The 56,391-nt window shown below is 75.3% G+C and carries 49 protein-coding genes (1 of these 49 only partly in view); 20 read left to right on the top strand and 29 right to left on the bottom strand.

Annotated features, from left to right (window positions below; genetic code table 11):
• The 5 genes in view from ACFVS0_RS18455 to ACFVS0_RS18435 are tightly spaced (each overlapping or abutting the next) and all read right to left on the bottom strand, a layout consistent with a single transcriptional unit that may run on beyond the window.
• On the bottom strand, positions 1-812 hold the 5' portion of the coding sequence (locus ACFVS0_RS18455; RefSeq protein WP_430562859.1) for a hypothetical protein. 418 nt of this gene lie to the left of the window's left edge; only the first 812 of its 1,230 coding nucleotides appear in the window; it begins with the start codon at positions 810-812; the stop codon falls past the left edge of the window.
• On the bottom strand, positions 809-1,426 hold the full coding sequence (locus ACFVS0_RS18450; RefSeq protein WP_430552092.1) for an ATP/GTP-binding protein: 618 nt from the start codon (positions 1,424-1,426) through the stop codon (positions 809-811). Before ACFVS0_RS18450 ends, ACFVS0_RS18455 begins: the two co-directional genes overlap by 4 nt.
• Positions 1,407-1,757, bottom strand: coding sequence for a DUF742 domain-containing protein (locus ACFVS0_RS18445; RefSeq protein ID WP_430552091.1), 351 nt, complete (start codon positions 1,755-1,757; stop codon positions 1,407-1,409). Before ACFVS0_RS18445 ends, ACFVS0_RS18450 begins: the two co-directional genes overlap by 20 nt.
• Positions 1,754-2,224, bottom strand: coding sequence for a roadblock/LC7 domain-containing protein (locus tag ACFVS0_RS18440; protein WP_430552090.1), 471 nt, complete (start codon positions 2,222-2,224; stop codon positions 1,754-1,756). The genes ACFVS0_RS18445 and ACFVS0_RS18440 overlap by 4 nt, the downstream gene beginning before the upstream one ends.
• Positions 2,221-3,615, bottom strand: coding sequence for an ATP-binding protein (locus tag ACFVS0_RS18435; protein ID WP_430588772.1), 1,395 nt, complete (start codon positions 3,613-3,615; stop codon positions 2,221-2,223). The genes ACFVS0_RS18440 and ACFVS0_RS18435 overlap by 4 nt, the downstream gene beginning before the upstream one ends.
• Positions 3,616-3,805: 190 nt before the next feature.
• Between ACFVS0_RS18435 and ACFVS0_RS18430 the strand changes: the two genes are divergently transcribed.
• Positions 3,806-6,052: a prolyl oligopeptidase family protein gene (locus ACFVS0_RS18430; protein ID WP_430588771.1), complete on the top strand. Its 2,247-nt coding sequence runs from the start codon at positions 3,806-3,808 to the stop codon at positions 6,050-6,052.
• 39 nt (positions 6,053-6,091) lie between these two features.
• On the opposite strand, the gene ACFVS0_RS18425 is transcribed toward ACFVS0_RS18430, so the two are convergent.
• The 9 genes from ACFVS0_RS18425 to ACFVS0_RS18385 all read right to left on the bottom strand — a co-directional run bounded on the left by ACFVS0_RS18425 (position 6,092) and on the right by ACFVS0_RS18385 (position 16,784).
• Entirely contained in the window at positions 6,092-7,147 is a 1,056-nt protein-coding gene (locus tag ACFVS0_RS18425; protein WP_430588781.1) for a Gfo/Idh/MocA family protein, read from the bottom strand.
• A gap of 32 nt (positions 7,148-7,179) precedes the next feature.
• Positions 7,180-7,992, bottom strand: a complete 813-nt coding sequence (locus ACFVS0_RS18420; protein WP_430586051.1) for a ThuA domain-containing protein — start codon at positions 7,990-7,992, stop codon at positions 7,180-7,182.
• 73 nt (positions 7,993-8,065) lie between these two features.
• Positions 8,066-8,878: a carbohydrate ABC transporter permease gene (locus ACFVS0_RS18415; protein WP_430588770.1), complete on the bottom strand. Its 813-nt coding sequence runs from the start codon at positions 8,876-8,878 to the stop codon at positions 8,066-8,068.
• Positions 8,879-8,883: 5 nt separating this feature from the next.
• Entirely contained in the window at positions 8,884-9,843 is a 960-nt protein-coding gene (locus tag ACFVS0_RS18410; RefSeq protein WP_430552085.1) for a carbohydrate ABC transporter permease, read from the bottom strand.
• A complete protein-coding gene (locus ACFVS0_RS18405) occupies positions 9,840-11,090 on the bottom strand; it encodes an extracellular solute-binding protein (RefSeq protein ID WP_430588769.1) in 1,251 nt (416 codons plus the stop codon). Before ACFVS0_RS18405 ends, ACFVS0_RS18410 begins: the two co-directional genes overlap by 4 nt.
• A 96-nt stretch (positions 11,091-11,186) precedes the next feature.
• Positions 11,187-12,188: a LacI family DNA-binding transcriptional regulator gene (locus ACFVS0_RS18400; protein WP_430552107.1), complete on the bottom strand. Its 1,002-nt coding sequence runs from the start codon at positions 12,186-12,188 to the stop codon at positions 11,187-11,189.
• 152 nt (positions 12,189-12,340) lie between these two features.
• Positions 12,341-14,818, bottom strand: a complete 2,478-nt coding sequence (locus ACFVS0_RS18395; RefSeq protein WP_430562851.1) for a glycoside hydrolase family 65 protein — start codon at positions 14,816-14,818, stop codon at positions 12,341-12,343.
• Positions 14,815-15,561, bottom strand: a complete 747-nt coding sequence (locus ACFVS0_RS18390; protein WP_430552082.1) for an HAD family hydrolase — start codon at positions 15,559-15,561, stop codon at positions 14,815-14,817. Before ACFVS0_RS18390 ends, ACFVS0_RS18395 begins: the two co-directional genes overlap by 4 nt.
• Before the next feature lie 173 nt (positions 15,562-15,734).
• Positions 15,735-16,784 carry a hypothetical protein gene (locus ACFVS0_RS18385; RefSeq protein ID WP_430588768.1) on the bottom strand — a complete coding sequence of 350 codons (1,050 nt, stop codon included), beginning with the start codon at positions 16,782-16,784 and terminating at the stop codon, positions 15,735-15,737.
• 155 nt (positions 16,785-16,939) lie between these two features.
• On the opposite strand from ACFVS0_RS18385, the gene ACFVS0_RS18380 reads away from it, so the two are divergent.
• Together ACFVS0_RS18380 and ACFVS0_RS18375 are read left to right on the top strand one after the other, a co-directional pair.
• Positions 16,940-17,434, top strand: coding sequence for an ester cyclase (locus tag ACFVS0_RS18380; protein WP_430552080.1), 495 nt, complete (start codon positions 16,940-16,942; stop codon positions 17,432-17,434).
• A 51-nt stretch (positions 17,435-17,485) separates the two neighbouring features.
• Positions 17,486-18,298: a TrmH family RNA methyltransferase gene (locus ACFVS0_RS18375; RefSeq protein WP_430552079.1), complete on the top strand. Its 813-nt coding sequence runs from the start codon at positions 17,486-17,488 to the stop codon at positions 18,296-18,298.
• A 37-nt stretch (positions 18,299-18,335) separates the two neighbouring features.
• On the opposite strand, the gene ACFVS0_RS18370 is transcribed toward ACFVS0_RS18375, so the two are convergent.
• The gene (locus ACFVS0_RS18370; protein WP_430588767.1) at positions 18,336-18,902 is read right to left on the bottom strand and encodes a TetR/AcrR family transcriptional regulator; all 567 of its coding nucleotides are present in this window, start codon (positions 18,900-18,902) and stop codon (positions 18,336-18,338) included.
• 123 nt (positions 18,903-19,025) lie between these two features.
• Between ACFVS0_RS18370 and ACFVS0_RS18365 the strand changes: the two genes are divergently transcribed.
• Both ACFVS0_RS18365 and ACFVS0_RS18360 read left to right on the top strand, forming a co-directional pair.
• Positions 19,026-19,595, top strand: coding sequence for a hypothetical protein (locus ACFVS0_RS18365; protein WP_430588766.1), 570 nt, complete (start codon positions 19,026-19,028; stop codon positions 19,593-19,595).
• Complete coding sequence (locus ACFVS0_RS18360) at positions 19,592-21,055, top strand: dihydrolipoyl dehydrogenase family protein (protein ID WP_430588765.1); 1,464 nt, start codon at positions 19,592-19,594, stop codon at positions 21,053-21,055. Before ACFVS0_RS18365 ends, ACFVS0_RS18360 begins: the two co-directional genes overlap by 4 nt.
• Here the strand turns inward: ACFVS0_RS18360 and mnmA are convergent.
• From mnmA to glp (ACFVS0_RS18330), 6 genes are all read right to left on the bottom strand, one after another.
• Positions 21,052-22,194, bottom strand: a complete 1,143-nt coding sequence (gene mnmA / locus ACFVS0_RS18355; protein WP_430588764.1) for a tRNA 2-thiouridine(34) synthase MnmA — start codon at positions 22,192-22,194, stop codon at positions 21,052-21,054. The genes ACFVS0_RS18360 and mnmA overlap by 4 nt on opposite strands.
• Complete coding sequence (locus tag ACFVS0_RS18350; RefSeq protein ID WP_430588763.1) at positions 22,191-23,429, bottom strand: cysteine desulfurase family protein; 1,239 nt, start codon at positions 23,427-23,429, stop codon at positions 22,191-22,193. Before ACFVS0_RS18350 ends, mnmA begins: the two co-directional genes overlap by 4 nt.
• Before the next feature lie 265 nt (positions 23,430-23,694).
• Complete coding sequence (locus ACFVS0_RS18345) at positions 23,695-25,962, bottom strand: PhoX family protein (RefSeq protein ID WP_430588762.1); 2,268 nt, start codon at positions 25,960-25,962, stop codon at positions 23,695-23,697.
• A gap of 154 nt (positions 25,963-26,116) precedes the next feature.
• Positions 26,117-27,148, bottom strand: a complete 1,032-nt coding sequence (locus tag ACFVS0_RS18340) for a molybdenum cofactor biosynthesis protein MoaE (protein WP_430588761.1) — start codon at positions 27,146-27,148, stop codon at positions 26,117-26,119.
• Positions 27,145-27,615, bottom strand: coding sequence for a cyclic pyranopterin monophosphate synthase MoaC (gene moaC, locus ACFVS0_RS18335; protein ID WP_430562867.1), 471 nt, complete (start codon positions 27,613-27,615; stop codon positions 27,145-27,147). The genes ACFVS0_RS18340 and moaC overlap by 4 nt, the downstream gene beginning before the upstream one ends.
• A gap of 71 nt (positions 27,616-27,686) precedes the next feature.
• Complete coding sequence (gene glp, locus ACFVS0_RS18330; RefSeq protein WP_430588760.1) at positions 27,687-28,976, bottom strand: gephyrin-like molybdotransferase Glp; 1,290 nt, start codon at positions 28,974-28,976, stop codon at positions 27,687-27,689.
• A 91-nt stretch (positions 28,977-29,067) separates the two neighbouring features.
• Here glp (ACFVS0_RS18330) and ACFVS0_RS18325 point away from each other — a divergent pair, with 91 nt between their 5' ends.
• The 4 genes from ACFVS0_RS18325 to ACFVS0_RS18310 are packed head-to-tail and all read left to right on the top strand — an operon-like array spanning position 29,068 to position 32,186.
• A complete protein-coding gene (locus ACFVS0_RS18325; protein WP_380241837.1) occupies positions 29,068-29,463 on the top strand; it encodes a TOBE domain-containing protein in 396 nt (131 codons plus the stop codon).
• A gap of 23 nt (positions 29,464-29,486) precedes the next feature.
• Positions 29,487-30,269: a molybdate ABC transporter substrate-binding protein gene (modA, locus tag ACFVS0_RS18320; protein ID WP_430588759.1), complete on the top strand. Its 783-nt coding sequence runs from the start codon at positions 29,487-29,489 to the stop codon at positions 30,267-30,269.
• A gap of 37 nt (positions 30,270-30,306) precedes the next feature.
• Positions 30,307-31,137 (top strand): ABC transporter permease, encoded by an 831-nt coding sequence (locus ACFVS0_RS18315; RefSeq protein WP_430588758.1) that lies wholly within the window; start codon positions 30,307-30,309, stop codon positions 31,135-31,137.
• Complete coding sequence (locus ACFVS0_RS18310) at positions 31,134-32,186, top strand: sulfate/molybdate ABC transporter ATP-binding protein (protein ID WP_430588757.1); 1,053 nt, start codon at positions 31,134-31,136, stop codon at positions 32,184-32,186. Before ACFVS0_RS18315 ends, ACFVS0_RS18310 begins: the two co-directional genes overlap by 4 nt.
• A gap of 3 nt (positions 32,187-32,189) precedes the next feature.
• On the opposite strand, the gene ACFVS0_RS18305 is transcribed toward ACFVS0_RS18310, so the two are convergent.
• From ACFVS0_RS18305 to ACFVS0_RS18285, 5 genes are all read right to left on the bottom strand, one after another.
• Positions 32,190-33,296 carry a uroporphyrinogen-III synthase gene (locus ACFVS0_RS18305; RefSeq protein WP_430588780.1) on the bottom strand — a complete coding sequence of 369 codons (1,107 nt, stop codon included), beginning with the start codon at positions 33,294-33,296 and terminating at the stop codon, positions 32,190-32,192.
• Positions 33,297-33,333: 37 nt separating this feature from the next.
• The gene (gene cobA / locus ACFVS0_RS18300) at positions 33,334-34,137 is read right to left on the bottom strand and encodes a uroporphyrinogen-III C-methyltransferase (RefSeq protein ID WP_430588756.1); all 804 of its coding nucleotides are present in this window, start codon (positions 34,135-34,137) and stop codon (positions 33,334-33,336) included.
• Positions 34,134-34,556 (bottom strand): nitrite reductase small subunit NirD, encoded by a 423-nt coding sequence (gene nirD, locus ACFVS0_RS18295; protein ID WP_430552069.1) that lies wholly within the window; start codon positions 34,554-34,556, stop codon positions 34,134-34,136. Before nirD ends, cobA begins: the two co-directional genes overlap by 4 nt.
• Positions 34,553-37,249 carry a nitrite reductase large subunit NirB gene (gene nirB, locus ACFVS0_RS18290; RefSeq protein ID WP_430588755.1) on the bottom strand — a complete coding sequence of 899 codons (2,697 nt, stop codon included), beginning with the start codon at positions 37,247-37,249 and terminating at the stop codon, positions 34,553-34,555. The genes nirD and nirB overlap by 4 nt, the downstream gene beginning before the upstream one ends.
• Positions 37,250-37,353: 104 nt before the next feature.
• Entirely contained in the window at positions 37,354-37,851 is a 498-nt protein-coding gene (locus ACFVS0_RS18285; RefSeq protein WP_430588754.1) for an AAA family ATPase, read from the bottom strand.
• On the opposite strand from ACFVS0_RS18285, the gene ACFVS0_RS18280 reads away from it, so the two are divergent.
• Positions 37,850-38,569 (top strand): class I SAM-dependent methyltransferase, encoded by a 720-nt coding sequence (locus tag ACFVS0_RS18280; protein WP_430588753.1) that lies wholly within the window; start codon positions 37,850-37,852, stop codon positions 38,567-38,569. The genes ACFVS0_RS18285 and ACFVS0_RS18280 overlap by 2 nt on opposite strands.
• Here ACFVS0_RS18280 and ACFVS0_RS18275 read toward each other — a convergent pair.
• The 3 genes from ACFVS0_RS18275 to ACFVS0_RS18265 are packed head-to-tail and all read right to left on the bottom strand — an operon-like array spanning position 38,536 to position 43,825.
• On the bottom strand, positions 38,536-40,209 hold the full coding sequence (locus ACFVS0_RS18275; protein ID WP_430588752.1) for an FAD-dependent oxidoreductase: 1,674 nt from the start codon (positions 40,207-40,209) through the stop codon (positions 38,536-38,538). The two genes, ACFVS0_RS18280 and ACFVS0_RS18275, sit on opposite strands and share 34 nt — an antisense overlap.
• Positions 40,206-42,470, bottom strand: a complete 2,265-nt coding sequence (locus tag ACFVS0_RS18270; protein ID WP_430588751.1) for a molybdopterin oxidoreductase family protein — start codon at positions 42,468-42,470, stop codon at positions 40,206-40,208. Before ACFVS0_RS18270 ends, ACFVS0_RS18275 begins: the two co-directional genes overlap by 4 nt.
• Positions 42,467-43,825 (bottom strand): MFS transporter, encoded by a 1,359-nt coding sequence (locus tag ACFVS0_RS18265; RefSeq protein ID WP_430588750.1) that lies wholly within the window; start codon positions 43,823-43,825, stop codon positions 42,467-42,469. The genes ACFVS0_RS18270 and ACFVS0_RS18265 overlap by 4 nt, the downstream gene beginning before the upstream one ends.
• Before the next feature lie 253 nt (positions 43,826-44,078).
• On the opposite strand from ACFVS0_RS18265, the gene ACFVS0_RS18260 reads away from it, so the two are divergent.
• From ACFVS0_RS18260 to ACFVS0_RS18215, 10 genes are all read left to right on the top strand, one after another.
• The gene (locus ACFVS0_RS18260) at positions 44,079-47,918 is read left to right on the top strand and encodes a nitrate reductase subunit alpha (protein ID WP_430588749.1); all 3,840 of its coding nucleotides are present in this window, start codon (positions 44,079-44,081) and stop codon (positions 47,916-47,918) included.
• A complete protein-coding gene (gene narH / locus ACFVS0_RS18255; RefSeq protein ID WP_430586072.1) occupies positions 47,915-49,603 on the top strand; it encodes a nitrate reductase subunit beta in 1,689 nt (562 codons plus the stop codon). The genes ACFVS0_RS18260 and narH overlap by 4 nt, the downstream gene beginning before the upstream one ends.
• Positions 49,600-50,346: a nitrate reductase molybdenum cofactor assembly chaperone gene (gene narJ / locus ACFVS0_RS18250; RefSeq protein ID WP_430588748.1), complete on the top strand. Its 747-nt coding sequence runs from the start codon at positions 49,600-49,602 to the stop codon at positions 50,344-50,346. Before narH ends, narJ begins: the two co-directional genes overlap by 4 nt.
• The gene (gene narI, locus ACFVS0_RS18245) at positions 50,337-51,095 is read left to right on the top strand and encodes a respiratory nitrate reductase subunit gamma (protein WP_430552059.1); all 759 of its coding nucleotides are present in this window, start codon (positions 50,337-50,339) and stop codon (positions 51,093-51,095) included. The genes narJ and narI overlap by 10 nt, the downstream gene beginning before the upstream one ends.
• Positions 51,096-51,145: 50 nt before the next feature.
• Positions 51,146-52,375, top strand: a complete 1,230-nt coding sequence (locus ACFVS0_RS18240) for a nitrate/nitrite transporter (RefSeq protein ID WP_430588747.1) — start codon at positions 51,146-51,148, stop codon at positions 52,373-52,375.
• Between the two features lie 97 nt (positions 52,376-52,472).
• Complete coding sequence (gene glp, locus ACFVS0_RS18235; RefSeq protein WP_430588746.1) at positions 52,473-53,780, top strand: gephyrin-like molybdotransferase Glp; 1,308 nt, start codon at positions 52,473-52,475, stop codon at positions 53,778-53,780.
• A 1-nt stretch (position 53,781) separates the two neighbouring features.
• Positions 53,782-54,525: a molybdenum cofactor guanylyltransferase gene (locus ACFVS0_RS18230; RefSeq protein ID WP_430588745.1), complete on the top strand. Its 744-nt coding sequence runs from the start codon at positions 53,782-53,784 to the stop codon at positions 54,523-54,525.
• Positions 54,522-54,854, top strand: a complete 333-nt coding sequence (locus ACFVS0_RS18225; RefSeq protein WP_430552055.1) for a DUF6457 domain-containing protein — start codon at positions 54,522-54,524, stop codon at positions 54,852-54,854. Before ACFVS0_RS18230 ends, ACFVS0_RS18225 begins: the two co-directional genes overlap by 4 nt.
• Before the next feature lie 4 nt (positions 54,855-54,858).
• Positions 54,859-55,968 (top strand): GTP 3',8-cyclase MoaA, encoded by a 1,110-nt coding sequence (gene moaA / locus ACFVS0_RS18220; RefSeq protein ID WP_430552054.1) that lies wholly within the window; start codon positions 54,859-54,861, stop codon positions 55,966-55,968.
• A 5-nt stretch (positions 55,969-55,973) separates the two neighbouring features.
• On the top strand, positions 55,974-56,391 hold a 418-nt coding region (locus ACFVS0_RS18215; protein ID WP_430588744.1), incomplete at its 3' end, for a MoaD/ThiS family protein.

The raw sequence follows: 56,391 nt of genomic DNA, 5'->3' as shown, positions 1-56,391 counted from the left end.
GCGAACCCCGGGTCGGCGAGCAGCCGCTGCACCGCGGTCGCGATCCACGCGATCTCGGCGTCGTGCGCCGTGGCGAACACGAGCGCGACGGCGGCCATCACCTCGAGGTCGTTCTCGTGGGCGGGGTGGGCGAGCAGCGCGGACGTCAGGTCGTCGCTCGGCTCCGCGCGACGCCCGGCGACGAAGCCCGCGAGCAGGTCCTCCGCCTCGAGGGACGCCGGGTACGCGTCGTCGGTGCCGGAGCGCTGGGCGACGGTGAGCTCGTGCATCCGGCGGGCGTCCGCGAGCGTCATGCCGAGCAGGTCGGCCAGCACCCGCACCGGCACGTCGACGGCGTACTCCGCCACCAGGTCCGCCGTGCCGCGGGCGGCCAGGCGATCGAGCACCGAGGTGCAGGCGACGTCCGCCGTCCGCCGCACGCGCTTGTCCTCCACGGCGTCGAGCGCGTCGGCCAGGGGTGTGCGCAGGCGCCGGTGCTCCGCACCGTCCCGGTCGTGGGCGCCGTCGCGCGAGGCGAGCAGCGCGCGGGTCGCCGAGCGCCGCCCGACGAGTCCCTCCGCCTCGTACCGCCAGTGCCGCGCGTCGCGGGAGAACATCGCCTCGTTGCGCAGGACGGCGGCGACCTCCGCGTGGCCGAGCGCGAGCCACGCGGGCACGCCCGGCTCGAGGTCGACGGGCGCGAGGGCCCCCCAGCGCGAGCGCAGCGCCTCGTACCGCGCCGCCGGGTCGGGCGCGCCGACCAGGTCGGCGAGGAGCGGCCGGTCGGCCACGTCCTCGAGGCGCACCACGCGCACCGCGCCGGTGAGGCTCATGCCGCGGCGCCCGCGCGGGCGAGGCGCACCGCGTGCGCGACGAGCGCCTGGAGCGCCTCGACGGCCTGCCGCCGTTCGCGCAGGTCGCCGGCGACGACGGGGGTGTCCGGCGGCAGGTCGAGCGCGGCGCGCACCGCGTCGGTGCCGTGCCGCGGCGCGTCCGGGAACTCGTTGACGACGACCGTGACCGGCAGCGCCGTGTGCTCCTCGAGCTGGTCCAGCACCTCGAAGCTCTCCTCCAGGCGGCGCGTGTCCACGACGACGAGCGCGCCGACCGCGCCGTCCGCCAGCCCCGCCCACAGGTCCCAGAAGCGCTTCTGCCCGGGCGTGCCGAACAGGTAGAGGGCCGTGGTGCCGCCCACCGTGACGCGCCCGAAGTCCATCGCGACCGTCGTCGTGCTCTTCTCCCCCAGCCGCGGGTCGACGCCGACGCTGGCCGCCGTGATCGTCTCCTCCGTGCTCAGCACGGGGATCTCGCTCACCGCGCCGATGAGCGTCGTCTTGCCGACGCCGTACGCGCCCACGACGAGCACCTTCACCGACCGCTCGACCGTGGGCGCCAGGTGCAGGGAGGCCGGGTCGACGGGCGGTGCCTCAGAACCGCCGGAGACCATCGAGGACCTCCTCCAGCAGGCCGACGCCCGGCAGGTCGTGATGCGCCGACGACCGGACCGCCAGGTAGCCGGCGTCGAGCAGGTCGGAGGCGAGGACGGCGACCAGGCTGGTGGGCAGGTGCAGGTACGCGGCGAGCTCGGCCAGGGCGAGCGTGCCGCGGCACGTCTCGAGCAGGGCGCGCTCGTGCCGCCCCGCGCCGACGGGCAGCTCGCGGCCGTCGTCCACCGCGCACAGCAGCGTCTCGGGCCGCAGCGTGTTGCGGCTGGGGTGCGCGCGCCCGCCCGTGAGGACGTACGAGCGCACCGGGTGGTCGCGGTAGCCGCCCGTCATCGCGTCCCCTCCGCAGCGGGAACGGCGGGCACGCCGGCGGGCGTGGCGGCGGGGCGCAGGACGTCCGTGCCGAGCGTCCGCTCGCCGATCATCAGCACCTGGGCCTGCATCTGCTGGGCCACGAGCCCCGGGTCGACCGCCGCGTCGGTGACGACCGCCAGCCGCGAGCCGTCGCCCGCGCCGCGCACGAAGAGGAAGCCGCCGTCGAACTCGACGAGCACCTGCCGCAGCGCGTCGCCGGCGCCGAACTCCCGGCCCATGCTCATGCCGAGCGCCACGAGGCCGGCGCACGCCGCCGCGACCTTGTCGGCCGTGTCCGGCGGCGTGACGTCCGTGCGGACCTTCACCAGACCGTCCGAGCTGAGCACGACGACGTGCCGCACGCCGCGCACCCCCGCGACGAGGTCGAGCATCCAGCTGTCCGGGTGCGCGGGCGCGGGGGTCGCGTCGGTGGTCGGGGTCGTCATGTGTCCTCCGAGGTCACGTCCGGCACGGCGGACGGCTGCTGGCTGGGATGGTCGGTGGTCGGGGTCCCGGCGGCGTCGTCGGGTGCGCCGGCGAAGGCGTCCCGGTCGGCGGAGAAGAACGCGCCGATCCACGCGCCGGCCTCCTCCGCCGTCTGTGCCGGGACCGCCGCGGTCGGGGCCGTCGGCGGCGCGCCGGGCACCGCGCGCTGGGTCCCCGTGGCGGGGCCGCGGCGCGAGCGCCGCTGCGGCAGGGTCGGGGCGCCGTCCGGCCCCGTCGTCCCGCCGCCGTGGGCCTCGGGCGCCGCCGGCCCGGGCCGCACCTCCGGGGCTGGCTGCTGCGGCCAGGGCTCGTCGACGCTCGGGGCGAGGGTGTCGGGCGCCGCGGCGGCCGCGGTGACGAGCTCGGCCGGCACCATGACCACGGCGCGCAGGCCGCCGTACACGGACTCCGTGAGGTCCACGCGCAGGTCGAGGGCACGGGCGTACGAGCCCACGACCGCAAGGCCGGTCTGCGGCACCTCGCCGAGGTCGGCGATGCCGACGGGCCGCGCGCCGGACGCGACGGCGCGCACCCGCTCCAGCTCGCGGGCGGCCATCCCGACGCCGCAGTCGTCGACCTCGACGACCGCGCCCCGCTGCACCTGCCGGATCGCGACGAGCACCTGGGTGCTGGGGGGCGAGCACTGGGTGGCGTTGGCGAGCAGCTCGGCGAGGACGTGCACGACCGGCTCGACCGCGCGGCCGACCACGGCCAGCCCCGGGTCGCCGGACACCTCGACGCGCTGGAACGCCGTGATCCGGCCGGCGGCCGCGCGCACGACGTCCGGCAGGGCGAGCGGGTCGTCCCACGTCTGCCCGGGCCGCCGGCCGCACAGCGCGACGAGGTTCTGCGCCTGGCGCGCGTGCTGCGCGGCGGCGTGGTCGATCCGCATGGAGGTCTGCAGGACGTCCGGGTCGGCCGCGTGCCGCTGCACCATCCGCGCCGCCTCCTCCTGGATGCGGTGCGCCGACGCCTGCACCTTGCGCCCCAGGGCGACGACGGCGGTCTCCACGGCGGAGCGCTGGTCGTCGCGGGCCTCGCGGGTGCGCGCGAGCTCGGCCGTCGCGTCGTCCAGCGCACCGGCGGCGGCGGCGAGCTCCGCCGCGCGCGCGTCGCGCTCCGTCCGCAGCACGGCGCGGTCGCGGTCCCCGCGCGCGACGGCGCGGGACAGCGCCACCACCGCGACGACGACGAGCAGCGCGGCGGCTCCGGACAGCGCCGCCGCGCCCTCGGGCGGGAGCCGGTCGCCGAGCACCGGCACCGCCGCGAGGCACAGGACGGCCGCGGCCGCGCAGAGCTGGGCCGGGACGCGCGCCGTCGCGCGCGAGCCGGCAGAGGTCGTCGTGCTCACCGCACCCCCGTGGGTGGAAGGGTCGGGTCCCGGCGGCGGTGACCGTGCCGCGCGAAAGCGGCTTTTTCCGCGAAACCCTTGGATCGTCCATAGCGGGATCAATGCCCTGACCAGGAGTTTCTACCACGGGCACCCCCCGGGTGAAAGGCACCGCCACCCCTCGGCGCGCCCGGCGGCTAGGGTGCCGGACATGACCGCCGAGCGACTCGAGCCCGCACCACCGTCAGCCCTGGACGCCGCACCGCCGACCCCGCTCGACCCGACCCGCCCGGACCCGTTCGCATGGCTCGAGGAGGTCGAGGGCGCCGAGGCGCTGGCGTGGGTGCGCGGCCGCAACGACCACGCGCACGCGACCGTCGGAGGCGCCCCCGGCTTCGCCGCGACGGAGGCGGCGGTCCGCGAGGTGCTCGACTCCGACGAGCGCATCCCCGACGTCTCCCGGATCGGCGACCACCTGTACAACTTCTGGCGCGACGCGGAGCACGAGCGCGGGCTGTGGCGCCGCACCACCCTCGACTCGTACCGGACCGACTCCCCCGCCTGGGAGACGGTGCTCGACCTCGACGCCCTCGCCGCGGCGGAGGGCGAGAGCTGGGTGTGGCACGGCGCGTCGCTGCTGCGCCCGACGCCCGCGCAGCTCGCGGCGGGCGAGCCCTGGCGCCGCGCGCTGGTCGACCTCTCCCCCGGCGGCTCCGACGCGGACGTCACGCGCGAGTTCGACCTCGTCGACAAGCGGTTCGTCCCCGCCGCCGAGGGTGGGTTCGAGCGCGACACGGCGCGCGACGACGGTCGCACCGGCGCCAAGGGCGGCCTGGCGTGGGCCGACGAGGACACGGTGTACGTCTTCACCGACTTCGGCCCGGGCACGACGACGCCGTCCGGCTACCCGCGGACCGTGCGGCTGTGGCGGCGCGGGACGGCGCTCGAGGACGCGCCGCTCGTGTACGAGGGCGCCGACGACGACATGTACATCTCCGCGCGCCGCTCGCGCACGCCCGGCTTCGAGCGCGACCTCGTGAGCCGCTCGATCGCCTTCTACCGGTCGGAGACGTTCCTCGTCGAGGCGGTCGGGACGCCCGAGCAGCGCCTGGTGAGGATCGAGGTGCCCGAGTCCGCCGAGGTCGGCTTCCACCGCGAGTGGCTGCTGGTGGAGCTGCGCGACGACTGGACGCCCGCGGGCACCACCTACGCCGCCGGGTCGTTGCTGGCCGCGCCCGCGGACGCGTTCCTCGCCGGCTCGCGCGACCTCACGGTCCTGTTCGCGCCCACGCCGTCGACGTCGCTGGTCGGTGCCTCGTGGACGCGCCACCACCTGGTCGTCAACGTGCTCGACGACGTGAAGAACGCCGTGCACGTGCTCACCCCGCCCGCCGACACGTCCCTCGACGCGGCGGCCGGCGTGCCCTGGACCCGCTCGGAGCTCCCGCTCGGCGGCGGGCTGCTCACCGTCGGGGTGCGCGCCGTCGACCCCCTGGACGGCGACGACGTCTGGGTCACGACCACCGGGTACCTCACGCCGTCCACGCTCGCGCTGGCGACCGTCGCCGGTCCCGGCGCGGAGCCGGGCGAGCCGGAGCCGCTGAAGGCCGCGCCGGCCTACTTCGACGCGGACGGCATGGTCGCGGTGCAGCACTTCGCCACCTCCGACGACGGCACCCGCGTGCCGTACTTCGTCGTGGGCCGCCAGGACCTGGTCGAGCCCGCAAACCCGACGACGCCGGGGACAGGGCCGGGCACCGCGCCCACGCTGCTGTACGGGTACGGCGGCTTCGAGATCCCGCTGCTGCCGGGCTACTCCGGCACGGTGGGGCGGGCGTGGCTCGCCCGCGGCGGCGTGTACGTCGTCGCGAACATCCGCGGCGGCGGCGAGTACGGCCCCGCGTGGCACCAGGCCGCGCTGCGCGAGCGCCGGCACAAGGCCTACGAGGACTTCGCCGCCGTCGCGCGCGACCTCGTGGCCCGCGGCATCACCACGCCCGAGCACCTCGGTGCGCAGGGCGGGTCCAACGGCGGCCTGCTGGCGGGGAACATGCTCACGCAGTACCCGGACCTGTTCGGCGCGGTCGTGGTGCAGGTGCCGCTGCTCGACATGTTGAGGTACTCCCACCTGCTCGCCGGCGCGTCGTGGGTGGCCGAGTACGGCGACCCCGACACCGAGGACTGGGAGTTCGTCCGCACCTTCTCGCCGTACCACCTGCTCGACGGCGACCGCAGCTACCCGCCGGTGCTGTTCACGACGTCGACGAAGGACGACCGCGTGCACCCCGGCCACGCGCGCAAGATGGCGGCGCTGATGCTGGCCGCGGGCGGGCCGGCCGGGCGGGACGTGACCTATTACGAGAACGTCGAGGGCGGCCACGGGGGCGCCGCCAACAACGCGCAGGCCGCGCACATGTCCGCCCTGGCCTGGACGTTCCTGCGCGAGCGCCTGGCCTGACCGGCCGGTCCCGGCGGGCGAGCCCGCCGGGACCCGGCGTCAGGCCGGCCCGAGCGCCGCGCGCACGGACGTCCACGACGCGAGCTGCGCACGCACGTCCTCCCGCGACTCCTTGGCCAGGGCCTCGGCGTAGGCACGCTCGAGCAGGTCGTCGACGAGGACCTTCGCGCCGGTGGCGGCCGACTCGACGGCCGCGGCCACCATGACGAGGCTGAGCACGTTCTCGTGCACCTCGCCCATGGGCGTGGGACCGCCGTCGAGCGCCGCCAGGAAGGTCGCCAGCGACCCGGCGATCCCGTCACCGGGGTCCACGCCCTGCGCCGCGTCGTGCGGCCTGTCGCTCGGCACCTCGGCGACCGGCTCGTGGTCGCCGTCCCAGAGCGCGGTGCCGTCCCGCCCCGAGAGGCGCCAGGACCCGTTCCACGACGTCTCCTGGCCGGGGCTGCACCAGCTGCCCGTGTAGGAGTAGCGGACGCCGCCCGTCATCTCGAACACCGCGGTGGCCGCGGCGTCGCCGGCGTACCAGCTCCACGACGGGTTGAACTCCTCGCAGTACACCGAGACGGGCTCGGCGCCCAGCAGGAACCGGGCGGTGTCGAACGGGTGGATCGCCATGTCGAGCAGCAGCGGGTGCGCCATCGCGTCGCGGAACCCGCCGAAGCGGGGCGCCTTGAAGAACTCCGTGGTGAGCACCCCCAGGTCGCCCAGCGTGCGCGCCTGCTCCCGGAAGGCGAACAGCTGCCGGTTGTAGCGGCGCGACTGGCTCACCACGAAGAGCTCCCCGGTCACCTCCGCGGCCGCGGCGAGCGAGAGCGCGCGCGGCACCGACTCGGCCACCGGCTTCTCGCCGAGCACGGGCAGCCCCGCGAACAGCGCGGCCGTGGTGACGGGGTGGTGCGCGGCCGGGACGGTGACGTTCACGACCGCGCGCGACCCGGTCTCCCGGGCGAGCGCGACGGCGTCCGTCCCCACCGGGACGTCCGCCAGCCCGGCCTCCGCGAGCGCCCCGCGGGCCGCGTCGAGGTCGAGGTCGACGACGCCGGCCAGCTCCGCCCCCGGCTCGGCCCGGATGGCGGACAGCCACGCCCGGCCCATGCCCCCGGCGCCGACGAGGACCAGCGGGGTGCTCACAGCCCGGCCTCCGCCGCGGCGGCACGAGCGTCGTCGTTCAGCGCGCCGCCGTAGCCCTGGCCGCGGTAGAAGTCCTCGGTCTCGTAGCGCAGCAGGGTGGGGGTGGTGCGCTCGGGGCGCAGGGTCACGGCCCACTCGACGGCGTTGGAGATGACCTTGCGGACCCCGTCGTGGAAGTACGTCGGGTACTCCTGGTCGCCCGGGCGGAAGTAGAAGATCTTGCCGAAGCCGCGCCGGTAGGTGATGCCGGAGCGGAAGACCTCGCCGCCGGAGAAGGTGCTGAGGAAGACGGTCTCGTCCGGGGCGGGGACGTCGAAGAACTCCCCGTACATCTCGTCCTCCTCGATGATCATCGGGTGCGGGATCCCCTGGGCGATCGGGTGGGTCGGGTCGACCGTCCACACCAGCTCCCGGTCGTGCTCGGCGCGCCAGCGCAGGGTGCAGGTGGTGCCCATGAGCTTCATGAAGATCTTCGACCAGTGGCCGGAGTGCAGGACGACGAGCCCCATGCCCTCGAGCACGTGGCGGTGCACCCGCTCGACGACCTCGTCGGAGACCTCGCCGTGCGCGGCGTGCCCCCACCAGGTGAGCACGTCGGTGTCGCGCAGCACCTCCTCGGTGAGCCCGTGCTCGGGGTCGTCGAGCGTCGCGGTGCGCACGCGCACGCCGGCGCCGAGGTTCTCCTCGATGCCCTGCGCGACGGCGCCGTGCATCCCGTCGGGGTAGCGGGCGGCGACGGACGGCTCGAGCTGCTCGTGGCGGTTCTCGCCCCAGACGGTGACGCGGATCGGTGCGGGGGTGGTGGTCATGAGGGTGCTCCGTTTCTCGGGGAGGGTTCTGCGGACAGGTTCTCGGGGAGGTGCCGGGGCGTGCCGCCGGGCCTCACTTGACGGCCCCGCCGGTGGCGCCGGCGGCGACGTACTTCTGCGCGACGACGAGGAGGACGATCGCGGGGACCGACGCGAGGACGGCGGTCGCCATCACCGCGCTCCAGTCGTTGACGTAGGCGCCGAGGTAGTTGTAGATGCCGAGCGTGACCGGCCGGACGTCCTCGGTGGTGGTCAGGGTCAGGGCGAACAGGAAGTCGCTCCAGGTGAACAGGAAGGTGAAGAGGCCCGCCGTGATGAGGGCGTTGCGGCTGATGGGCAGCACGACCGAGACGAACGCGCGGACCGGCCCGGCGCCGTCGACGAGGGCGGCCTCGACGACGGCCGGCGGCAGCGACTGCATGAAGGCGCGGCAGATGAGGATCGCGAACGGGATGCCCGCCGTCGAGTCCGCGAGGATCAGCCCGGGGATCGAGTTCAGCAGGCCGAGGTCGGCGTACGCGCCGTACAGGGCGTTGGCGATGACGATGCCCGGGATCATCTGGCTGATGAGGATGCCGAACAGGACCAGGCCGGCCCAGCGCAGCCGGAACTGGGCCAGCGCGTAGGCCGCCGGGACCGCGATCAGCAGGCTCAGGGCGACGCTGCCGACGGCGACCACGAGGCTCGTGACCAGGTTGGCGCCCTGGTCCGCGAGCGCCGTGCGGTAGCCGCTGAGGTCGGGCGACAGCGGCAGCCAGCTCGTGTCGACGGTCGCGCCGTTCGGCTGCAGCGACGCGTTGACCATCCAGTAGATCGGGAACAGCAGCACCGCAATGACGAGGATGCCCGCCGCGGTGTGGAGCCAGGGGTGTCGGACGGTGTTCATGGGCCTCACTCATCCACGGCGCGCCGGTTCAGGCGCAGATAGACGGCAGCGAAGATCAGCGAGATCACGATGAGGATGTTGCTCACCGCGGCCCCCTGACCGAAGTCGAAGGTGGCGAACGACAGCTGGTAGGACTGCGTGGCCAGCGTCTGGGTGGCGTTCGCGGGCCCGCCGCCCGTCAGCCCGAGGATGATGTCGAGCACCTTGAGCGTGTAGACGACGCCGAGCACCAGCACCACGGTGACGACCGGCCGCAGCATGGGCCACGTGATGTGCCGGAAGGCGCGCCAGCGGGTAGCGCCGTCGAGGGCGCCCGCCTCGTAGAGCTCGTCGGGGATGCCCTGCAGGCCGCCGTGCAGGATGACGGCGTTGAAGGGGATGCCGATCCAGACGTTGACGACGATGACGGTGACCAGGGCCAGCGACGTGCTGCTCAGCCAGGGGACGCCCGTGTCCACGAGGCCGGTGCCGACGAGGACGCGGTTGAGGGCGCCGGACTCGGTGTCGAGGATCCACTTCCACACGGCGCTGGCGGCGATGAGCGGGATGAGCCAGGGCAGCAGGATCAGCGACCGCAGGAAGCCGGAGAGCGGGAACCGGCGGCGGAAGAACAGCGCGACCGCCAGGCCCAGCACGAACTGCCCGGCGATGGACCCCACGGTGAACAGGACCGTGTTGAGCAGGGCCGTGCGGAACAGCGGGCTGCCGACGACCTCGCGGTAGTTGTCGAGGCCGGCCCAGGGCGCCGCGCCCGTGAAGAAGGTCGAGATCGTGTAGTGCTGGAAGCCCATCACGACGTTCTGGACCACGGGGTACCCGTAGAACAGCAGCAGGTACAGCACCGCCGGGCCGAGGAACAGGAGCGTGACCAGGCGGCGGTTGCGGTGCCGGGCCCCGGGACGCCGGCCCGAGGCGGGCGCCGGCGCGAGCCGGGGCGGTGCGGCGGGGGTGGTCGTCGTCGTCATACGTACTCCTGGGCTTCCGCGAGGGCGTCCTGCGCCGAGGCCTGGCCGGAGACCGCGAGCTGGACGGCGGTGTACAGGGCGGTCGCCGTCGCCGGCCACTCGGCGCCGAGCTCGGCCGTGCGGGCGCGGGCCCCACGGACGAGCTCCGCGAACGCGGCCATCTCGGGACGGCGCTCGAGGAACGGCTCGATGAGGGCCGGCCTGCCGGGCACGGTGGAGCGCTCCGCCGCCATGGACACGAGGCTCTCGTCCGAGAGGAACTCCGTGAGGACCTGACCGGCGAGCCGCTCCTTGGCGCGGTCCCCGGTGGCGGGCACGCACCACACCTCGCCCCCGAGCGGGGCGACGGGACGCTGGCTGGCCGGGTCGCGCACCGGCAGGGTGACGACGTCGTACTCGAGGCCGTCGATCGCCTCCAGCTCGGGGATCTGCCAGGGCCCGTTGACCATCATGGCGGCGCGCCCGGCGACGAACTGGTCCTTGACGTCCGCCTGGCTCCAGTTCAGCACCGACGTGGACGCGTGCCCGTCGGCGACCGTCCCGGCGAGCAGGTCGAGCCCGGCGGCGGCCTCCGGCGTGGCGATGCGCCGCTCGTCGGCGCCGTTCGACCAGAAGAACGGCAGGTACTGCCAGGTGCCCTCGTAGGTCGCGTTGCCGCAGAAGGCGAGGCCGTAGCGCGAGCCCCGGGTCAGCGCGGCCGCCGCCTCGCGGAGCTCGGCCCAGGTGGTCGGCGGCGCGACGCCCGCCTCGTCCAGGGCACGGACGTCGTAGAAGAGCGCGATGGTGTTCACCGTCGGGGCGAGCCCGTAGACCCGCCCGTCGTAGGTGCCCGCCGAGGTGACGCCCTCGGTGTACCCGTCGGTGGGCACGCCGACCTCGTCGAACGGGCGCAGGGCCGTGGTGGCGGCGATCTGCTGCAGGTCCGGGTTGTCGAGCATGAGGATGTCCGGCAGCGTCCCGGACGACCCCTGCTGGAGCACCCGCTGGATCAGCGAGTCGCCGGCGACGGAGACGCGCTCGAGCGTGACGCCGACCTTGGACGCCGCCGCGTCGAGCGCACCGCCGATCACGGTGCGGTCGGGGTCGTTGGTGTACGTGTCGAGGACGCGCAGGGTCCGCGGCGACGTCGCCGCCCCGTCGGCTCCGCACCCGGCCAGGAGCGCGGCCAGCGGCGCCAGCAGCCCGGCGGCGGTGACGGCCCGGCGCGAGACCGGGCGGTCCGGCCAGGCCGGTGCCCGGGTGGGCACCCCTCCGGTCGTCGTCGATGCGCATCGATGATGCATGAGTCTCCACCTTCCTCGTCATCGGTTCGGGTAGTGGTGCGGGTACGGGTGCCGGGAGGGCTAGCCCGCCGGTCGTGCGGTGCGCGTCGACGCGCGCCGCACCAGCGCCGCCGGCACGAGCTCCTGCTCGCGGCCGCGGGGCGTCTCGCCGTCGAGCAGGGCGAAGACACGCTCCATCACGCGCCGCGAGACGTCGCGCGGTTGCGGCGACGTGGCGGTGAGGCCGTACGGTGCGGCCTCGCTGTCGATGGCGAGGCCCACGACGTCGGCGTCCCGGCCGGGCACACGGCCCCGGTCGGCCAGCGCGCGCAGCGTCTCGGGGATCGGGCTGGCGACCACGAGCCCGGGCACCCCGCCGGACGCGAGGGCGCCGTCGACCGCCCGCCGCACGTCCGCCTCGCCGGTCGGCCGGTGCCAGCGCAGCTCGACGCCGCGCTCCGCGGCCGTCGCGCGCGCCCCGCGCTCGAAGCGCGGCACGTAGTTGATGCCCTGCGCCGCGACGTCCGGCCGCCAGCCCAGCACGTCCACCGTCCGGTGCCCCAGGTCGGCCAGCTCGGCCACGAGCAGCCGGCCCGCCGCCTCGAAGTCGAAGTCGAGGCAGTCGAGGCCCTCGGCGTCGTCGGGGATCCCGATGAACACGACGGGCAGCGGCAGGCCCCGCGCCACGTCCACGCGGTCGTCGTGGGTGCCGACCTCCATGACGACGAGGGCGTCGCACAGCGAGCGGCCCGCGACGCGGCGCAGCCCGGCCGGGCCCTCGTCGGCGGTCACGAGGAGGACGTCATGGTCGCGACGCCGTGCCGCCAGCAGGATCTCCTCGACGAACATCATGAGCTGCCGCGCGCCGGCTTCCGGGTTGACGGGCACGACGACCGCGATGGTGCTCGTGCGGTGCCCCGCCAGGGCGCGCGCCCCGGCGTGCGGCTCGTAGGTCAGGCGGTCGATGGCGTCCTGGACGCGCCGGCGGGTCTCCGGGGAGATCGGGCGCTTGCCGCTCATGACGTACGAGACGGTGCTCTGCGACACGCCGGCCTCACGCGCGACGTCGGCGCTCGTGGGCATCTTCGCCACCGGGCCCCCCCGTCCGCGCAGTCGGTCATCGATGCGCATCGATGCGCATCGCCGACGAATGTACCGTCAGCGCCCGGGGCGTGACAAGCGTCACGCCCCGGGCCTGGTCCGCACCGGGTGCCGGCAGGCTCGACGAGCGATCGTCAGGAGTGCGGCACCGTCGCGGTGATGAGGGTGCCGTCGTCCCGGCGGTTGCCGGACAGCGCCCGCAGGCTGGGCCGGCCGGGCCGCACCGGGCCCTGGCCGTCGAGCGGGACGACGACGGGCTCGCCGGCGGTGACCGCCACCTGCTCGCCCCGCACCAGGACCTTCGCGCCGTCGCCCGTCTCGGCGACGAGCTCGAGCTCGTCGGGACGCACCGTGACGCGCAGCCGCGACCCGTGCCACTGCACGCGGAACGTCAGCGCCTCCCAGCCCTGCGGCAGGCGCGGGTCGAACGACAGCACGCCGTCGTGGTCCCGCATGCCGCCGAAGCCGAACGCGAGCGCCGACCAGGTGCCGCCCGCGGACGCCACGTGCACGCCGTCGGCCGCGTTGTCGTGCAGGTTCGCCAGGTCCACGAGCAGCGAGGACACGAAGTACTCGAGCGCGAGCTCGTGGTACCCGACCTCCGCCGCGACGATCGACTGCACCACGCCCGACAGCGTCGAGTCACCGGTGGTCAGCGGGTCGTAGTACTCGAAGTCGGCCAGCTTCTGCTCGGCCGAGAAGTGCTGCCCCTGCAGGAACAGCGCGAGCACCACGTCCGCCTGCTTGAGCACCTGGTACCGGTAGATCACCAGCGGGTGGTAGTGCAGCAGCAGCGGGCGCTTGGTCACCGGCGTCGCGGCCAGGTCCCAGATCTCCCGCTCGAGGAAGTGGGAGTCCTGGGGGTGGATGCCGATGCTGTCCGCGTACGGGATGGACATGTGGTCCGCGGCCCGGGTCCACTCGGTGGTCTCGTGCACGCCCAGGGACAGGCGGTCCGCGAGACGCTCGTAGTCCTCCGGGAACTCCTCGCGCATCGTCTCGACGACGAACGCCGCGGCACGCAGGTTGAACCGCGCCATGACGTTGGTGAACAGGTTGTCGTTCACCACGGTCGTGTACTCGTCGGGGCCGGTCACGCCGTGGATGTGGAAGTTGTCGTCGCCGTTGGCGCGCCAGAAGCCGAGGTCCTCCCACATGCGCGCCGTCTCGACGAGGACGTCCACCGCCTCGCGGCGCAGGAAGTCCGTGTCGCCCGTGGCGCGCACGTACTGCACCAGGGCGAAGCTGATGTCCGCGTCGATGTGGTACTGCGCGGTGCCGGCCGCGTAGTACGCCGACGCCTCCTCGCCGTTGATGGTGCGCCACGGGAACAGGGCGCCCTTCTGCGACAGCTCCTTGGCGCGGCGTCGTGCGGCGTCGAGCATCTGGTAACGGAAGCGCAGGGCGTTGCGGGCGTACCGCGGGCTCGTGTAGGTGAGGAACGGGAGCACGTAGATCTCGGTGTCCCAGAAGTAGTGCCCCGAGTACCCGCTGCCGGTCAGGCCCTTGGCGGGGACGCCGGACCCCTCGGCCCGCGCGGTCGCCTGGGCGAGCTGGAACAGGTTCCACCGCACCGCCTGCTGGATCTCCGGGCGGCCCGAGATCTCGACGTCCGACCGCGCCCAGAAGTCGTCCAGCCAGGTGCGCTGATGGGTGAACTGCTCCTCGATGCCGCCGGCGCGCACCCGGTCCAGGGTGCGCCGGCACCGGTCGACGAGCTCGCGCGTCGGGACGCCGCGGGACGTGTGGTACGTGACGACCTTGGTGAGGCGGATCGTGTGCCCCGCCTTCGCGTCGACGCGGAACACGTGCTTCGCGAGGTCGTCGTCCACCTGCGTGCGCACGTCCCAGTCGTCCACGGTCTCGAGGCGGTGGTCCGCCGCGACGGCGAGCGTCATGCCCGAGTTCGTGGACCGGTAGGACAGCACGAGCCGCTCGTCGTCGCCCCAGCGCGTCTGCGGCTGCAGCACCCGGCCGGCGAACGCCTCCGCCTTGCGCGGGTCGAAGCCCTCCCCCAGCGACGCGGCGGGCACGTGGTACTCGTCCTGGCCGTCCTGCCGGTTGAGGATCTGCGACGAGATGGCCACGGGTCCGTCGGCGTCCAGCAGCGTGACCTCGAACGTCATGACGCCCAGGTGCCGCTCGACGAACGACACCATGCGCTGCGAGGTCACCTTGACCCGCTTGCCCGACGGCGTGCGCCACAGGATCTCGCGCCGCAGCACGCCGTCGCGCATGTCGAGCGCGCGCTCGTAGTCGACGAGGTCCGCGACCGGCAGCAGCAGCGGCTCGTCGTCCACGTACAGCCGGATCACCTTGGTGTCCGGCGCGTTGACGATGGTCTGGCCCACCTTGGCGAAGCCGTACGCCTCCTCGGCGTGCCGGATGGGCCACGTCTCGTGGAAGCCGTTGACGAACGTGCCGTGCGAGTGGGACTCGCGGCCCTCCTCGACGTTGCCGCGCATCCCGAGGTAGCCGTTCCCCACCGCGAAGAGGGACTCGGTGACACCGAGGTCCTCCGCGGAGAACTCGGCCTCCACGAGGCGCCACGGCTCGGCGGGGAAACGCAGGTGGTCCACGGACCGCTGCTCGTCGGCGGTGCGGCGGATCATGCCCGCCCCTCCTGCCGGTCGGCGGGCGCGTCCAGGATCGAGGCGTCCAGCTCGCCCAGGTCGGCGACCACGCGGTCCGCGCCGTGCGCGGCGAGGGCGCGGGCCCCGACGCCGCGGTCGACGCCGAGCACCAGGCCGAACGGCCCGGCCGCGCCGGCCTGCACGCCCGACAGGGCGTCCTCGACGACGACCGCCTCCGCGGCCGGGACGCCGAGCAGCTCGGCGGCCCGCAGGTACGTGTCGGGCGCGGGCTTGCCCGCCAGGTGCTCGCGCGCGGCGACGTTGCCGTCCACGACGACCCCGAACCGCTCGGTCAGCCCCGCCGCGGCGAGCACGGCGGGCGTGTTGCGCGACGAGGACACGACGGCGACCTGCGCGCCCGCGGCGGTCACGGCGTCGAGGAAGCGCACCGAGCCCGGGTACGGGGCGATGCCCTCCTCGTCGAACATGCGGTTGACGATCGCGTCCTTGCGGTTGCCGAGGGCGCTCACGGTGTCCTCCCCGGGCGCGTCGTCGGCGGTGCCGCGCGGCAGCTCGACGCCGCGCGACGCGAGGAACGTCGCCACGCCGTCGTAGCGCGGCTTGCCGTCGATGTGCGCGAAGTAGTCCGCGGACGTGTACGGCGCGAGGCCGCGGGCCTCGCACCACGGCGCGAACAGGCGCTCCCACGCCCGCATGTGCACCTCGGCGGTCGGGGTGAGCACGCCGTCGAGGTCGAACAGCACGGCTCGGAGGCTGGTCACGGGAGTCCTTCGCGGGTCGGGGTCGGGTCGGGCACCGTGCCCCCTGCGGGCCGACGCCGAGGTTCAGCCTACGCAGTCACCGGGGTGCACCGGGAGCACGCGCCGCGCCTCGGTGAGATCTTCGCGGATCGGTCCCTCGACCGCCCCCGATCCGTCCCGCACGCAGGGCCGGCTCAGGACGCCGCGCGCTCCGCGAGCGCCTCCGCCACCCGCCCGAGGTTCGCCAGCTCCGCGCGATGGGTGTCGACGTCGGCGAGGCTCCGTCGGGGCGCCGCGAGCAGCGTCACGTCGGCCAGCCCGGCCGCGGGCAGCCCGATGCGGCGCCACGGCTCGGCGACCAGGCGGACCAGCTCGCCGAGCTGCGGCCCGGAGCACTGCGAGACGGTGGCGGGCGGCAGCCCGGCCCACAGGCCCATGCCCCGCTCGGTGGCGCGGGCGAGCAGCTCCCAGGCGCGCTCGTTCCAGCCCGCCGACTCCCCCGCGCCGCCGACGTCGGCGAGGTCCAGCCCGACGGCGTCCGCCCCCGCGAGCGCGACGGGCGGCACGCCCACCCAGGTGGCGCCGAGGTGCACGACGACGCGGGCGCCGGCGTCGTGGGCGGCGTCGACGACGGGCCGCAGCCCCTCGACGACGTCGGGCCCGGGCACGGCCCGGAGCCGGGAGTAGCCGGAGAAGCTGGGCAGCACGCCCGCGTGCACCTGTCCCAGCAGCGGCTCGGTGAGCTGCACGACCGGCGTCGCGCCGGGGACCTGGGCCCGCACGTCCGCCAGGTGCCGGCGCACCGCCTCGGACAGCGCGAGCGACAGGTCGCGGCGGGCGCCGACGTCGGCGAGCACCCGGTCGCCGCGCGCGGACCACAGCTGCGCGGCGAGGGTCCACGGGCCCGTGAGCTCGACGGCGAGCGGGCCGTCGTGGCCGACGGCCGCGACCGCCAGCGCGGACAGGTCCTCCCGCAGCAGGGACTCCGCGCGGCGCAGGTCGGCGCCGGGGTGGTCGGTGAGCTTCCAGCCGTGCGGGCCCAGCTCGACCGGCATCTCCGCCAGCAGCGACGCCGTCCGACCGACGGCGTCGGCCCCCGGCCCGCGACCGGTGAGCTGGGCGAGGAACGGCACAGGATCGACGCCGGTGGGCGACGACGCCAGGTCGTCGAGCACGGTCTGCTGCGCCACGAGCTCGTCGCGCACGCCGCCGGGCCAGGGTCCGTGCCCGGAGACCGCGGTCACGCGTCCGCCCCCGCCCCGGCCGGTCGTCCGTCCACGACGTCCACCACGCTGTCACCCGATGTCACCCGATGTCACCTCTCCCACCCCGTCATGCAGCGGCCCACCGCCGCTCTCGAAGGGTAGGAGCACGGTAACGGTCCGACGAAGGAGTCCCGATGTCCGTCATCCTCGACCAGGCGCCCGCCGCACCCGCGGGCCGGGCCTCCGCGTCACCGCTCGCGCAACCCGCGGGCGGGTCACGGGCCGTGCTGTCCACCCCGCGGGCGGTCGCGACGCGCGTGCACGCCAACGCGATGCCGTCGGGCGCGGAGGCGGTGCTGCGACGCCAGCTCGCGCCCGGCTTCCGCAACCACGACGTGCTGCCGGGCTGCGCCGGCGGGCCCGACGCGCTGGTGGCGACCATGCACTGGTTCCACGACGCCTTCGACGAGCAGCGGGTCGAGGTGCTGCACGCCGTCACGGAGGGTGACCTGGTGGCCCTGCACGTCGCGTTCAGCGCCCTGCACTCGGGGTTCTTCCTCGGCGTCGCGCCGTCGCACCGGCGCTTCACCGTGCGCGAGATGCACCTGGTCCGCGTCGCCGACGGGCTCGAGGCCGAGCACTGGGTGATGCGCGACCAGGTGTGGTGGGAGCACGAGCTGCGCCGCTGACCGGAGCCGCCGCACGTCGGGCCGTCCGGCTACCCGTGGGAGACTGCGCCCATGCGGATCACCGTGCGCAACGCCCGTTTCCAGCAGCTGCAGACGCTGCTCACGAACCGCACCAAGCGTGGCCGCGCCGGGGAGTTCCTGGTGCAGGGCGTGCGCCCGATCACGATGGCCGTCGAGCACGGCTGGCAGGTGCGCACGCTGCTGCACGAGACGGACCGCCGGCTGTCGTCGTGGGCCCAGGAGATGCTGCAGGCGACGGGCGCCGAGACGATCGCGATGTCCCCCGACCTGCTCGCCGAGCTCGCCGAGAAGGACGAGGGCGCCAGCGAGCTGCTGGCGGTCGTCGCGATGCCGGACGACGACCTGGCGCGCGTCCCGGTCGGGCCGGCGTTCCTGGGCGTCGTCTTCGACCGGCCCACCCAGCCGGGCAACATCGGCGCGGTGGTGCGCTCCGCCGACGCGTTCGGCGCCGACGGGCTCGTCGTCACCGGCCACGCCGCCGACCCGTACGACCCGAAGGCCGTGCGCGCGACGACCGGCTCCCTGTTCGCGCTGCCCGTGGTGCGGGCGGCCTCGCACGGCGAGGTCATGGACTGGGTGGGTGCGCACCGCGCCGCCGGGCGCCCGGTGACCGTCGTCGCGACCGACGAGGACGGCGACGCCGCCCCCGCCGACGTCGACCTCACCGGCCCGGTGCTGCTCGCCGTCGGCAACGAGACGGCCGGGCTGTCGAGGGGGTGGCGCGAGGCCGCCGACGTCACCGTCGCGATCCCCATGGCCGGGTCGGCCAGCTCGCTCAACGCGTCCAACGCCGCGTCGATCGTGCTGTACGAGGCGCACCGGCAGCGGCTCGCCCGGGGCTGACGCCCGCCCCTGACGCCCGCCCCCGCCCACCGGGCGGTCAGGGGCGCACGACGGCGCGGCAGCTGCGCAGGAACGAGTCGGCCACCCGGGCGGGGTCCCCGAGGTAGCCCGCGACCATGACACCGTCGCGCAGGAGCATGAGGTCCTCGGCGACGGCGGCGGGGTCGGCCGGGGCGAGCGGGGCGACCAGCCGCGCGAAGGCGTCCTCCCACCACCGGCGGTGGGCGTCGACCGCCTGGCGGACGGGGCTGGCGGCGTCGGGGTACTCCGCGGCGGCGTTGATGAACGGGCAGCCGCGGAACCCGGGGCTGCACGCGACGGCCCCGGTGCCCTCGGCGAGGAGGCGCAGCGTCGCGTCGACGTCGCCGGCCCCCTGCGCGACGGCGGCGTCGACCCCGTCGCGCTCGAGCGCCGCACGGTGCTCGAGGTAGGCGACCACGAGGTCGTCCTTGCTCTTGAAGTGCCGGTAGAAGGTCACCTTCGTGGTCCCGGCACGGTCGATGACCTTGTCGACGCTCACGGCCCGCAGCCCGTGCGCGTAGAACAGCTCGTTCGCCGCCTCGATCAGACGCTCTCGCACGGACCCCTGCACGGTCGCGATCATACGTGCCCTCCTTGCCCGGCCAGCGGCCTTCCTCTTGCGCTCGACGCCCCGCCGTGTGTACGGTCCCGCTTCGGTAGAGTGACTAGTCAGTCTACCTCCGTCCGTCCTCAAAGGAATGAGCCCATGACCACCACCGTGGAACCCCCCACCGCCACCGCCACCGCCACCGCCACCGCCCTGCGGAACCTCTACCTCGTCCGGTTCGGCTTCGCCGTCGTCTGGGCGGTGCTGCTGTTCGTCACCGCGTCGAGCATCGGCCCGGTGAGCACGGCGCTGCTCGTGCTGTACCCGCTGTTCGACGTCGCCGCGGCGGTCGTGGACCTGCGGGCCTCGAAGGCCGCGCGCCCCGCCGTCGGCCTCCGGGTGAACGTCGTCCTCAGCCTGCTGACCGCCGTCGCCCTCGGCTTCGCCGTCACCTCCGGCATCCCCGCCGTGCTGCGTGTCTGGGGTGCCTGGGCGATCACCGCCGGGATCGTGCAGCTCGTCGTCGCCGTCCGGCGCTACCGGCTCGGCGGCCAGTGGGCCATGATCCTCAGCGGCGGCATCTCCGTGCTCGCCGGCGGCGGGTTCGTCATGATGGCCGGCGGCCCGGACGCGGCGCTGACCTCGCTCGCCGGGTACGCCACGCTCGGCGGCGTCTTCTTCCTCGCTTCCGCCCTCCGGCTCCACCGCGTCGCGCGGGCCGCACGATGACCGCGGCGTACGACGTCGTCGTCATCGGCGCCGGTCCGGTCGGGGAGAACGTCGCCGACCGGGTGGTGCAGGGCGGCCTCACGGCGGTGGTCGTGGAGCGCGAGCTCGTCGGCGGGGAGTGCTCCTACTGGGCCTGCATGCCGACCAAGGCGCTCCTGCGCGACGCCGCCGCGCTGCGCGCCGCCCGGAGCCTGCCCGGCGCCCGCGCGGCCGTGACAGGCGAGCTCGACACCACGGCCGTGCTACGGCGTCGCGACGAGTTCGCCGCCCGGTGGGACGACGGCGGCCAGGTCGCCTGGCTGGAGCAGGCCGGGATCGACCTCGTCCGCGGCACCGGGCGGGTCGCCGGCACGCGCACCGTCGAGGTGACCGGCGCCGACGGGTCCACGGCCACCCTCGAGGCGCGGCACGCCGTGGTGGTCGCCACAGGCAGCGGCGCCCGGCTCACGGAGATCCCCGGGCTGGCCGACGCCGCCCCGTGGACCAGCAGGGAGGCCGCCGCGGCGCAGGCCGTGCCCGCGCGGCTCGCGATCGTCGGCGGCGGCGTCGTCGGCGCCGAGATGGCGACGGCGTACGCGGCCCTCGGGGCACAGGTCACCCTCGTGGCCCGGGACGGGCTGCTGCCCGCCGTGGAGCCGTTCGCGAGCGACCTCGTGGCCCGGTCGCTGAAGGCGGCCGGCGTCGTGCAGCACCTGCGGACCGAGCCCGAGAGCGTCCACCGCGACGAGCAGGGGGTGGTGCGCCTCGTCCTCGCGGACGGTACCGCGGTCGAGGCCGACGAGGTGCTGGTCGCGACGGGTCGCCGGCCGAACACCGGCGACCTCGGCCTGGACCGGCTCGGGCTCGTCCCCGGCGGCTGGCTGCGCGTGGACGACTCCCTGCGCGTCCTCGACCCGGACGGCGCGCCGGTGGCCGACGGACGGCTCTACGCCGCGGGCGACGTCAACCGTCGCGCGCTCCTGACGCACCAGGGCAAGTACCAGGCCCGGGCCGTCGGCAACACGATCGTCGCCCGCGCACGGGGCGCCGCCGTCGACCTGTCCCCCTGGGGCCGGCACGCGGCCACGGCCGACGAGCGCGCCGTGCCGCAGGTGATCTTCACCGACCCGGAGATCGCCACGGTCGGCCACACCGCGGCCTCGGCCGCGGCCGCGGGGCTGCGCGTCCGCGCCGTCGAGCACGACCTGGGGTCCGTCGCCGGCGCGGCCCTGCACGCCGACGGGTACGCGGGGCGGGCCGCCATGGTCGTCGACGAGGACCGGCGGGTGCTCGTCGGCTTCACCGCGGCCGGGCCGGACGTCGGCGAGCTGCTGCACGCCGCGACGGTCGCCGTCGCCGCCGAGGTGCCGATCGACCGGCTGTGGCACGCGGTCCCCGCCTACCCGACCGTCAGCGAGATCTGGCTGCGGCTCCTCGAGGCGTACGGGCGGGACGCGGTCCCGGCGGTCTCGGCGGCCTAGCCGCGCCAGGCGTCGGCCACGGTCGCCTGGCCGAGCACCTGGGTGCCGCGGTAGACGACGACCGACTGGCCGGCGGCGACGCCGCGCAGCGGGCGGCCGGTGAGGTGCAGCTCCATGCCGGGCGCGCCGTCGTCGGCCACCGCCCCGTCCCGGCCCGGCGTGCCGGTGGTCGCGCGCACCCGCGCGGGGACCGGCGCGCCGTGGGCGCGGACCTGCACCTCGACGTCGTCGACCCAGGCGGCGGGCGGCGGGGCGAGCCAGACGGCCTTCCCGGCGGCGACCCGGTCCACGCTCAGCAGCTCGGCCGGGCCCACGACGACGGTGTTGGTCGACGTCTGCACGTCCACGACGTACCGCGCGCGCCCGTCGGCGGCGGGGGTGCCGAGTCCGAGCCCCTTGCGCTGGCCGACCGTGAACGCGTACGCGCCGTCGTGCTCCCCGACGACGGCGCCGTCGGTGTCCACGACCTCCCCCGGGCGCGAGCCGAGCCGGTCGCGCAGGAAACCGCGGGTGTCGCCGTCGGCCACGAAGCAGATGTCGTAGGAGTCGGGCTTGGCGCTCACGGACAGGCCGCGGCGCTCGGCCTCCGCGCGCACCTCGGCCTTGGAGGCGAAGCCGCCGAGCGGGAACATCGCGCGCGCCAGCCGCTCCGGGCCCATCACGGCCAGCACGTACGACTGGTCCTTCTCGTCGTTCGGCGACCGGTGCAGCTCGCGGGTCACCGTGCCGTCGGGGGCCTCGTGCGTCACGACCCGCGCGTAGTGGCCGGTCGCGACGGCGTCGAAGCCGAGGGCCGTGGCCTTGTCGAGCAGGGCCTCGAACTTGATGTGCTCGTTGCAGCGCACGCACGGGTTCGGGGTGCGGCCCGCCTCGTACTCCGACAGGAAGTCCGCGACGACCGTCTCCTCGAACCGCTCGGACAGGTCCCACACGTAGTACGGGATGCCGAGCACGTCCGCGGCCCGGCGCGCGTCGCCGGCGTCCTCGATGGAGCAGCAGCCGCGCGAGCCCGTGCGGAACTGGTCGCGGTTGCGGCTCAGCGCCATGTGCACGCCGACGACCTCGTGGCCCGCCTCCACGGCGAGCGCCGCGGCCACGGCCGAGTCCACGCCGCCCGACATGGCGGCCAGCACCCTCATGCCGTGCCCCCCGCGCCGGCCGGCGCGGAGACCAGCCCGGCCGCGCGCGCCCGCTGGACCACCTGGGGCAGCGCGGCGACGAGGCGCTCGACGTCGTCGGCGGTCGACGTCGCGCCGAGCGAGAAGCGCAGGGCGCCGCGCGCGTCGAGCTCCGGCACGCCCATCGCGAGCAGCACGTGCGACGGCTGCGGCACGCCCGCCTGGCAGGCGGACCCGGTGGAGGCCTGCACGCCCGCGGAGTCCAGCAGGTAGAGCAGCGAGTCGCCCTCGGCGCCGGGGAAGGTGAAGTGCGCGTTGCCGGGCAGCCGGGCGGCGGCGCCGTCGTCCGAGCCCGGGTCGGGCCCGCGGAGCACCGCCTCCGGGTCCGCGGCGCGCACGCCGGCGACGAGCCGGTCGCGCAGGGCGCTCAGGGCCGCGGCGCGCTCGTGCCGCGCGGCGACGGTCTCCGCCAGCGCGACGGCGAACGACCGGATCCCGGGCACGTCGAGGGTGCCGGAGCGCACCCCGCGCTCCTGGCCCCCGCCGTGCAGCACCGCCTCGAGCGGCAGGTCGCGGCGGGCGAGCAGCGCGCCCACGCCGAGCGGGCCGCCCAGCTTGTGCGCGGTCACCGTCATGGCGTCCACGCCGGAGGCCGCGAAGTCGACCTCGACCTGGCCCACGGCCTGCACCGCGTCCGTGTGCACGGGCACCCCGTGCTGGTGCGCGAGCCGGACGACGTCGCGCACCGGCTGCAGCGTGCCCACCTCGTTGTTGGCCCACATCACCGAGACGAGCGCGACCTCGTCGCCGTGCTCCGTCAGCTCGGCGCGCAGGGCCGCGAGGTCCACGCGGCCGTCGCCGTCCACCGGCAGCAGGACGATCTCCGCGCCCGCGTGCCCCGCGAGCCAGAACGCCGGGTCGAGCACCGCGTGGTGCTCGACGGCGGAGACCAGCACGCGGGTGCGGCGCGCGTCGGTGCGGCGCCGGCCCCAGAAGATCCCCTTGATGGCGAGGTTGTCGGACTCCGTGCCGCCACCGGTGAAGATCACCTCGCTGGGCCGGGCGCCCAGCGACGCCGCGACGGACTCGCGCGACTCCTCGACGGCCCGGCGGGCCGCCCGCCCCGCGGAGTGCAGCGAGCTCGCGTTGCCGGTCCGGCCGGCCTCCGCGACGTACGCCTCGAGCGCCGCCCGCGACATGGGGGTCGTGGCGGCGTGGTCGAGGTAGGCGCCCGCGGGAGCCTCGGGGGTGGTCACGGTCCCCCAGTCTACGAACTGTTCCCCCGGGCTCCGCGAGGGGGCCCGAGTCACCACGAGGTGGTCCGAGTCACCACGAGGTGGTCCGCCCGTGCCGAGGTGGTCCGTGCCCCCGCGAGGTAGTTCGAGAACCGCGAGGTAGTCCAGCTCTCGCCGAGGTAGTGGTCTGGTCCACTACCTCGGCGAGACCGGAACTACCTCGGCGAGACCGGAACTACCTCGGCGAGACCGGAACTACCTCGGCGAGACCGGAACTACCTCGCGGTCAGCGGTGGCGGGGCCAGGGGAACGGGCCGGGGCCGTCCCAGCCGTCGCCCTCGCCGTTCCCGTGACCGTTGCCGTTCCCGTGACCGTTGCCGTTCCCGTGACCGTTGCCGTTGCCCTGGCCCGGGTGCTCGCCGCGGCCGGCCTTGTAGACCTGGATCGTGGACGGCCGCGGGCCGCGCCACGCGCCGGCCGGAGCCCGCTCGCCCTCGGCGAGGTAGTCCGGGAAGTAGGAGTTCTGGGCGGCGGTGCTGCCGTTCTCGCCCGGGTGCTGGACGTTGACGTAGACCATCGCGTCGCGGGAGTCCACGACCGGCCCGCACGTCTCGGCCTCTCGCGGCACCGACAGGAACTGCTCGACGCGTCCCCGCTGGCGCCCGGTGAGCGTGACCTTGAACAGCCCGTCGCACTTCTGGATCGTCGACGGCGCGCCGTCGGTGGAGATCCACAGGTTGCCCTCGGCGTCGAACGCGAGGTTGTCCGGGCACGAGATCGGGGACACCTTGTCGGCGGGGAAGCCGGAGAAGTACGTCGAGTCGTTCACGGACGGGTCGCCCGCGACGAGCAGCAGGTTCCACGTGAACGTGGTGGCGGTCTGGTCGCCGCGGTCCTCGATGATCTCCACGACGTGGCCGTCGCGGTTGGTGGTGCGCGGGTTGGGCTCGGTGGCGCCCTCCTTGCCCTCCTTGCCGCGGTCGGTGTTGTTGGTGCACGCCACGTAGATGCGGCCGGTGAGCGGGTTGGGCTCCACGTCCTCCGGACGGTCCATCTTGGTGGCGCCGACGGCGTCCGCGGCCAGCCGCGTGAAGACGAGCACCTCCTCCGTGGTCATGCCCGGCACCTGCGACTCGCCGTCCTTGACCAGCGCCACCCACTCGCCCGTGCCGTCGAAGGCGCCGTCGGACGGGACCGCGCCCGTGCCGTCGATCTCGGACGCCGGGGAGTCGCCCCGGAACCGCGCGACGTACAGGTCGCCCTCGGAGAGCAGGGTCTTGTTGTGCCGGCGCGCCCCGCGGCTGCTGCCCTCGCGGAAGCGGTTCTTCGACACGAACTTGTACACGTAGTCGAAGCGCTCGTCGTCGCCCATGTACGCCACGGCGTGGCCGCGCTTCGACAGGATGACGTTGGCTCCCTCGTGCTTGAAGCGGCCCATCGCCGTGTGCTTCACCGGCGCCTCGTCGGGCTCGTACGGGTCCACCTCGACGATCCAGCCGAAGCGGTGGCTCTCGTACTCGTAGCCGGGGTTGCGACCGTCGAACCGCGGGTCGTCGAGCTCCCAGCCGTAGCTGGTCGCCTTGTCGGCCAGGCCGTACCGGGCGTCCCGCGGGTCCTTGCCGCTGACGCGGAAGTTGGCGTTGTAGTTCTCCTCGCCGGAGACGACCGTGCCCCACGGCGTGGTGCCGCCCGCGCAGTTGTTGAGGGTGCCGCGCACGCGGGTGCCGCTCGGGTCCTCGACCGTCTTCATCAGGTAGGAGCCTGCCGCCGGGCCGTCCACCCGGAACTCGGTCTCCACCGTGATGCGGCGGTTGTAGCGGCTGATCCGCGAGTACGTCCACGGCGAGCCCTCGCGGTCGCGACGCACCTCGACGACCGACAGCCCCCAGGCGGCGCGCTCGATCGCGCGCCGCGTGGCCGCGTCGTACGACGCGTCGAACATGATCCCGGCGTTGGTGTACTCGTGGTTGCTCACGAGCAGCCCGCGCGTGCCGCGCTTCGTCTTGCCGCCGCGGGGGCGGACGTCGTCCGGGTCGGCCGGCAGGATGTCGAGGTAGTCGACGTTGTAGCCGAACTGCTTGGCCTGCTGCTCCGGCGTCTGGTTCGCCGCGTCGAACGCGCGGCCGCCGGGCAGGATCGGGTCGCCCCAGCGGATGATCGGCGACCACTCGTACCCCTCGGGCACGACGAAGGCGTCCACGCCGGCGTCCTGCGGCACGATGGCGCCGAAGGCGAGGCCCTTGCCGGAGCCGCGGCCCGCGGCAGCTCCGGAAGGCGTGACGGCGCCCGCGCCGGGCGCGCCGGCGACCTGCGCGCCGACGACGACGGTGGCGGCCGCGGCGGCGAGGCCGCCGAGCATGACGCGGCGGGACAGGGCCCGCGCCGCGACGTCGCGGAAGTACTCGTTGGCGGACTCGTTGGGCGCGGGGTGCGAGCACGCGTCGGCGCACTTGAGCCGGCACGTGACCGCGCTGCGCTTGCCGCGGGCGTAGTGGGGGGTGTGAGGCGTGGCCGCGAGCTCCAGCAGCGGGCGCGACTCGGGGGCGATCGTCATCGGTGGCACTCCTGAGATAGGGCGGTGACGGGACCGGGGGTGACGAGCCCGACGGTAGGGAGCACCGATGGCGTCACGTCGTCGTGACACCGACCCTCAGGTGAACAGCAGGTGACCTGCTGGCTCGTCGCCGTCGCGGCCTCTCCGCGACGAGTCAGCCGAGCGAGGCGACCCACTCCGACGTGCCGTCGTCGAAGCCCTGCTCCTTCCAGATCGGCACCTGGGCCTTGAGCTCCTCGACCAGGTCCGACGCGGCGATGAACGCCGCCTGCCGGTGCCCCGCGGCCACGGCCGCCACCACCGCGACGTCGCCGATCCTCAGGTCGCCCGTGCGGTGCACGACGGCGACGCGGACGCGGTCCCCCGTCGCCGCGGCCGTGCGGTGCGCGACGCGCTCCGCCACCGTCCGCAGCACCGTCGCGGCGTCCGGGTGCGCCTCGTAGTGCAGGTGCGCGACGCCGCGACCGCCGTCGTGGTCACGGACGTACCCGGTGAACGTCGCCACCGCGCCGCACGCGTCGTCGCGCACCAGCGCGCTCAGCTCCGCGAGCAGCGGGTCCAGGGGCGCGTCGACGACGTCGGCGCGCAGCACGGCGACATCCGCGGGCGCGTCAGGCTCCTGGCCCACCGGCGTGGGATGGTCGCCGCCCGCGAGCTGGTCGACGGCGTGGGTGAGCACCTCGGCGAGCGCGTCGAGGCCGTCGGTCACGCCGCCGACGGAGCCGGGCAGGTTGACGACCAACGTGCGGCCGGCCACCCCGGCCAGGCCGCGGGACAGGGCCGCCGCCGGGACGGCCCGCTTCGTGGGATCGGTGGGCGCGAGCGAGCGCGTGCGGACGAGCTCGGCGATCCCCGGCACCTCGCGGTCCAGGACGGCGCGCGTCGCCTCGGGGGTGCGGTCGCGCGGGCCGAGCCCCGTGCCCCCGCTGGTGACGATCAGGTGCGGCACGTCGTCGGGGGCAGCGACCAGCAGGTCGGCCAACGCCTCCCGCACGGGCTCGCCGTCGGGCACGACGACGGGCGGCGACGTGCGCCAGCCGCGGGCCGCGAACCACGTGACGGCCGCCGGGCCCGACCGATCCTCGTACTCCCCCGCCGCGGCCCGGTCGGAGGCGACGACGACGGCGACGCGGCGCTCGGGGTGCCTGCCGCCGTGCCCCTCGTGGCGCTCGCGCGTGCCGGTCATGCGTCCTGCCCGTGCGTCTCGGAGGACGTCGCCGGGCGCGACCAGTCGCCGGACTTGCCGCCCGACTTGGCCACCACCTGCACGTCCGTGAGCACGGCCGCCTTGTCGACCGCCTTGATCATGTCGTAGAGCGTCAGCCCGGCGACGGTGACCGCCGTGAGCGCCTCCATCTCGACGCCGGTGCGGCCGGTGGTGCGCACGGTCGCGGTGATCGCCACCGTGCCGGAGCCGTCGGAGGCGGGCACGACGTCGATCTCCACGCCGGAGATCGGCAGCGGGTGGCACAGCGGCACGAGGTCCGGGGTGCGCTTCGCGCCCAGGATCCCCGCGATGCGGGCGGTGGCGATCGCCTCGCCCTTCGGCAGGTCGCCCGACGCGATCCGCGCGACGACGTCGGCCCGCGTGCGCAGCACCCCGGCCGCGGTGGCCTCGCGCTTCGTCACGTCCTTGGCGGAGACGTCGACCATGTGCGCCGCGCCGTCGGCACGGTAGTGGGTCAGGCCCCGCGTCGGGTCGGCCGGGTCGGTCGAGGGATCGGTCAACGGAGCTCCTGGTAGTCGACGGGGTCGCCGGCGTCGAGGTGCGCGACGCCGGGCGGCACGTGCACGAGGACCGTCGCGGCGGCGAGGTGGGTCAGCAGGTGCGAGCCGGGGCCGCCGGTCATGCGCACGCGACCGTCGGCGTCGAGCTCGCCCCGCCGCACCTGGTGCAGCGCGGGGGGTGAGTCGAGCGGCTCGGCGAGGGCTGCGCGACCGGTGGCCCGGCGGGCGGGCGCCGCGCCCGTCGCCGCGGCGAGCACCGGGCGCAGGAACAGCTCGAACGACACGTACGCGCTGACCGGGTTGCCGGGGAACGCGACGAGCGGCACGTCCTGCCCGGAGCCGAGGGTCACCGTGCCGAGGCCCTGCGGCCCGCCCGGCTGGACGGCGACGTGCCCGAACCAGGCGCCGGTGAGGGTCTGGCGCACCACCTCGTACGCCCCGGCGGAGACACCGCCGGTCGTCACGACGAGGGCCACGTCCCCCGGCGCGTCCGCGAGCACCCGGAGCAGCGCGTCGGGCCGGTCCGGCGCGACGCGGGTCGTGACGCGGGCGCCGGCCTGCCCGAGCGCGGCGGTGAGCGCGGCGCCGTTGGCGTCGTGCACCTGCGCCGGGCCGAGCGGCGCGCCCGCGGGGGCCAGCTCCGACCCGGTGGAGACGAGCAGCACGTGCGGCGGTGCGGCGACGTCGACGGTCGTGACGCCCGCGGCGACGAGCGCGCCGAGCTGGGGTGCGCCGAGCGGCGTCCCGGCAGCGACCAGCACGTCGCCCGCCGCGACGTCGGAGCCCGCGGCGCGCACGAACGTGCCCGGCGCGACGGGGGCGGCGAACCGGACCGTCGCGACGGTCTCCGGGTCCGGGAAGCGCGGCGGGTCGGCGTCCTCGATCCGCACGACGGCGTCGGCGCCGGCGGGCACCGGCGCCCCGGTCATCACGGGAGCCGCGGCGCCCGGCTCCAGCGCCGGCGGCTGCGTCCCGGCGGGGACGGGGGCGACGACGGGCAGCACCACAGGGTCGTCGACGGTCGCGCCGGCGAGGTCCGCGGCGCGCACGGCGTACCCGTCCATCTGGGAGTTGTCGAAGCCGGGCAGCGCGACGGCGGCCGTCGCGTCTCGCGCCAGCACCCGGGGCGAGAGCCCGGCGCCGGCGCCGACCTGCGTCAGCAGGGTCGAGATGTCGACCCGCGCGGACGCCCGCCCGCGCGCCGCCGCCAGCGCGGGCTCGACCAGCTCCGCCACCGCGGCGGCGTGGTCGGCCACCGACCGTCGCCGCGTCACGTCGTCATGCACGGGCGTCAGCCTATGTCCCCCGCCGCCCGTGGTCCCCGGCGAGCTCCGCCCCCGCAGCACTCCCCGCAGATGCGGGGCTATGCTTCCGATCGTGCCGCACATGCGAGTTTCGGAAGCGTCCGTGTACCTCGGTGTCAGCGACGACACGGTGCGCCGGTGGATCGATCGCGGGCTGCTCGGGTCCACGACGGACGCGTCGGGCCGCAAGGTCGTCGACGGGTACGAGGTGGCGATGGTCGCGCGCGAGCACGCGACCGTCCCGGCGCTGCCGGGCGGGATGAAGAGCTCGGCGCGCAACCGCTTCGTCGGGCTCGTCACGGACCTGCAGGTGGACACGGTGATGGCGCAGGTGGAGCTGCAGTGCGGCCCGTTCCGCGTGGTGTCGCTCATGAGCAGCGAGGCCGTGCGCGACCTCGGGCTGGAGCGCGGCTCCGTGGCGGTGGCGGTCATCAAGTCGACGACCGTCGTGATCGAGGCCGAGGCATGACCGGCCCCCGACCGAGGAGACGCATGAGGAAGCACATCGCCGCCGGGGTGGCGGCCCTGTCGATCGGCGCTGCCGTGACGGCGCTGGCGGGCTGCGGCACGACGGCGTCGGGGGACGACGGCGCGGAGGCCGGCACGACGACGCTCACGGTGTTCGCCGCCGCGTCGCTCAAGGGCTCGTTCGAGGACCTCGCCGAGCAGTTCGAGGCGGCCCACGAGGGCGTGGACGTGCAGCTGAGCTTCGCCGGGTCGTCGGACCTGGTGGCGCAGATCCAGCAGGGCGCGCCGGCCGACGTGTTCGCCTCGGCGGACACCGCGAACATGGACAAGCTGGTCGCCGACGACCTGGTCACGGACCCCCAGGACTTCGCCACCAACACGTTGGAGATCGCCGTCCCGCCGGGCAACCCGGCCGGTGTCGAGACGCTCGACGACCTGGCCGACCCCGCGGTGAAGCTGGTGCTCTGCGCGCCGGAGGTGCCGTGCGGGGCCGCCTCCGCGAAGGTCGCCGACGCCGCGGGGCTCGACCTGACGCCGGTGAGCGAGGAGCAGAGCGTCACCGACGTGCTCGGCAAGGTGACCGCGGGCGAGGCCGACGCCGGGCTGGTGTACGTCACGGACGTCGCCGCCGCGGGCGACGACGTCGAGGGCATCGAGTTCACCGAGTCCGCCGGCGCGGTGAACACCTACCCGATCGCGACGGTGGCCGACACCGACCACGCCGACCTCGCGCAGGAGTTCGTCGACCTCGTGCTGTCCGACGACGGGCAGCAGACGCTGTCCGGCTTCGGCTTCGCGGCACCCTGACCCCCCCTCGCGGCCCTGACACCTCCGTGACACGCGCATGACCACGACCCCCACCGACCGCCGCCTCCGCCACAGCCCGGAGGCGGCCGTCGGCCTGCCGCGGTGGGCCTTCGTGCCCGCCGCGGTGGGCGGGCTGTTCGTGCTGCTGCCGCTGGTCGCGATGGCCACGCGGGTCGACTGGTCGAGCTACTGGTCGCTGATCACCAGCGAGTCGGCGCGGGCCGCGCTGCTGCTGAGCCTCCAGACGTCGGCGGCCAGCACGGTGGTGTGCCTGGTGCTCGGCATCCCGATGGCGCTGGTGCTGGCGCGGTGCCGCTTCCCCGGGATCGACCTGCTGCGCTCGCTGGTGATGGTGCCGCTCGTGCTGCCGCCCGTGGTCGGCGGCATCGCGCTGCTCTACACGTTCGGCCGCCGCGGGCTGCTCGGGGAGACCCTCGAGGTCGCCGGCCTGCAGATCGCGTTCTCGACGACGGCGGTGGTGCTCGCCCAGACGTTCGTCGCGCTGCCGTTCCTCGTCACGAGCCTCGAGGGTGCGCTGCGCACGGCCGGCGCCCGCTACGAGGTGGTCGCGGCGTCGCTCGGCGCGCGTCCCACGACAGTGCTGCGCCGCGTCACGCTGCCGCTGGTGTGGCCCGGGCTGCTGTCGGGCGCCGTGCTGTCGTTCGCCCGTGCGCTCGGGGAGTTCGGCGCCACCATCACGTTCGCCGGCAGCCTCCAGGGCGTCACGCGCACCCTGCCGCTGGAGATCTACCTGCAGCGCGAGACCGACCCCGACGCCGCGGTGGCCCTCTCCCTGCTGCTCGTCGTCGTCGCCGTCCTCGTCATCGCCGCCACCAGGCAGGGTCAGCGGGACCGGAGCCCGCTGTGACGCTCACCTTCGCCGCCACGCTGCCGGCCCGCGGGTTCGACGTCGAGCTCCGCGTCCCCGAGGGCCGCACCCTCGCCCTGCTCGGCCCCAACGGGGCGGGGAAGTCCACCGCGCTCGGCCTCACGGCGGGGACGCTGCGCCCGCACGACGGCGAGATCGCGCTCGACGGCCGCCCCCTGGTGCGCGCCGAGGCAGGCCGCACGCGCACCTGGGTGCCGCCGCACGCCCGGCAGGTCGCGCTCCTCGCGCAGGAGGCCCTGCTGTTCCCGCACCTGACCGTGCGGCAGAACGTCGCGTTCGGCCCGCGCTCCCAGGGCGTGCGGCGGCGGGACGCGGACGACGCCGCCGGGCGCTGGCTGGAGCAGATCGGGCTCGCGCACCTCGCCGACCGCCCGCCGTCGACCCTGTCCGGCGGGCAGGCCCAGCGCGTCGCCGTCGCGCGGGCGCTCGCGGCCGAGCCCCGGCTGCTGCTGCTCGACGAGCCGATGGCCGCGCTCGACGTCGACGTCACGCCCGCGCTGCGCCAGGCGCTCAAGCAGCTCCTCGCCGACCAGACCGCGATCATCACGACCCACGACGTCCTCGACGCCCTGCTGCTGGCCGACGAGGTCGCCGTCGTCGAGGGCGGGCGCGTCGTCGAGCGCGGCCCGACCGCCCAGGTGCTCAGCCGCCCGCGCAGCGCTTTCGCGGCGAAGATCGCGGGGCTCAACCTCCTGGCCGGGACGTGGACCGGCGACGGCGTCCGCACGCCCGCCGGGGAGATGGTGCACGGGCACGGCGATCCCGACGCCGCGGTCGGCGCGCCCATGACCGCCGTCTTCCGCCCCGCCGCGGTCGCCGTCTACCTCGACGAGCGGCACGGCTCCCCGCGCAACACCTTCCGAGGCACGGTGACCTCGCTGGAGCCGCGGGGCGACCTCGTGCGCGTGCGCACCGACCACCTCGCCGCCGACGTCACGCCGCAGGCCGCCGCCGAGCTGTCCCTCGTGCCCGGCGCGCGGGTGTGGCTGTCGGTCAAGGCGGCCGAGGTCGACGTCTACCCGGCGTGACCCTCAGACCGCGTCGTCGTGCGCGAGCTCCAGCCGGTAGCCGCGCTTGACGACGGTCTTGACCAGGTCGCGGCGGCCGGTGGCGTCGCGCAGACGGGCGACGGCGACCTCGACGGCGTGCGGGTCGCGGGACGTGCCGGGCAGCACGTCCAGCACGCGGTCGCGCGGCACGACGTCCCCGCCCGCCGACGCGAGCAGCCGCAGCACCTCGACGCCGGTGGGCGACAGCGGCAGCACCTGCTGGTCCAGGACGGCGACGCGGGCCCGGATGACGAGCGGCCCCGCGACGGTGGCGAGGGCCACCGACTCCAGGTGCTCGTAGTGGCCGACGATCGACCGCACGAGGGCGCCGAGGCGGCCGCGCTCGGGCTGCAGGGTCGGGATGCCGCGCGACTCCAGCGGGCGCGCGGTGACGGGCCCGACCGCGGCGGCGACCATCGACCCGTCGGCGAAGCGCGCCACGACCGCGTCGCGCAGGCCCTGGCTCTCGACGGCGCGCAGCCACGCCTCGGCGCCGGGCGCCGACGTGAAGGCGACGGCGTCGATCTCCCCCGCCGCGGCGGCACGCACGGAGGCCTCGACGGCGGCCGGGTCGGGCGGCGGCCCCCACCGGTACACGACCAGCGCGGACACTCGCGCGCCCGCCTTCTCGAACACGACGTCCAGCCCGTCGGCGCCCGCCCCGTGGTGCTGGATGGCGACGTGCAGCCCGCTCACGCCCTCGCTGAGCAGCACCTCGGCGACCTCGGCCGACGTCTCCGACTCCGCGACCCAGTCGGCCTGCAGCCCCGCGGCCTGGATCGCGCCGCGCGCCTTGGGGCCGCGGGCGACGATCCGCGACCGGCCCAGGACGGCGAGCAGGTCGTCGGCGAGGCCGTGCGCGTCGGCGGCCTCGATCCACGCGCGGAACCCGACGCCGGTGGTCGCGACGACGACGTCCGGCGGGTCGGCGACGAGGGTGCGCGTCGCGGCGATCAGGGCGTCGTCGTCGACGTGCGGGATCATGCTCAGCGCCGGAGCGTGCCGGACGGAGGCGCCGCGGCGCTCCAGGGCGGCGGCCAGCTCGCCCGAGCGGCGGTCGGCCGTGACGAGCACCGTGCAGCCCGCCATCACCTGGCCCAGCGCCGGCCGGGGGCCCGGCGCGGTGTCAGCCACCGGCCTGCCCTGCGGCTCCTCCTGCGTCACGCACGACCTCCAGCAGCTCCTCGTGGGCCACGTCGCCGATCACGACCACGGCCGGCGCGCGGACCCCGACCTCCTCGGCACGCTTGGCGGCCAGGTCGAGGGCGACGCGCGTGACCCGCTGGTCGGGCAGCGAACCGCGTTCCACGATAGCGACGGGCGTTCCCGGCGCGGCGCCCGCGTCCAGCAGGCGGGCGACGATCCCCGGCAGCGCGGCCACGCCCATGAGCACGACCAGCGTCGCCGCCCGCGAGGTCACGCACGCCACGGAGACGTCGTCGAGCACGTCGCCGCCCGCCCCGCCGTCGCGGGTGTGGCCCGTGACGACGTGGAACGCCGTCGTCGTGCCCCGGTGCGTCAGCGGCACCCCGGCCAGCGCGGGCGCGGCGAGCGCGGACGAGACCCCGGGCACCACGTCGACCGGCACCCCGGCGGCGCGGCAGGCCGCGACCTCCTCCCCGCCGCGGCCGAAGACGAAGGGGTCGCCGCCCTTGAGGCGCACCACACGCTGGCCGGCGAGGGCGCGCGCCACGATCAGCGCGTCGATCTCCTCCTGCGGCAGCGTGTGCCGGCCCGGTGCCTTGCCGACGTCGACGACCTCGACGCCGGGGCCCAGGTCGTCGAGCACCTCGCGCGGCACCAGGCGGTCCGTGACGACGACGTCGGCCGTCGTCAGCGCACGCCACGCGCGGTAGGTGAGCAGGTCGGCGGCGCCCGGTCCGGCGCCGACCAGGGTGACACGGCCGGGGGCCGCGCCGGACGTCGTCATCCGATCCCCACGTGCACGACGCCGCCGGACACGACGACCGGGTACGACGCGAGGTCACCCGCCAGCCCGCCCCGGGGCTCCTTGCCCGCCGCGTCGAGGCAGCGGCCCGTGTGCAGCTCGAAGACCTGCTTGTACACGGGCGACGCCACCGTGGGCGTGCCGCCGCGGGTCCCGACGATGCCGCGCGACATGACGTGGGCGCCCGAGTACGGGTCGAGCTGCTGCACGGCGCAGACCGTGCCGTCGAGCAGGCGGAACAGCGCGACCTGCAGCTCCTCGCCGTCGGAGCCGGTCACCAGGGCGGCGGCGCCGCGCTCGGGGGCGAGCGCGTCCAGCCGGCAGACGGCGGTCCAGCCGGGGCCGTCGACGAGGGTCGTGACGGTGCTCGTCTCGGTGGGGCTCGGGGTCAGGGCGGTCATGCGCGCACCTCCAGGGTGGGGCCGGCGACGAGGACGGGGCTGGTGAGGGCGGAGACGAGCTCGGGGTCGACAGGGCCGTCAGCGCCGGACGCGACCTCGTCCGCGGTGGCCGGACGCTTCTGCCCGCGCTCCGGCACGTACGCGAGCGTCGGGTCGGGCGTGGTCGGGGCGTTGACGAAGGAGCCGAACCGGGCCAGCTTCTCGGGGTCCTCGAGCACGGCCTTCCACTCGTCCTCGTACCCCTCGACGTGCTGCGCCATGGCGGCGTCGAGGTCCGCGCCGATGCCGAGGGAGTCCTCGACGACGACCTGGCGGATCGCCTCGAGGCCGCCCTCGTACTCCTCCACCCAGGGGGCGGTGCGCTGGAGCCGGTCGGCGGTGCGGATGTACAGCATGAGGAAGCGGTCGATGGTGCGCAGCAGCTCGGCCGACGAGAGGTTCTCGGCGAAGAGCTGCGCGTGCCTGGGCGTCTGCCCGCCGTTGCCGCCCACGTAGACGTTCCAGCCCTGGTCGGTGGCGATCACGCCGACGTCCTTGCCGCGCGCCTCCGCGCACTCGCGGGCGCAGCCGGAGACGCCGAGCTTGAGCTTGTGCGGCGAGCGCAGGCCGCGGTATCGCAGCTCGAGCTCGACGGCCATGCCCACGGAGTCCTGCACGCCGTACCGGCACCAGGTCGACCCGACGCACGACTTCACCGTGCGCAGCGACTTCCCGTAGGCGTGCCCGGACTCGAACCCGGCGTCCACGAGCCGCCGCCAGATCTCCGGGAGCTGCTCGACGCGGGCGCCGAACATGTCGATCCGCTGCCCGCCGGTGATCTTCGTGTAGAGGCCGAAGTCCTTCGCGACCTGCCCGACGACGATCAGCCCCTCGGGCGTCACCTCGCCGCCCGGCATGCGCGGCACCACCGAGTACGTGCCGTCCTTCTGCATGTTGGCGAGCATGTGGTCGTTGGTGTCCTGCAGGGTCGCCTGCTCGCCCGCCAGGATGTGCCCGTTGCCGAGGCTGGCCAGGATGGACGCCACGGTGGGCTTGCAGATGTCGCAGCCGCGGGCGTCGGGCACCCGCCCGAAGCGGGCGATGATCTCGCTGAACGTGTGCAGGTCGGCCACGCGCACGGCGTCGAAGAGCTGGGCGCGGGAGAGCTCGAAGTGCTCGCACAGCGCGTTGCTCACCTCGACGCCGGCCTTGGCCAGCTCCGTCTTCGTCAGCTTGGTGACCAGCGGCAGGCAGGCGCCGCACGTGGTGCCGGCGCGGGTGCACGCCTTGACCCCCGCGACGTCGGTGCACGCGTGCCCCTCGAACGACCCGTTCACCGCGCCGCGGATCGTGCCCGCCGAGACGTTGTTGCAGGAGCAGACGTTCGCGTCGTCGGGCAGCTCGAGGGTGGGCGCGCCGCCCGCACCCTCGGGCAGCAGGAACGCGCTCGGGTCGCCCGGCAGCTCGGCGCCGAGCATCGGCCGCAGCGAGGCGTACGGACCGGCGTCGCCGACGAAGACGCCGCCCAGCAGGGTGCGCGCGTCGTCGGCCATCACCAGCTTGCTGTAGACGCCCCGCAGCGGGTCGGCCCACACGATCTCGACCGACATCTCGGTGCGGCCGTGCGCGTCGCCGAAGCTCGCGACGTCGACGCCCGAGAGCTTGAGCTTGGTGGCCGTGTCCGCGCCGGGGAACGTCGCCTCGCCGCCGAGCAGCCGGTCGGCCACGACCTCCGCCATCGTGTTGCCGGGCGCCACCAGGCCGAGGCAGCGGCCCTCGATGCACGCGACCTCGCCGATCGCCCAGACGTGCTCGTCGGCGGTGCGGCAGGTGAGGTCGACGACGGCGCCGCCGCGACCGCCGACCTCCAGGCCGGCCGCGCGGGCGAGCTCGTCGCGGGGCCGCACCCCGGTGGCCATCACGACGACGTCCACGTCGAGCCGCCCGCCGTCCGCGAAGTCCATCCGGCCCACGTGCCCGGTGCGGCGGTGCGGGCGGATCGCCTTCGTCGCCGTGTCGGTGCGGACGGAGATGCCCTTGTCGTTGATGAGCCGCTTCAGCGCGTGCCCGCCGCCGAGGTCGATCTGCACGTCCATGAGGTGCGTGCCGAACTGGACGACCGTGGCCTGCGCGCCGAGCGCCTTGAGCGCGCCCGCCGCTTCCAGCCCGAGCAGGCCGCCCCCGACGACGGCGCCGCGCACCGGCCGCTCGACCACGCCGCCCCGCGTCTCGACGCGCCCCGCCTCGCGCTTCGCCTCCACCCAGCCGCGCAGCGCGGCGACGTCGTCGATGGTGCGGTAGACGAAGACGCCGGGCAGGTCGTTGCCGTCGATGGGCGGCATCGCGGCGCTCGATCCCGTGGCGAGCACCAGCTCGTCGTAGGCGTGCACCCGGCCGAGTCGGTCCGTCACGGTGCGGGCCTCCCGGTCGATCGACGCGACCGCGCAGTCCCGGTGCAGGTCGACCAGCGGGTCGTCCCACAGCGCCGGGTCGCCGAGCGTCAGCTCCTCGGCGTCGCGCACCTCGAAGTAGCGGGTGAGGCCCACGCGGTCGTACGGCTTGCGCGGCTCCTCGGCGAAGACGGTCACGCGCCACGCGCCGGCGTCGTCGCGGGCACGGAGGGCCTCGACGAACCGCTGCGCGACCATGCCGCCGCCCACGACGACGACGTGCCGCCGGTCGACGCTGCCTGGGGTGGGGGGCTCGCTGCTCATGACCCGAACGTAGGGAGCCGCCGTGTCGCCGCCGTCAGGCCACGGTTACCTCACGGGAACATCTGCCTCACGCGCGAAACATCCTGCGCGAGAGGGTCGGGTGCTCACCACCCCGGGACGACCTCCAGCGGCCCCTCGTCCGGCGTCGGTACCTCGAAGCCGTCGTGGTACGCCGCCGCGACCTCGGCCGTGAGCACGACGTCGTGCGGGTGCGCGGCGGCCCGGGCGGCCACGCGGGCGAGGGCGACGTCGCGCGGCGTGTCGACGAGGACGACGAGCGTGCTCGCGCCGTGCGCCGCACCGAGGGCCCGGTACTCGTCGCGCGCGGAGCGCGACCAGAACGACGAGTCGACGACGACGTCGCGGCCCTCGTCGAGGAGCGTCGCGACGCGGGACCGCAGCGCGTCGGCCACCCGGCGGGCGTCGTCGTCGGGCAGCGGGTGCACGGCGGGGTGCCCGGCCTCCCACGCGATCTCGTCGACCGACACGACCGCGTAGCCGTCGGCCGCGTAGCGGCGGGCGTGCGTGGACTTGCCCGCCCCGGCGGGCCCGCACAGCAGGACGAGGTGCGACACGGTCGTGACGCTACCCTCGCTGACCATGCCGACGACGATGCCGAGGACGCAGCGCGACCCCCGCACGACGACGAACCCGCTGGTCCGCGCCGTCGGGCGCTGGCTCGGCCGGGTCAACGCCCGGCACCCGTGGAACCACAACGACCACTTCCACGGCTGGATCCTGCGACGGCTGCCGCGCCGGAGGCACCGCGCGCTCGACGTCGGGTGCGGCCTCGGCGCCCTCGTCGGCCGCCTGCGGGCCTCGGGGGCCACGGTGGTGGGCCTCGACGTGGACGGGCCCGTGGTCGAGGCCACCCGCGCCCGGTTCGCGGGCGACCCCGGCACCAGCGTGCGGCACGGGCGGTTCGAGGACGTCCCCGCCGACGGCTCGTTCGACGTCGTGACCATGGTCGCCTCCCTGCACCACATGGACCTCGAGCCCGCGCTGCGGCACGCCGCCGGGGTGCTCGCGCCCGGCGGCCGGCTGCTGGTGGTCGGGCTGGCGCGGATCGGCGCGCCGCGCGACCTGGCCGTCGACCTGGTCTCGTCGTTCGCCAACCCGGTCGTCGGGCTGGTCAAGAACGCGCGACCGGCCCGCGACGTCCGATCCCCTGTCGACGACGGCCCGCCCGCGCCGGTGCGCGACGCGCGCGAGACGTACGGCGAGGTCCGCGAGACCGCGCGCCGCGTGCTGCCGGGAGCACGGTTCCGGCGGCGGCTGTTCTTCCGCTACACGCTCGAGTGGACCTCCCCGACCGCCTGATCCTCCGTCTCCGGCCCCGCCGGTCGCGCCCGGGCCAGCCACTCCACCAGCCCGCACACGGCCTCGGTGCAGCTGCCGCAGCCGGTGGTGGCACGGGTGGCGCGCGCGACGTCGCCCTGGGTCGACGCGCCGTTCGCCACGCAGGCGGCGATGTCGTGCTTGGTGACGCCGTTGCAGCGGCACACGGTGGCGTCGTCGGGCATGTGCTCCGGGCTGGTCGCCGGCTCGGCGGCGGGCATGACCGGTGTGAGCAGCAGGAACGCCGGGTCGGCGGGCACGGGGGTGCGGCGGGTGTAGGCGGCGGTGAGGTCGGCCGCCACGCGGGCGTCACCCACGCACGTCGCGCCGACCAGGACGCCGTCCGCCACCACGGCCTCGACGTAACGGCCCGCAGCGGGGTCGCCGAGGCGCACGGCCCGCTCCCCCGGCGCCGGGACGCGGCCGGACCCGCAGCGGCCCATCGCGACCACGCTGAGCGGCCCGGCCTTGACCTTGACGACGTCCGTGCCCCGGGTGTCGACGCCGCCGGCCCGCGCCCCCGGCGCACGCGACGACAGCAGCGTGCCGAGGCGCACCGCCATCGACGGCCCCGCGCCGTCGCCGGGCAGGCGCAGGTGCTCGCGCGGCCCGGCGGGCACCGCCGCGGCGGGGCGCGGTCGTGCCGCGAGCGCCACCAGGTGCTCGGCGAGCCGCCGCGCCTGGTCCCAGCCCTCCGCGACGAGCCCGCGCGACCCCTCCGGCGGCTGCGCGCAGTCGCCGACCGCGAAGACCCGGGGGTCGGTGACGGTCGCCAGGTCGGGGCCCACGACGACACCCCGCTCGACGGCGAGCCCGGACCGCCGCGCCAGCGCCGTCTCCGGCGCGGTGCCGCACGCCAGCACGACCAGGCCCGCGCCGAGCGTCTCCCCCGGCTCGGTGGTCGCGCCGTCGAGCCGCACCCCGACCGCCCGGCCCCCGACGACGAGCACCTCCTGCGGCCGCACCCCCGTGCGCACCGCCACGCCCGCCGTCTCCAGGCCCCCGCGCAGCACGGCGCCCGCCTGGTCGTCGAGCTGCCGGTCCATCGGGGCGCCCGCGCCGTGCACGAGGGTCGTGGGCAGCCCGCGCCCGGCCAGACCGAGCGCCACCTCCACGCCCAGCACGCCGCCGCCGACGACCACCGCGCGCGGGGTGTTCACGGTGGCGGCGACCACCTCGCGGGCGTCGTCGAGCGTGCGCAGCGCGTGCACCCCGGCGGGCAGGGCCGTGGCGTCCGTGCCGAGGCCGGGCACGTCGGGCAGGCGTGCGGCCGCGCCGGTGGCGAGGACCAGGTGGTCGTAGGGGTGGCGGGTGCCGTCGTCGGCCAGAACGAGGCGGGCGACCCGGTCGACGGTCACCGCGGTGGTGCCGCGCAGCACCCGGGTGCGGCCGTCGTCGACCAGGGGCATGCCGATCGCCGCCACGTCCGTGCGCCCGGCGACGACGTCGGACAGCAGCACCCGGTTGTACGGCTCGTACGGCTCGGCGCCGAGCACGGTGACGTCGAGCGCGCCGTCGGCGTCGCGCCGGGACACCTCGTCGGCGAGGCGCGCGCCCACCATGCCGTGGCCGACGACGACCACCCGGTGCGGCACGCGCAGGCCCTGCTGCGGATCGCTCATGCGGGGACCTCCACGGTCTCGACGTGCTGGGCCTCCACGGCCGGGGCGGGCACGGCCGGTGTCACCGACACCGCGCAGACCTTGAACTCCGGCATCGCGGAGACCGGGTCGACGGCGTCGGTCGTGAGGCGGTTGACGCTGCCCGCGCCGCTCCAGTGGAAGGGCATGAAGACGGTGTCCGGGCGGACGGCGTCGGTCCAGCGGGCGGTCGCCTCGACGACCCCGCGGGCCGAGACGAGGCGCGCCCGGCCGCCGTCAGGCACCCTGACCCGCAGCCCGAGCAGCGGGTGCAGCTCGACGTACGGCTCCGGCACCAGCCGCTCCAGCTCGGGCACGCGGTGCGTCTGCGCGCCCGACTGGTAGTGCTGCAGCACGCGCCCGGTGACGAGGTACGTCGGCGCGTCGGGGCGCACGTCGTCGGCCGGCCCGGCGTGGTCGACCGCGACCATCCGGGCGCGACCGTCCGGCGTCGCGAACCGGTCGAGGAACACGCGCGGCGTCCCGAGGTGCTCCCCCGAGTTGTCAGGATGCGCGGCGGGTATGCCCCGCGCTGGTCCTGACAGCGCGGGGGTGGCAGCCGGGCACGGCCAGTACAGTCCCGGGCCGCCGGCGGCGTCGTGCGCGTCGAGCCGGGCGTGGCTGAGCCCGGAGTAGTCCGCGACGCCGCCGGCCGACGCTCGCGCCAGCTCGTCGAACACGACGGCGGGGTCGGTCGGGAAGGCGACGTCCGAGCCGAGGCGGCGCGCGAGCCCCGCGAGGATCCACAGCTCCGAGCGCGCGTCGCCCGGGGCGTCGGTGGCACGGCGGCGACGGATCACGCGGCCCTCGAGGTTCGTCATCGTGCCCTCCTCCTCCGCCCACTGGGTGGTGGGCAGGACGACGTCGGCGAGCAGCGCGGTCTCGGACGGTACGACGTCGCACACCACGAGCAGATCGAGGGCGGCGAGGCGCTCGCGCACGCGGTCGGCGTTCGGCGCGGACACGACGACGTTCGAGCCGTGCACCAGCAGCGCGCGCGGCCCTCCGGGCGTCCCGAGCGAGGTGAGCAGCTCCACGGCGGGCACGCCCGGCCCGGGCAGCGACCCCGGGTCCACGCCCCACACCCCGGCGACGTGCGCGCGGGCGGCCGGGTCGTCGATCCTGCGGTAGCCGGGCAGCTGGTCGCACTTCTGCCCGTGCTCCCGCCCGCCCTGGCCGTTGCCCTGCCCGGTGAGGCACCCGTACCCCGACCCCACCAGCCCGGGGAGCCCGAGGGCCAGCGCCAGGTCGATCGCGGCCGTCACGGTGGCGGTGCCCTGCGCCGACTGCTCGACGCCGCGCCCCGTGAGCACGTAGGCCCCCCGCCCGCCGCGCGACGGCGACGCCGCGGCCAGCAGCCGCGCCACCCGGCGCAGCTCCTCGGCGGGGACGCCGCACACCGTCTCCGCCCGCTCGGGCCACCAGGCGGCGGCCGACCGCGCGACGTCGTCGAACCCCGTGGTGCGCTCCTCCACGTACGCGCGGTCCACGAGCCGCTCGGCCACCAGCACGTGCACCAGCGCCAGCAGCACCACGAGGTCGGTGCCCGGCACGGGCTGCAGGTGCACCCCCTCGCCGGGACCGGCGAGACGGGCGGTGGCCGACCGGCGCGGGTCGACGACGACGAGCCCGCCCGCGGCGCGCGCGCCGGCGAGGTGCTGCACGAACGGCGGCATCGTCTCGGCCACGTTCGAGCCGAGCAGCAGGATCGCGTCGGCCCCCGCCAGGTCGGTCACCGGGAACGGCAGCCCGCGGTCCAGGCCGAACGCCCGGTTCCCCGCGGCGGCGGCCGACGACATGCAGAACCGGCCGTTGTAGTCGATGAACGGCGTGCGCAGCACGGTGCGGGCGAACTTGCCGAGGGCGTACGCCTTCTCGTTCGTCAGCCCGCCGCCGCCGAACACCGCCACGGCCTGCGGCCCGTGCTCGGCGGCCAGCCTCGCGAGCCGGCCCGCCACCCGATCGAGCGCGTCGTCCCACGACGCCGGAGCCAGCGCGCCGTCCGCCCCGCGCACGAGCGGCGTCATGAGCCGGTCGGTCGCGCGCAGCACGGTCGCGCTGGTCCACCCCTTCTGGCACAGCCCGCCGCCGTTCGTGGGGAACTGCCGGGGCGCCACCGACACGGGCAGCGCCGCCCGGCCCGCCGACGCCGGGCCGGCGGGGCCGGCGGGCGTGAGGTCCATGCCGCACTGCAGCGCGCAGTACGGGCAGTGGGTGGCGACCGCGGCCCCCGCCGTCGTCATACGCGCGCCGCCCGCATCGCGGTGCCGCGGCGCGCGTACACCGCCCAGGTGACGACGGCCATCACGGCGTACGCGCCGACGAACACCCACAGCGCGGCGACCAGCGAGCCCGTCAGCGACGTCGACATCGCGAACCCGCGGGGCACGAAGAACCCGCCGAGCGCGCCGACGGCCCCGGCGATGCCGATGCAGCCGGCCGCCGCGCGGGCCGTCGCCGACGCCTCCCGCCCCGCCCCGGCGACCCGGAAGGCCGCCGGGATCATCCGGTACACCGACCCGTTGCCGACGCCGGTCGCGACGAACAGCACGAGGAACGACGCGAAGAAGAGCCCGAACCGGTGGCTCCCCAGCGCGGAGATGGCGCCGAGCGCCCCGACGATCATCACGGCGTAGCAGCACACCGTGACCACGGCGCCGCCGACGCGGTCGGCGAGGATGCCGCCCAGCGGGCGGGCCACCGACCCCACGAGCGCGCCCAGGAAGGCGAGCGACAGGCTCACCTCCGGGAACTGCCCCGCCAGGAGCGTCGGGAAGGCGCCGGAGAAGCCGATGAACGACCCGAACGTGCCGATGTAGAGGAACGAGATCACCCACGTGTGCGGCTGGCGGACGGCCACCGCGAACGAGCGCGGGTCGGCCTTCGCCGCCGCGAGGTTGTCCATGAACCGCCAGGCGAGGACCGCCGCCAGCACGATGAACGGGACGAACACGAGGCTCGCGCGCTCCAGCGCCACGCCCGCGCCGGTCACGATCACGAGCGGCACGACGAGCTGCACGACGGCGGTGCCCAGGTTCCCGCCCGCGGCGTTCCAGCCGAGGGCCGCGCCCTTCTCCTTCTCCGGGAAGAAGAAGGAGATGTTCGCCATCGACGACGCGAAGTTGCCGCCGCCGAAGCCCGCGAGCGCCGCGACGGCGAGCAGCACGCCGAACGACGTCTCCGGCCGCTGCACGACGACCGCCAGCGCCGTCGTGGGGATCAGCAGCAGCGACGCCGACACGACCGTCCACGTCCGTCCGCCGAACACCGGCACCGCGAGGGTGTAGGGGATGCGGAGCGTGGCGCCCACGAGCGAGGGCACCGCGATGAGCCAGAACATCTGGTCGGTGGTGAGCGTGAACCCGGCGGCGGGCAGCTGCGGCACGACGATCGACCAGAGCGCCCACACGCAGAACCCGAGGAACTCGGCGAACACCGAGAGCACTAGGTTGCGGCGCGCGACGCGGCGGCCTCCGCCGGCCCAGAATGCCGGGTCCTCGGGGCGCCAGTCGTCGATCCAGCGGCCCGGGCGGGTGTGCGCGCCGGGGGCCGGGGGCGCGGCGTCCGTGGTGGGAACGGCCGTGGTCGGAGCAGCCATCGCGTGTCCTCCTGAGCGCGGGCCCGACGACGCGGGCGGTGGGTAGGTGCCGCCGGCGCGTCGTCGGGCCGGTGGTCCGACGCTAGGAAGACGGTGTTTCGATGCCTGACGCCGGGCCGTGAAATGCGCGTGAGCACGAACGCACAGCCGGCCCGGCGGGCCTGTGAGCAGGAGGGTTCGACATGCGCTGCCCCAGGTCCGGGCCCATGATGCGAAACAGTGACTCTTCGGTACCCCAGCCCCAGGAGTGCGCATGTCGACCACCCGTCCGCCCGTCACGACCGACCTCGGGGCGGCGCCGCCGACCGGGGCCGCCGACGCCCTGCTGCGGCTCGGCAAGCACCTGCGCAAGGGGGACGTGTCCGAGGACCTGCGCCAGCTGTTCCTCAAGGGCGGCCGCGAGGGTGACGTCTTCTACCGGGACCGGTGGTCGCACGACAAGGTGGTGCGCTCCACGCACGGCGTGAACTGCACGGGCTCGTGCTCGTGGAAGGTGTACGTCAAGGACGGCATCATCACATGGGAGACGCAGCAGACGGACTACCCGTCGGTCGGGCCGGACTCCCCCGAGTACGAGCCGCGGGGCTGCCCGCGCGGCGCCGCGTTCTCCTGGTACACCTACTCGCCCACGCGGGTGCGCTACCCGTACGTGCGCGGCGTCCTGCTGCGGGCGTACCGGGAGGCGAAGGCCGCGGTCGGCGGCGACCCGGTGCTCGCGTGGGAGCGGCTGACCTCCGACCCGGAGACGGCGCGGGCGTACAAGAGCGCGCGCGGCAAGGGCGGCCTGGTGCGGGCCACGTGGGACGAGGCGGCGGAGATCGTCGCGGCGGCGCACGTGCACACCATCAAGGCGCACGGGCCGGACCGGGTGGCGGGCTTCTCCCCCATCCCCGCGATGTCGATGGTGTCGCACGGCGTCGGGGCACGGTTCGTGCAGATGCTGGGCGGCACGATGCTGTCGTTCTACGACTGGTACGCGGACCTGCCGGTCGCCTCCCCGCAGGTGTTCGGCGACCAGACGGACGTGCCGGAGTCCGCGGACTGGTGGAACTCGTCCTACCTGATCATGTGGGGCTCCAACATCCCGGTGACCCGCACCCCGGACGCGCACTTCATGGCCGAGGCGCGCTACCGCGGCACCAAGGTCGTGTCCGTCTCCCCCGACTACGCGGACAACACGAAGTTCGCCGACCAGTGGCTAGCGCCGCAGCCGGGCACCGACGGGGCCTTGGCGATGGCGATGGGGCACGTGGTCCTGCGGGAGTTCCTCGTCGAGAAGCGCACCGCGCCGTTCGTCGACTACCTCAAGAGGTACGCGGACGCGCCCTTCCTGGTGCGGCTGGACGAGAAGGACGGCGCGTACGTGCCGGGCAAGTTCCTCACCGCCTCGGACGTGGACGACGCCGTCCTGCCGGGCGCACGGGCGACGGCGAACCCGAGCTTCCGCACCCTGCTCCTGGACGCCGACGGCACGGTCGTCGCGCCGAACGGGACGCTCGCCGACCGGTACGGCGAGGCGGGCGAGGGGAGGTGGAACCTGGACCTGGGCGACGTCGACCCGCTGCTGTCGGTGGCCGACGGCGCCGGGGCGGCGCCGGGCGAGCTGGGCACGGCAGCCGTGCTGCTCCCCCGGTTCGACGTCGTGCCCGAGGCCGACGCCGGTGCCGGGGACGCCGCCGAGCAGGCGCACCTGGGCGGCAAGGGCGTGCTGACGCGTGGCGTGCCGACCCGGCGGGTGGGCGGGCACCTGGTGACGACGGTCTTCGACCTGCTGCTGGCTCAGTACGGCGTCGAGCGGGCCGAGCTCGACCTGCCGGGCGAGTGGCCCACCGGCTACGACGACGCGACGGCGCCCGGCACCCCCGCCTGGCAGGAGGAGATCACCGGCGTGCGCGCCGCGGACGCCGCGCAGATCGGCCGGGAGTTCGCGCAGAACGCCGAGGACTCCGGCGGCCGGTCGATGATCATCATGGGCGCGGGCGCGAACCACTGGTTCCACTCGGACACGATCTACCGCGCGTTCCTCACGCTCACGACGATCACCGGCTGCCAGGGCGTCAACGGCGGCGGCTGGGCGCACTACGTGGGCCAGGAGAAGTGCCGCCCGATCACGGGCTGGGCGCAGTACGCGGGCGGCCTGGACTGGGTGCGTCCGCCGCGCCAGATGATCGGCACGGGCTGGTTCTACCTCGCCACGGACCAGTGGCGGTACGACGGGATGCCGGCCGACGCGCTCGCGTCCCCGCTGGCGCCCGGGGTCCTGGCGGGCCGCACGACGGCGGACTCGCTGGTGGAGTCGGCGCAGCGCGGCTGGATGCCGAGCTACCCGACGTTCGACCGCAACCCGCTGGACCTCGTGGACGAGGCGCGCGCGGCGGGCAAGGAGCCGGAGCAGCACGTCGTGGACGAGTTGAAGGCCGGGAACCTGCGGTTCGCCTGCGAGGACCCCGACGACCCGGCGAACTTCCCCCGGGTGCTGACGATCTGGCGGGCCAACATCCTCGGCTCCTCCGGCAAGGGCAACGAGTACTTCCTCAAGCACCTGCTCGGCACGGACGCCTCCGTGCTGGCCGACGAGGCGCCGGAGGGCCGCCGTCCGGCGTCGATGACGTGGCACGACGAGGCGCCGCGCGGCAAGCTCGACCTGCTCGTCACGATGGACTTCCGCATGACCAGCACGACGCTGTTCTCCGACGTCGTGCTCCCCGCGGCCACCTGGTACGAGAAGCACGACCTGTCGAGCACGGACATGCACCCGTTCGTGCACTCGTTCAACCCGGCGATCAACCCGCCGTGGCAGACGAAGACCGACTTCGACACGTTCCACACGCTGGCGCGGCTGGTCTCGCAGCTGTCCGAGGAGCACCTGGGCGTGCGCGAGGACCTGGTCGCCACGCCGCTGCTGCACGACTCCCCCGACGAGCTCGCGGTGCCGCACGGCACGCTCACCGACGCGGGCGCGCCACCCGCGGAGCGCGAGCTGGTGCCGGGCGTGACGATGCCGCGCCTGCAGGTGGTGCAGCGCGACTACCCGGCGTTCGCGGCGCGCATGGCCGCGCTCGGGCCGCTCACGGACACCAAGGGCATGGCCACCAAGGGCGTCGCGTTCATGCCGGACGAGGAGGTGCGCAAGCTCGGGCAGGTCAACGGCCTGGTGACGTCCGGCCCCGCGGCCGGGCGCCCCCGGCTGGACCGCGACACCCACGCGTGCGAGACGATCCTCGCCCTGTCCGGCACGACCAACGGCCGCCTCGCGGTGCAGGGGTTCGAGCACCTGGAGAAGCGCACCGGGCAGCGGCTGGCGGACCTCGCCGCCGACGACCAGGCCAAGCGCGTCACGTTCCCGGACGTGCAGTCGCGGCCGACGACGGTGATCACCTCCCCGGAGTGGTCCGGCTCGGAGCACGGCGGGCGCCGGTACACGGCGTTCGCGGTGAACGTGGAGCGGCTCAAGCCGTGGCACACGCTCACCGGCCGCCAGCACTTCTACCTCGACCACGACTGGATGATCGAGCTGGGCGAGCAGCTGCCCGTGTACCGGCCGCCGCTGGACCTGCACCACCTGTTCGGCGACTCGCCGCGGCCCGGCGCCTTCGACGACGGCGGCCCCGACGGCAGCGGCACCGGGCACGCCGCCGTCGCGGTGCGCTACCTGACGCCGCACTCCAAGTGGTCCATCCACTCGGAGTACCAGGACAACCTGTTCATGCTGTCGCTGTCGCGCGGCGGCCCGAACATCTGGATGAGCCCGGCGGACGCCGCGAAGATCGGCGTGGCGGACAACGAGTGGATCGAGGCGGTCAACCGCAACGGCGTCGTCGTCGCGCGCGCCGTCGTCTCGCACCGCATGCCCGAGGGCACGGTGTACATGCACCACGCCACGGACCGCACGGTGGACGTGCCGCTCGCCGAGACCTCCGGCCGCCGCGGCGGCATCCACAACTCCCTGACGCGCATCCTGCTGAAACCCACGCACCTCGCGGGCGGGTACGGGCAGCTCACCTACGCGTTCAACTACCTCGGCCCCACCGGCAACCAGCGCGACGAGGTCACCGTCATCCGACGCCGCTCGCAGGAGGTGCGTTACTCGTGAAGGTCATGGCCCAGATGTCGATGGTGATGAACCTCGACAAGTGCATCGGGTGCCACACCTGCTCGGTGACGTGCAAGCAGGCGTGGACGAACCGCACGGGCACGGAGTACGTCTGGTTCAACAACGTCGAGACCCGCCCGGGCCTCGGCTACCCCCGCACCTACGAGGACCAGGACACCTGGCAGGGCGGCTGGGTGCGCACCAAGCGCGGCAAGCTCAAGCTCCGCGCGGGCGGGCGGGCCAAGAAGCTCGCGTCGATCTTCGCCAACCCGAAGCTCCCGTCCATCCACGACTACTACGAGCCGTGGACGTACGAGTACGACATGCTGCTGAGCGCCCCCCAGGGCGAGCACACGCCGGTCGCCAAGCCGAAGTCCCTGCTCACCGGCGACGACATGTCGATCCAGTGGTCGGCCAACTGGGACGACGACCTCGGCGGCTCCACCGCGACGATGCAGGACGACCCGATCCTCAAGCACATGAGCGAGCACGTCGCCGAGGAGCTCGAGCAGACGTTCATGTTCTACCTGCCGCGCATCTGCGAGCACTGCCTCAACCCGTCTTGCGTGGCCTCCTGCCCGTCGGGCGCGATGTACAAGCGGGTCGAGGACGGCATCGTCCTGGTGGACCAGGACCAGTGCCGCGGCTGGCGCATGTGCGTCACCGGCTGCCCGTACAAGAAGGTCTACTTCAACCACAAGACCGGCAAGGCCGAGAAGTGCACGCTGTGCTACCCGCGCCTCGAGGTCGGGCTGCCCACCGTGTGCTCCGAGACCTGCGTCGGACGCCTGCGCTACCTCGGCCTGGTGCTGTACGACGCCGACAAGGTCGGCGCGGCCGCCGCCATCGAGGACGAGCACGACCTCCTGGCCGCGCAGCGGTCGGTGTTCCTGGACCCGCACGACCCCGAGGTGGTCGCCGCGGCCAGCCGCGAGGGCATCCCGGACGACTGGATCGAGGCCGCCCAGCGCTCCCCGATCTGGAAGCTCATCTCCGACTACGAGGTCGCGCTCCCCCTGCACCCCGAGTACCGGACGCTGCCCATGGTCTGGTACATCCCGCCGCTGTCCCCCGTGGTCGACGTGGTGGCCAGCTCCGGCAACGACGGCGAGGACGGGCGCACGCTGTTCGCCGCGATCTCCCAGCTGCGCATCCCGCTGGAGTACCTCGCCGGGCTGTTCACCGCCGGCGACACCGGGCCGGTCGAGCGGGTGCTGCGCCGGCTCGCCGCGATGCGGTCGGGCATGCGCGAGGTGAACCTCGGGCGCGAGTTCCCCGAGGAGCACGCCGCCGCCGTGGGCATGACCGGCGACCAGGTCCAGGAGATGTACCGCCTGCTGGCCATCGCGAAGTACGAGGAGCGGTACGTCATCCCCACCGCGCACACCGAGGTCGCGCGCGAGCTGGAGGAGATGGCCTGCTCCCTCGACTTCGAGGGCGGCCCCGGCATGGGCGGCGCCGGCCCGTTCGGCTCGTCCTCGGGTCAGCCCACCCCGGTCGCCGTAGAGAACTTCCACGCCCTGGCCGCCCGGCAGACCGCGGACTCCCCCTACGGCCCGTCCACCCCCGGGCGCGTCAACCTGCTCAACTGGGACGGCAACGGGCGGCCCAGCGGCCTGTTCCCGCCCGGGGACGACGGCGCCCCGGGCGGCGGCGGGACCGGCGACGAGGAGGGCCGGTCGTGAGCCGGCTCGCGTTCCTGCCCCGCCCCGGCGTGCGCGCGAAGCGGCTCGACCCGCTCGCGCCGGTGCCGCTGCCCGACGGCGACCGCGCCGTCGCGCACATGGCCGCGTCGGTGCTGCTCGCCTACCCCGACGACGCGACCCTCGCGGCCGCGCCCACCGTGCGCGACGCCGTCGCCCCCCTGCCGGCCCCGGTGCGCGACCGCCTCGCCGGGCTCGCCACGACGCTCCTCGACGCCGACGGACCGGACGACGTCGCCGCGCTGCAGGCCCGGTACGTCGCGACGTTCGACCTCAAGCGCCGCTGCGCCATGTACCTGTCGTACTACGCGGCGGGCGACACCCGGAAGCGCGGCGCCGCCCTCGTGCGGTTCGTCGAGGCCTACCGTGCCGCCGGGTTCGAGACCACCGGCGACGAGCTGCCCGACTACCTCCCGACCGTCCTGGAGCTGTCCGCCCGCGGCGGGCCCGACGGCGCCCGCATCGCGGGCGCGCTGCTCGCGGCCCACCGCGACGGCATCGAGGTGCTGCGCTCGGCGCTCGCCGCGCAGCGCTCGCCCTGGACGGCGGCGGTCGAGGCCGTGAGCCTCACGCTCCCGCCCGTCGACGCCGCCACGGCCGAGCGCGTCGCCGACCTGGTGGCCGCCGGGCCGCCCGCGGAGCTGGTGGGGCTGAGCGGGTACGGGGCGAGCGGCGCCGGTGACACGGGGTACGGGGACGAGGGGAAGGACCTGCCATGGGCCTGACGGACGCGGGCGCCGACAAGATCATCCTCTGGGTCGTGCTGCCCTACGTGACCTTCGCCGTCCTGGTCGTGGGGTCGATCTGGCGGTACCGGTACGACAAGTTCGGCTGGACCACCCGGTCCAGCGAGCTCTACGAGAAGCGCCTGCTGCGCTGGGGCTCACCGCTGTTCCACTTCGGGCTGCTGTTCGTGGTGCTGGGGCACTTCCTCGGGCTCGTGATCCCGAACACCTGGACGGAGGCCGTCGGGGTCAGCGAGGGGTTCTACCACTTCATCGCCACGTCGATGGGGTCGCTCGCCGCCGTCGTCGCGGTGGCCGGGCTGCTCATCCTCATCTACCGGCGCCGCTCCACCGGCCCCGTCTTCCTCGCGACCACGCGCATGGACAAGACCATGTACGTGTTCCTCGCCGCGTCGCTGTTGTCGGGAGCCTGGGCGACCGTGCAGACGCAGATCCTCGCGGGCGGGCACGGGTACGACTACCGGGAGACGATCTCGCCCTGGTTCCGGTCGCTCTGGTACCTCCAGCCGCAGCCCGCGCTCATGGAGGGCGTGCCCGCCGCGTTCCAGGTGCACATCGTCGCGGCGATGCTGCTGTTCGCGCTGTGGCCCTTCACCCGGCTGGTGCACGCGTTCTCCGCCCCCGTGCAGTACCCGTTCCGGCCCTACGTGGTCTACCGCTCCCGCGAGGCGTCCGTGTCGTCCCGGGCGCCGCGACCCGGGTGGGACCCGACGACGCCGCCCCGCTGACCCGACCGTCCGACCCGACCGTCCGTCCGTCCGTCACGACTGGAGGAACCATGACCTCGGCAGCCACCCCCGGACCGGCCGGCGCGCCGACCGCCCCGGCCGTGCAGGGCAACGCCACCCAGCTCACCCTCGCGACGATCGGGTTCGCGATCTGCTTCTGGGCGTGGGCGCTGCTGAGCCCGCTGGGCAAGAGCTACGGCGAGCTGTACGACCTCAGCGACTTCGAGGTGTCCGTGCTCGTGGCCATCCCCGTGATCGTCGGGTCCCTCGGCCGCATCCCGATCGGCGCGCTCACCGACCGGTTCGGCGCCAAGGTGATGTTCCCGCTGTGCAGCGCACTGACGATCATCCCCGTGCTGTTCATCGGGTTCGTCGCGAACAGCCTGGTGTGGCTGCTGATCGGCGGGTTCTTCCTCGGCCTGGGCGGCACGACCTTCGCCATCGGCGTCCCGTTCGTCAACAACTGGTACCCGCCGGCCCGCCGCGGCACCGCGATCGGCATCTTCGGCGCCGGCATGGGCGGCACGGCCATCGCGTCGTTCTCCACGGTGCCGATCCGCGACGCGTGGGGCGACGGCGCCCCGTTCATCATCGTGTCGGTGTTCCTCGCGGTCTTCGCCCTCGCCTCGCGGGCACTGCTCCAGGACTCCCCCGCCTGGTCGCCGGGCACCGGCGGCGGCATGTGGGCGCGCACCTGGGCGACCTTGAAGATCCCCGCCACGCTCCAGCTGTCCTGGCTGTACGCGATCGGGTTCGGCGGCTTCGTCGCGTTCTCCGTGTACCTGCCGACGTTCCTGCAGAACGCCTACGACCTCAGCGCCAGCGACGCGTCGTTCCGCACCGCAGGCTTCGTCGTGCTCGCGGTCGTCTGCCGGCCGCTCGGCGGCACCCTGTCGGACAAGGTGGGCGGCGTCGCGGTGAACCTGGTGTGCTACGCGGTCGTGACGGTCGGTGCCGCCGTGATCATCTTCCAGCCCGCCCTGATCCCCGTGGCGACGGTCGCGTTCCTCGCGATGGCGGCGGCGCTCGGCGGGTCGTCGGGCGCCACCTTCGCCCTCGTCGCGAAGATGGCCCCGCCCGGGACGGTGGGCGCCGTGACCGGCGTGGTCGGTGCCGCGGGCGGCCTGGGCGGCTTCATCCCGCCGCTCATCATGGGCGCCGTCTACGGCGCGCAGGGCGACTACGGCATCGGGTTCGGCCTGCTCGCGCTGACGGCGCTGCTCACCCTGCTGTTCACGCTCGGCCCGGTGCGCAAGCGCGTGCGGGCGAACGCCGGATGACGGCGGTGCCCGCGCCCCGCGCCCCCTCACCCCGGCACGCGACCTGCCGTGAGGTCCGCGCCGCACAGGCGACACGTCCCCGGCCTAGCGTGGCCCCATGACCACCACGCCGCGGAGCCTGGCGGAGCACGTCGCCGCCGTGCTGGGTCGCGTCGCGCCGCTGCCCGTGCAGGATGTCGGGCTGGCGGACCTCGCCGTCGAGCCGCCCGGTCGCTCGCTCGGCGCGGAGGTCCGCTCCGTCGCGCTCGTGCCGCCGTTCGACGCCGCCGCTATGGACGGTTACGCCGTGCGTCTTTCCGACCTGCCCGCCGACGGCTCCCCCGTGACCCTGCCCGTCGTCGGCGACCTCCGCCCCGGCTCGCCCCCCGATCCTGGGCGCGTTCTCGGGGGACACGGGGCGGTCCGCATCATGACCGGCGCGCCGGTGCCCGGCGGGGCGGACGCCGTCGTGCCGGTGGAGCGCACGTCGACGGGCCGGTTCGTGGCGGGCGGCCCGACGACGGAGCGCGAGGTCACCCTCGCCCGGCAGCCCCGGGCCCACGTGCGGCACCGGGGCGAGGACGTGCGGCCCGGCGACCTGCTCGGCCGGGCGGGCGACGCCGTCACCCCGGCGCTGGTCGCCGTCGCGGCCTCGGGCGGGCTGACCGACCTGCCGGTGCGCCCACGGCCGCGCGTGGCGGTGCTGTCGACGGGCTCCGAGCTCGTCGCGGCCGGCGACGTGGCGGGCGTGGGCCGCATCCCCGACTCCAACTCGTTGCTGCTGTCGGCGCTCGCGCGGGCCGCGGGCGCCGACGTCGTGCGCGTCGGCGCCGTCCCCGACGACGCCGACGCCCTGCGCGCCGCCCTCGACGGCGTCGTGGGCAGCACGCCCGGCGGCTCGGGCACGGTCGACCTGGTCGTCACGACCGGCGGGGTGTCGGCGGGCGCGTCGGACGTCGTACGGGCGGTGCTCGACGCCGACGACGCGCGGCTGACGGACGTCGACGTCGCCGCCGTGGCGCTGCGACCCGGCCGGCCGCAGGCGCTCGCGCGCTGGCGGGGGGTGCCGTGGGTGGCGCTGCCCGGCAACCCGGTGAGCGCGTTCGTGTCGTTCGCGCTGTTCGTCCGTCCCGCGGTCGCCGTCCTCGCGGGCCGCGAGCCCGCGCGGCCGGTGCGCCGCCCCGCCGCCGAGGCGTGGCCGAGCCCGCCGGGTCGCACGCACGTCGTGCCGGTGCGGACGCTGCCGTCGGGCGCGGTTGCGCGGGCCACGGCGCCGGGCGCCGACCACCGCTCGGGGGGCCACGCGACGTCGACCCTGCTCGGTGCCGACGCTCTCGCCCTCGTCCCGCCGGACGTCGAGAAGGTCGAGGCCGGCGACGAGCTCGACGTGCTGCCGCTCGACCTGCCGTTCGGCACCGGGACCTGACGTGGCCCCCGACGGCGCCGCCCCCGCGCGGCACGACCTCCGGTACGACGCCGTGATCCTCGCCGGCGGACGCGCCACGCGCCTCGGCGGAGTGCCCAAGCCGACCGTCGTGCTCGACGGCGCCACGCTGCTCGACCGCGCGCTGGCCGCAGCCCGCGACGCCGACCGCACCGTCGTCGTCGGCCCGGACCCCGCGCTGCCGCCCGGCCGCGAGGTGCTCGTCGCGCGCGAGGACCCGCCGTTCGGCGGCCCCGTCGCCGGGCTCGACGCCGGGCTGCGGGCCCTGGACGCGGCGCCGGGCCCTGGTCACGACGCGCCGGCGTGGGTGCTGGTGCTCGCCGTGGACGTGCCCCGGGCGGGCGACGCGGTGCCCGTGCTGCGCGCCGCCGTCGCGGGGCCGGGGAGCACCACGTCCGACGGCGCGTACCTGGTCCGCGCGGGCCGCGCGCAGTGGTTGGTCGGCCTGTACCGGCGCGACGCGCTGCGCCGCGCCCTCGACGTCGTCGCCGGGCCGGGGAACCCCGCCGCGCTCGCCGGCGTGCCGGTGCGCCGCCTGGTCGCGGAGCTGTCCTGCGTCGAGGTGCCCGACGACGTCGGCGCGAGCGCGGACGTCGACACCTGGGACGACCTGCGACGGCTTACGGTAGGACTCCACACAGGAAGCCACACGGTCGTGGCGGCCCGCGCCGGGACGGGACCCGCGACGACCCGACCGCCGACCGACCGCCCGGGAGGACCCCGATGACCGACCAGACTCCCCCCGCCGCCCCCCGCGCCTCGGAGCCGGGCTCCAGCGTGCTGGACCGGTGGGTGGACGCCCTCGAGGCGGAGCTCGGGCTGCCCCCGCGCAGCGTGGACGTCGGCGCGGTGCTCGACCTCGCGCGGGACGCCGCGCACCAGGTGGCGCGGCCCGCCGCCCCCGTCACCGCGTACGCGGTCGGCTACGCGGCCGGGCTGGCCGCCGCGCGCGGGGAGTCCTCCGACGCGCTCGACCGCGCGACGTCGTCGGCGCTGTCCTGGCAGGACCCGGGCCCCGGCGCCGAGGCCGTCACCGGGACCGGGGCGGGGAGCTGATCGGATGACGACCGTCTCCCTCGGGATGCCGCGCCTGCCCGGCGCGGGCGTGCCCGACGTGCGGCTGCCCGCGGACCGGCCTGCCACCGGCGGGCTCGTCGACACGTTCGGCCGGGTCGCGACCGACCTGCGCGTCTCGCTCACCGACCGCTGCAACCTGCGCTGCACGTACTGCATGCCGGCCGAGGGCCTGCCGACCCTGCCGAAGGACTCGGTGATGACGCGCGAGGAGATCGTGCGGCTCGTCGGGATCGCGACGCGCGACCTGGGCGTGCGGCAGGTGCGGTTCACCGGCGGGGAGCCGCTGCTGCGCCGCGACCTCGTGGAGATCGTGCGCGACTGCGCCGCCCTCCCCCAGCGCCCGGAGCTGAGCCTCACGACCAACGCCGTCGGGCTGGACTCCCGCGCCGCCGCGCTGCGCGAGGCCGGGCTGGACCGCGTCAACGTCTCCCTCGACACCCTCGACCCGGACACGTTCGCCACGCTCGCCCGGCGCCCGTTCCTCGAGCGCACGCTCGCGGGGATCGACGCCGCGGCGCAGCAGTTCGACCTCGTGAAGATCAACGCGGTGCTGGTGCGCGGGGTCAACCTCGACCACGCCGCCGAGCTGCTGGCCTGGTGCCTGGAGCGCGGCTTCGAGCTGCGGTTCATCGAGCAGATGCCGCTGGACGCCGACCACGCCTGGGACCGCGCGGCGATGGTCACCGCGGCCGAGGTGCGCGACCAGCTCGGCACCCGGTTCGCCCTCGAGGCCGACGAGGAGCCGCGCGACGGCGCCCCCGCGGAGCGGTTCGTCGTGCGCGGCGCCGACGGCGCGCGCCTGGGGCGCGTCGGCATCATCGCGTCGGTGACGGAGCCGTTCTGCGACGACTGCCGCCGCACTCGCCTCACCGCGGAGGGCGGCGTGCGCGACTGCCTGTTCGCGCACACCGAGACCGACCTGCTCGGGCCGCTGCGCGCGGGCGCCGACGACGCCGTGCTCGCCGACCTGTGGCGCGCCGCGATGTGGGCCAAGCAGGCCGGGCACGGCATGAGCGACACGGGCTCCGGCACCGACCTCGACGGCTCGGGGTTCACGCAGCCCGAGCGCACCATGAGCGCCATCGGAGGATGACACGCATGACCCAGGAGACGACGGCGCCGGGCCGGCCGACGGACGCGGCGCCGGGCCTCGAGCAGACGGTGGCGCTGCGCTACTTCGCCGCCGCGCGCGCCGCGCTCGGGCGCTCGGAGGAGACGCTCGCCGTCCCGGCGGGCGCGACCGTCGCCGACGTCGTCGCCCGCCTGGCGGCCGGGACGCCCGCGGCAGGGCCCGTGCTGGAGCGCTGCAGCGTGCTGCTCGACGGTCGCCGGTCCGCGCCGTCCGACGTCGTGCCGGCCGGCGCGAGCCTCGACCTGCTGCCGCCCTTCGCCGGGGGGTGGGACGGGGCCCCTTCGGGGGTCCGCCCCCCCCCCCGCAAAAGAAACCCTCCCCCCAGTCATTCTTCTTCCCCCCACTCTCCTTTTAGTTCCTCTCTCCCACCCCCGCCCCCCCCCC

It is taken from the genome of Isoptericola sp. NPDC058082 (assembly GCF_042885055.1).
Classification (GTDB): Bacteria; Actinomycetota; Actinomycetes; order Actinomycetales; family Cellulomonadaceae; genus Isoptericola.
This window is presented reverse-complemented; position numbering and strand designations above follow the sequence as displayed.

What these genes read in the sequence shown, in the direction of transcription:
- ACFVS0_RS18370 (WP_430588767.1), bottom strand. Translation starts at nt 18,902, where the DNA reads ATGATCGCGACCGTGCAGGGGTCCGTGCGAGAGCGTCTGATCGAGGCG.
- moaC (WP_430562867.1), bottom strand. Translation starts at nt 27,615, where the DNA reads ATGGTCGACGTCTCCGCCAAGGACGTGACGAAGCGCGAGGCCACCGCG.
- ACFVS0_RS18420 (WP_430586051.1), bottom strand. Translation starts at nt 7,992, where the DNA reads ATGACCACCACCCCCGCACCGATCCGCGTCACCGTCTGGGGCGAGAAC.
- ACFVS0_RS18345 (WP_430588762.1), bottom strand. Translation starts at nt 25,962, where the DNA reads ATGACGATCGCCCCCGAGTCGCGCCCGCTGCTGGAGCTCGCGGCCACG.
- nirB (WP_430588755.1), bottom strand. Translation starts at nt 37,249, where the DNA reads ATGAGCAGCGAGCCCCCCACCCCAGGCAGCGTCGACCGGCGGCACGTC.
- ACFVS0_RS18440 (WP_430552090.1), bottom strand. Translation starts at nt 2,224, where the DNA reads ATGACGACCCCGACCACCGACGCGACCCCCGCGCCCGCGCACCCGGAC.
- ACFVS0_RS18275 (WP_430588752.1), bottom strand. Translation starts at nt 40,209, where the DNA reads ATGAGCGATCCGCAGCAGGGCCTGCGCGTGCCGCACCGGGTGGTCGTC.
- nirD (WP_430552069.1), bottom strand. Translation starts at nt 34,556, where the DNA reads ATGACCGCCCTGACCCCGAGCCCCACCGAGACGAGCACCGTCACGACC.
- ACFVS0_RS18260 (WP_430588749.1), top strand. Translation starts at nt 44,079, where the DNA reads ATGTCGACCACCCGTCCGCCCGTCACGACCGACCTCGGGGCGGCGCCG.
- ACFVS0_RS18430 (WP_430588771.1), top strand. Translation starts at nt 3,806, where the DNA reads ATGACCGCCGAGCGACTCGAGCCCGCACCACCGTCAGCCCTGGACGCC.
- ACFVS0_RS18305 (WP_430588780.1), bottom strand. Translation starts at nt 33,296, where the DNA reads ATGGCGGGCTGCACGGTGCTCGTCACGGCCGACCGCCGCTCGGGCGAG.
- ACFVS0_RS18410 (WP_430552085.1), bottom strand. Translation starts at nt 9,843, where the DNA reads ATGACGACGACGACCACCCCCGCCGCACCGCCCCGGCTCGCGCCGGCG.
- ACFVS0_RS18450 (WP_430552092.1), bottom strand. Translation starts at nt 1,426, where the DNA reads ATGGTCTCCGGCGGTTCTGAGGCACCGCCCGTCGACCCGGCCTCCCTG.
- ACFVS0_RS18375 (WP_430552079.1), top strand. Translation starts at nt 17,486, where the DNA reads ATGCGGATCACCGTGCGCAACGCCCGTTTCCAGCAGCTGCAGACGCTG.
- ACFVS0_RS18270 (WP_430588751.1), bottom strand. Translation starts at nt 42,470, where the DNA reads ATGACGACGGCGGGGGCCGCGGTCGCCACCCACTGCCCGTACTGCGCG.
- ACFVS0_RS18265 (WP_430588750.1), bottom strand. Translation starts at nt 43,825, where the DNA reads ATGGCTGCTCCGACCACGGCCGTTCCCACCACGGACGCCGCGCCCCCG.
- glp (WP_430588746.1), top strand. Translation starts at nt 52,473, where the DNA reads ATGACCACCACGCCGCGGAGCCTGGCGGAGCACGTCGCCGCCGTGCTG.
- ACFVS0_RS18340 (WP_430588761.1), bottom strand. Translation starts at nt 27,148, where the DNA reads ATGACCGGCACGCGCGAGCGCCACGAGGGGCACGGCGGCAGGCACCCC.
- ACFVS0_RS18360 (WP_430588765.1), top strand. Translation starts at nt 19,592, where the DNA reads ATGACCGCGGCGTACGACGTCGTCGTCATCGGCGCCGGTCCGGTCGGG.
- modA (WP_430588759.1), top strand. Translation starts at nt 29,487, where the DNA reads ATGAGGAAGCACATCGCCGCCGGGGTGGCGGCCCTGTCGATCGGCGCT.
- ACFVS0_RS18280 (WP_430588753.1), top strand. Translation starts at nt 37,850, where the DNA reads ATGCCGACGACGATGCCGAGGACGCAGCGCGACCCCCGCACGACGACG.
- ACFVS0_RS18445 (WP_430552091.1), bottom strand. Translation starts at nt 1,757, where the DNA reads ATGACGGGCGGCTACCGCGACCACCCGGTGCGCTCGTACGTCCTCACG.
- narI (WP_430552059.1), top strand. Translation starts at nt 50,337, where the DNA reads ATGGGCCTGACGGACGCGGGCGCCGACAAGATCATCCTCTGGGTCGTG.
- ACFVS0_RS18400 (WP_430552107.1), bottom strand. Translation starts at nt 12,188, where the DNA reads ATGCCCACGAGCGCCGACGTCGCGCGTGAGGCCGGCGTGTCGCAGAGC.
- cobA (WP_430588756.1), bottom strand. Translation starts at nt 34,137, where the DNA reads ATGACGACGTCCGGCGCGGCCCCCGGCCGTGTCACCCTGGTCGGCGCC.
- ACFVS0_RS18395 (WP_430562851.1), bottom strand. Translation starts at nt 14,818, where the DNA reads ATGATCCGCCGCACCGCCGACGAGCAGCGGTCCGTGGACCACCTGCGT.
- ACFVS0_RS18225 (WP_430552055.1), top strand. Translation starts at nt 54,522, where the DNA reads ATGACCGACCAGACTCCCCCCGCCGCCCCCCGCGCCTCGGAGCCGGGC.
- ACFVS0_RS18315 (WP_430588758.1), top strand. Translation starts at nt 30,307, where the DNA reads ATGACCACGACCCCCACCGACCGCCGCCTCCGCCACAGCCCGGAGGCG.
- ACFVS0_RS18425 (WP_430588781.1), bottom strand. Translation starts at nt 7,147, where the DNA reads ATGGGCCGGGCGTGGCTGTCCGCCATCCGGGCCGAGCCGGGGGCGGAG.
- mnmA (WP_430588764.1), bottom strand. Translation starts at nt 22,194, where the DNA reads ATGAGGGTGCTGGCCGCCATGTCGGGCGGCGTGGACTCGGCCGTGGCC.
- ACFVS0_RS18285 (WP_430588754.1), bottom strand. Translation starts at nt 37,851, where the DNA reads ATGGTCAGCGAGGGTAGCGTCACGACCGTGTCGCACCTCGTCCTGCTG.
- ACFVS0_RS18380 (WP_430552080.1), top strand. Translation starts at nt 16,940, where the DNA reads ATGTCCGTCATCCTCGACCAGGCGCCCGCCGCACCCGCGGGCCGGGCC.
- ACFVS0_RS18365 (WP_430588766.1), top strand. Translation starts at nt 19,026, where the DNA reads ATGACCACCACCGTGGAACCCCCCACCGCCACCGCCACCGCCACCGCC.
- moaA (WP_430552054.1), top strand. Translation starts at nt 54,859, where the DNA reads ATGACGACCGTCTCCCTCGGGATGCCGCGCCTGCCCGGCGCGGGCGTG.
- ACFVS0_RS18415 (WP_430588770.1), bottom strand. Translation starts at nt 8,878, where the DNA reads ATGAACACCGTCCGACACCCCTGGCTCCACACCGCGGCGGGCATCCTC.
- ACFVS0_RS18240 (WP_430588747.1), top strand. Translation starts at nt 51,146, where the DNA reads ATGACCTCGGCAGCCACCCCCGGACCGGCCGGCGCGCCGACCGCCCCG.